Here is a 55,137-nt window from a genome sequence, read left to right as displayed (position 1 = left end):
ACAAAGTATTTAGTGAAGGCTAGTTCCCTTGCATCTATCCTTTTGTCTTATCCCGGCTAGTATTAACTGCCTTAAGTGCCGTTCAGATTCTTCGAGAACTATAAAACGTGTACGGCCGTTCCTTTTTTTCGGTATAGCATCGCTTACCAAACCCCACATCAGTTCGTACACCGGCCATTAAAGTCTCGAATATCAACAACTCTTATGACCTCTTTCTAATCCTCTATAACTATAAGAGGCTCCCGGTCGGGAGCCTTTTCGTTGTGATATATATTAAACGATCAGAATTCTTTCCGGACGGCGATTTGGTTTAGGGGTTTGCGTTTTCGTTCCGCGATCTCGCGGCTCTTAAAAGGCTCTTCCAATTGTTTTACATCGCCTCGAGGCCCGACTGCGAGGAAGCACACCGGCTCTTCGTGCTCGTCGAGTCCGAAGCGTTTCACCGTATCAGTGTGGTGATATCCACCGAGCATGTGCACATTGAGTCCCATTTCAGTAGCCTGAATGGTGAACTGCATATTAGCGGCTCCGGCATCGTGCATGTAGTGGCGATTGGGCATTCCATTGCGCTCGAAATGACGGCGTGAGGTACAGAGTACAAGAGCTCCGGCTTCCTTAACCCAAGGCTTGTTTCCGTCCATGAGCAATGTCCACATCTCATTGAATGCTGCCGTTCCCTGAAGTGCGAAATAGTACTTCCAAGGCTGCTCATTCATGGAGCTCGGCGCCCAATGGGCCGCTTCGATCAAGGTCAGAACTTGCTCATCGGTCAACGGCTCACCCGTATAGGCTCGACCGCTCCACCGCTTGCACAGTAGGTCCGACACTTCTGTTTCGGTCCTCGCTTTCTTGATCTCTTCAGTATTCGTCATCAAATCTTCCATGTTTATCGCATTGGCACTTCCATAAGTAACACTTCCGCACCATCAGTGTGCGAAGTTACGGCAATTTCTTGGGCTCCTTCTATCGCGAGCCCATCGCGTCGGGCCAAATCATGCCCGTCGATCGACACTTTACCTTCGATCACGAAGGCATAAATACCGTTTCCAGTTTTTTAACCTCATATCGCTCACCTTGTTCTCGGTTGAACTTCCCGAGATGAAACCAAGCGTCTTGGTGGATCCATACTCCTTCGTCGTCGGCATTCGAACTCAGAATTTGTTGGAATTGGCCCTCGCGGGCCGATGGGTCGAGTGTGATCTGGTCGTACAGCGGCAATACGTTGCTCTCTCGGGGGAATACCCAAATCTGCAGGAACTTCACCACCTTCTCGCGATTGGCGTTGAGTTCGCTGTGTTAAATTCCCGTTCCGGCGCTCATCACCTGCACATCGCCTTCTTTGATGACGCCATCGGTGCCCATGCTGTCGCGGTGACGCAAATCCCCTTCGAGTGGAATCGAAATGATCTCCATATTCTCGTGCGGATGAGTTCCAAAGCCCATTCCGGGTTGAACTTCATCGTCGTTGAGTACGCGAAGCACGCCGAATCCCATGCGATCGGGATCATAGTAGTTCGCAAAGATAAAGGCGTGGTGTGTATTGAGCCAACCGTGGTTGGCGTGTCCGCGCGAATCGGCGCGATGTAATATATATCGGGTCTTGGTTGCAGTATCCATAACGTATGAGTTAAGTTTCTATGCAAAGTTCCGAAGTCGACGGACGCCCTGCATTGAAATAGAACAAGAACGCTACTGGATACGTCGGTGGCGGATCTTGCTCAAGAACTCAGGCGTGATGCCCAAATAGGCAGCGATGTGTTTTTGGCTCACGCGGTTGGGGATGTCTGGATAGCGACGCAAGAACTCCTCGTAACGCTCTTCGGCCGGTTTGGCAACGGTCGTTACGAAACGGTGTTGTAGGGTGCTCAGGGCGCGTTCCAGAAGTTGGCGAAAAAGGCTTTCGAATACGGGTATTCTCCGATACAACTCATTTTTATCCTCGACCTTGATCATCAGCACTTCAGTATCATCCAGAGCTTCGATGTAGAACTCGGCCGGACGCCGCTCGATCTTGGAAGCTAAATCGCTGACCCACCAATCTTCAATGGCGAACATGAGGTTGACCTCTCCACCATTTTCGTCGAGGTAGTATACGCGGAGACAGCCCTTTTCTACGAAGGCTTCCCAATCGCGGATCTCGCCGGCTTTGAGTAAATGCTCTTTCTTCGCGAATTTTCGCGGCTTCAGAATAGAGTGGAAGTAGGCTCTTTCGTCGTTGTCGATCGATATGCAACGGTCGATGTACGCATCGATTCCGATCCTCATTTCTTCTTTGTTTGTTGGATTTAGCGATCGGATTAAAATCCAAGCAGGCGTCGACCCACCGGTCGAGGTGCTCCTGCTGATCCACGCCTTCGGGCGAAACGAAGTAAAAGCCCTTCATGGACTTTCCGGTGAAATCCATCATTCGGGTGCCCGGCATTCCAAGCCAGATGCTGTCTTCATTTGGAGTTACCCGCGCCATCAGTTCGTTCTTTACGACCCCAATGCACATTTTGTCATCGACCATAAAACAGAGCCCACCGAACATTTTCTTTTCAATGTAGGAGGTGGATCGCTGCTGAAGTGATTGCCTGATTCGTTCCGCAAGGTGTTCGTCAAAAGCCATGACTTGGAATTTCCGTCAAATTACGCTTTTTGTCCTATGTATCTGATCACCGCAGCTTCTCCTTTATGATATTGGCCTTCGGCCAGATGCACGACCTGCGTTTCACAGAGCTCTTCGGTGAGCGCTGAAAAATCGGAGCTCAATTTTTCAGGAGTATAGAGGAGCGATTCGTTTTGTGGGCCTCCGCTCGACCGACCGATTTGGTCGGGATTGAAGGCTTCCAGTATGATCAGGACTCCGGTACCAATCGGTCCGCAAGTCTCGGATGAATTTCTTCTCGAAGCGGGTCGGGCATGTGGGCATAAATGAGCGTGATGAGGTCGAAATCGCGCCAATCGTTGGGCAACTCCTGGTACGAGAAGTTCTCATAGACGAGATCTACTGATCTTTCTGAAGCGAGCGACATTGCCTTTTTTCGTCCGCTTGAGCTGTAGTCGAAGGCCCAAGCGTTCCAGCCAAGGGAAGCGGCATAAACAGCATTACGGCCTTCACCCTCGGCGGGGAAAAGAACCTTTCCGGCCGAGAGGCCGCGCAAACGAAGCTTCAAAAACTCGTTGGGCTCTTTGCCATAGGGAAACCCCTCCTCGGCGTACCGCTCATTCCAGAAATCCTGCATCACTTTGGTTCAAAGACGAGCGCTACTTTGTTGAAATCTGCGGCGGCGTTGATCACGGCCACGTACTCGTCGTACCGATCGAGCGGACAGTCAATGGTCTTGTAGTACTCGTATATGTCTACGATGATGGTATTTCCTTTGAGCCGATACTCCGAAATAAACCCGAATTGCTCACCGCTAATGCCTTCTGGCACCACATGGATATTGAGATCATCGAGATTGCTGGGCTCGTAACCTTCGGGTATTTCGATCTCGAGTGTGCGCTCGTACATGCGGCAATGCTCGGTTTCGATCGGCAATTGTCGCTTTTCTTCCTGATACATTTCGGCCTGTGGGCCAATGAGCTCTCCGGCATTCAGAATGATCTTGTTTCCGGCCAATTGTAGAAGATCAGGGGCGTTAAAGGAAGCTTCCATGATGAATGGTTTCTTCATGAAGTTTTCGGGGCCACCATTTCGGAAGATGACATTCGGCTCCTTTGCGTCCTGATAGAAGTTGCTGAGTAGATCGGTTCTGAATTCCTCCTGCTCCTCTTCGTCCATGAACTTCAGAGAGCCCTGTAGGCCCATCGCAGAGTAGCCGGTGAATTCTTGATACGAGTTTACATCCACGGTGGCGCGATCCGACCGAATTGCGGCACTCACGACCATTTTATGGTTACTCACCGTATCCTCGGGAACTTTGATCATTTCAATGCGGTCTACACCGGTCGTAATGTCTCCGGCTGAGACTTCCATGATAAAGAGGCCGTAGTTGAAGATGTGTGAGTCGCTGACCAACGGAAATCGCGAAAAGTTGTTTCCCGGATCGAGGTAACCATCCACTTCGGGGAGGTAGAGGAGAAAGTCGCGCAGGAATGTCGCCGATTCAATATCCTTTTGGAAGGGCAGCAAGAATCGATCCGAGGTGATAAGGAGCTCAACGGGAATGCCGGCGAGTTTGTAAAGTCGGTAAAGGACAAGTGCCGTTCCTTCGTCGTTGGCCACACCGTTGTCGAATATGAACTCGATATCTTCAAGGCGGTCGTCATTTATGCCTAGAATGGTGTGCTCCGATTTGAATGCGTTTTCGATCAGCCAAATGCGATCTTGCTGTGTGGGCTCGCTTTCATAATCAATCGTTTTCAGGAATTTACTGAGCTTTTTCTCAACACGCCCCTTAAGGTCTCTATTGAAGTTCGCGTAGACGTTCTGACTGATTTGAGAATAGGAGAAGATGTTTTTTGCCCCGGTGGAAAGATTCTCGTTCAGCTGCAAAATCAAAGTGGGGTTGTGTCGCTCTCGGTTGCTCGATGTTTCATTGTGCAGTGCTTCTAAATCGAATTGCTCACTCGAGAGCGAAAAAGCACCATCGGGCAAGGTGTCGCGGACAGGCATCGGGGCACCTGCAAAAACGCTGGACTCATACACCAGGTTTTCGGGAGAAATATGTTCAAAGAAGAACCGTTCACAGGGGTAATCATCTCGAAAGCTGTAGACCATATTCGTTTGCACAGCTGTTTGAAGGAAATAGTAATACTCGATGATACTCGCCATTTCCACTCCTTCAAGCGCAAAGTAGGTCACTTCTTCTTCGTCTTCGTTCGTGGAGTTTTGTACATCGGCCTTTCCAAGGCGCTTTACGGAACCGTCCGGCGATATCACACGAGCGTTGAATCGTATCAAATCCTGCTTGTCCCGAACGGGCAAAAAGATCTTGTTATAAGCATCAATAGCATCCAGACTGTTTACGTAAACCTGTTTGTGAACTAGACGATATTGATTCAATCGATCGTCTTCATAGACCTGCTCGATCTGAATTTCATAATCGACCATAACCAGCTCTTCCTCGGGATCATCAATGGTAGCGTAAATTTCGTCGTATTTTGGCTGTACCTTCCAAAACGAAATTTCATCAAGGTATTTTTGAGCGAATGTGAGCGAACCGGAAATCAAGGCGATCCCAAGTATTGTAGCTTTTTTCATGGATTGGGTTTGATGATGATTTGTTGTCTAAGGCTGTTAGAAATCGTATTGGCCAGATCAGTGTATTGATTGAGGTCTTCGGTCGATACCATCAATTGGTATTGATCGAGCTGTTGGTCGTATATGAGTTTATTGCCAACCACAGAGTAGTTGCTTTTATACCGACCGGTCGAGTTCGTAAAATCCGTGGCCTCCGGCAGGTAGTCGATTTCCCACTTTTCAATGTCTAGAATGTGTACCATTCGGTATTGAGCCAAAAACTTAAAGCTCAGACCTACTTCGCGATCTGGTTCTGGAGCCTCCTTGCTGAATACCTCTTCGATACTCATATTCACGATCGTTTCATCGTCCATTTGTAAAGCGTGATTAGGGAGGTCGAAGGTGTAGTGGACGATCAAGGATTTAGTGCGGTCATCTAAGTTCTCAAAATAGAGGGTGTCCAACATGAACTTGTTGGAACCTTTTTCGAGTAAGCTGCGAAAGATCTTCCTTTTCCGTCTTTCGTTGGCTCCTTCCAAAAGGTTCTCAAAATGCCCACGCTGATAACCTCTAACGGTTAGCTTTCCTTTTCCCGAAAGCACTCCGCCTTCTATATGAGTCCACACCGAATCGATTAATGCATTCAGTTCGGGTTTTGGGGTTGGAATAAGTTCAATGCGATAGTCTTTACAATCGAGATCAACGAAAGCCTCCTGCCCTTGTGTGAATTGCGAAGGGTATCCGAAAGGAATGTAAGGACTGGTTGCGTCGAGGAAGTAAGAAGTATCGGGTAGCTCTACCTGGGCGATCATATGATTATCGACCGCTGGGGAGGCGAATTCTTCGTAAGAGTAAGGGATGTCGCTAGTGCCAACCCATACGTGATGTGCTGTGATATCCTTGGAGCGGAGTAGAGCGACCAGCAAATTGCTCAAGCCTTTGCAATCGCCAAATCTACGGTCGCATACAGATATTGCTCTGTCCGGAATGTATCCGTTGTATCCGTCTTCGATGGCCACATATCGGATATTTTGTTGTACCCATTCAAAGATCATACGGGCCTGTTCGTTGGGATTGGTAATGCCTGCAGTGATGGAGTCCGCTAATTCCTTGATTCGATCAAGATCTTCACCTTTAGCCGATTCTGCCAGAAAGCCGCAATACCAGCTATGAAGATCGTCGGTGTTTCGCAGAACGAATTGCTGTTCGCCTTTCCCATCGCTGTAACCTGCAACTCGTACATGAATAGTAGGGGTGTAGTATCGGACCGGAGGGCCATTCGATTCGAATTGAACTCTGGGTGCCTCGGTTACAATATATCGGAGAATACGATTGCTTCCTTTTGTGTCTTCATCAACCCTGTACTCAACCCCATCGAATGCGTACAAGTTAATGATAAGCTCGACTTCCTCTGGGGAAACGATCTCGAAGACCATGTCCTCAACGGGCATAAAAGGATTAATTCGGAAGGAAGGAAGCAGGTGCATGTCGTTCAAAGCGTATGCACTGGCTACGTGTGTTTGACTCCCGCGTGTCAATTCATTGAATTCGAGCTGCGTTACCTTAAGGTCATCGTGAAAAATGGAACGGTCGCTGTCGTCATACTCTTTCGATACTTTCACGGGAAGCTTTTTGTATTTTGATTCCGACTTTGGATTCAATGCATAAGCGTCCCATTCAGTCATTTGACGAAAGCCAGAGCTGTACAAACTCCTGATTTGCAAGGCAGAAGGGGGTGCTTCAAGATGTAGGTCGGTTTCTTTGACCGTGTGTTTACCGATTAGCTGGTCGTCCTCAAAATAAAACTCCACCTTTTCGTGCAACTGAAGTCCCACTTGAGCTTGACCCGGGTATTTAGTAGAATACTGTTCAATGAGCTCATTCGGCTTTTGCGCCCAAATCAAAAGCGGGGTCAACAAGGTGAAGGTGAGTATTCCCTTAGTGATTCTCATATCCGACGATTTCATTCATTACAAAGTACAACGTGATCACCTTATTACCTTGCATATCGTAGTAGATTTTTTCGCCGTGGGTATAACCATAGTATTCAGTGCGCTTGATATAGGGTTGCCCGTTCTCGTAAAAGAATTCGATTAGACCATGCTCGACACCGTCCTTGTAGTTTTTGCGCATTCGGATATTTCCGTTCGGGTAGTAATCTTCTGAAACTCCCTGCCACAGGCCATATCCATCGCATTTTTTGCTGTACATCAATGACCCGTCGGGATGGTAAGCTTTGATCTCTCCCACGTTGCTGCCGAATTTGTACTCCGATTCAAGAGATACTTGACTGTTGGCATAGTAACAAACTACTTTTCCCGATTCGTTTTCCATCCAAATTGTATCGCTCAATACCCCAGGACTCTTTTCGTACTGATAGCCAACAAATACGCCTTCGTAGTAATGCTTTATATACATGATCTCTCCGGTTGGCGCATACCATGTATTTTCACCATGTGGTCTTCCTAAAACGAAGTTTCTCGTTCTGAACTCTTGACCATTGGAGTGGTATTCAGTAGTGGGGCCGTGTACAACATTGTCTAAATAGGTTGCAGTTTCTTCGACTTTTCTAGAAGGGTAATAAGTGATTCGCTCTCCTGACCTTCTGCCCAAAACGTTTTCAGCGGTACTCTCGATCTCACCCATTGGATTGTAAAAGGTCAATGCTCCGTGATTCGAATTGCTTAATTGATCAACTTTGAGCTGAATTTGTTCATTGGGGTAGTAAGTTGCACTCCTACCATGCGTGCCACCATTTATTATTTCATATTCCAATGATGGCTTTCCATTCGAGTAGTATCCAGTGAGCAATCCATCGCCATGGGATAATTTCGATGTGTCAATGGGGCTCCCCAAGGTGTCGTAACTGATCAATCCATTGAGGCGGTCCTCTTCATAGAGCCACTCTTCTTTAATATTCCCATTGGGCCAATACGATTCATTGAACCCGTAAACCTTGCCATCCTCGTACCAGCCCACGGAGCTCAATGATCCATCGGGGTAGTACGACCTCCACTCTCCCTGTTTGTCGCCGCCCCGATACAATCCAGAATCGGCGAGTACTCCGTGAACGTAATATTTCGATCCAGGACCTTCAGCGCTACCTTCTGAATTCGAGTGCCGACTAGCGACCATTCCATTGGAGTGGTACTCGATGTATTCTCCTTCCAGTTCGCCATCCCGGTAATTTCCGATCGAGCTTAGGACACCATCTTCGAAGAACTCCCACGTACCCGTTCTTTTTCCGTTCTCAAATAATCCCTGGGAAATCACTTCGCCATTTTCATCGAGAATACTCACCTCAACTTGTCGTCGTCCGGTATTATAGCGATTTATGACTTCTTCGTTTTCATCGAAAAACACGAGGGTTTGTAATGCTCCTTCTTTGTGTTCCTGTTTGCAATACAGGCTGCCGTCACCTCGGAAGTATTGTGATACGCCGTCTTGCTCACCGCCGCTATAGCTTTCTTTTGAGATCAATTTTCCAAAGACATCAAAATTATCGATCACGCCTTCGTATTCATCATCGGCCGCTCTTCCTTCAGAACGCTTTTCACCGGTCGAGTAATAGGTAGTGAAAGGTCCGTTGGATTTTCCATCGATGTACACCTGCTGATCAACGAGCTGCCCGTTATACGCATACTGAAGTCTTTTGCCGTTGATGTAATTGTCCGTGACATCGAACTCGAGGTACAGCGAGCTGTCGGCATAGAACTCTTCAAACTTTCCCTGAAACACTCCCATGTCACGCGCATAAATGTACTCGATCTGCCCGAATGCAAAGTATTCTGTGACCTCTCCGTCATAGGTTCCGTCAACAGCTTCCACTTCGCTTTGCAGAGAACCGTTTGGATAGTACTCTTTCTCAGGGCCGTGTTTTTTTCCATCCCTGTACATTGAAGATATACTTATTACTCCATTCGGGTAGAATTCCTTCCATTCACCATTCAATTCTTGGTCCTCAAAATGTTGGATCCTTAAGGTGTCGTGATACTTGCGATAGAAGATTAGATCGCCATCGGGTTTGCCATCTATGAACTGCGATTCAGACAGTAAAGCCCCATCTCTATAAAAGTACTGCCAGTATCCGTTCATGGTACCATCGCGATCTAATTCACCTCGAGCAATGACGTAATCCGATTGGCCGTCAAACCTAGTAGTCATATCGATCATTTCACCATTAACTTCTACGGGATAAACCTCGTGCATCGAAATAAATTCGTTGGCAAGCCGTGTGCGAAGCTCCACGAGCTTGTTCGTGTTCTTATTGACCTGCTTTTGAATGCTTTCCAGCCCGGAACTATTGATGGTCAACAGAGAAAGGAGTTTGTATTTCTCGGCCGCCATGAGTTCGACGAAATCGTGATAATAGTCTCCCCAGAAACCATTCGACTTGGGCAATTTGGCCACCTCGTTAATGGTCAAGTGTATTGCTTCCGTGATCGGGAATACGGTCTTCGCCCCTGATTTATACTGACGGTTCTGAGCTACTTGGCTTTCGAGAAGGCGATCGACCCTTTCGTACTCGGGTTCAACCGACGTTTGATCCGAGGTCCCATATTCGTCATATGCCATCTGTGCAAGTTCGTCCATGCGCACCACCAAGGGGAAAGACACCGATGCGTCTAACTCAAATACCAAGGCCGTTGTGTAACAAATCATAGCTTGAGTAATGCGACCCTCTCGAGTACACAGGTCACCCAGACGTCGATGGCCAGAGGCAAACATGGGATTGCGGCGAAGGAGGTCTTGGTAGATCTCCAAGGCTTTTTCGTATTCATCGGTCATTTCGAACGACGTCGCATAATTCAACCGAATCATTGCATTTTCAGGATAGCGTTTGATGCCGATCTCAAAGATCTCCCGTGCTTCATCGTACCGCTCAAGTTCATCCAAACAAGAGCCGGTGAGTTGATAGATGTTGGGTTCATCACTTTCTTTATGGATCTCCTCCATACCGATCATGACGGCCGTTTCATAATCCTCTAGTGCATTGTAAGTTAGCATGGCCTCATAACGAGCCCGTGTGTAAGATGAGTCTCCGGGATTGATCATGTTGAAGAGCTCCAGAGCTTCTTCATATTCTCCTTCGTCGTAGGATTGGATTCCGGTTCTAATAAGCTCCGAACCGGTGTATATATTCCCGTCTAACATGTACTGGGCAAAGACCTGCCCTCCCGTGAACATGAGGAACATGCACAGCAAAAAGCGATAAATTGTCATGAGTGGCGCATTGGTTAATGGCTCCTTAAAACTAAAAAAAAATGGCAACCCAGCTTTGGGTTGCCAAATAATTATTAATAATTACAAAGGTCCCGTTGCCAGTTTTATGGGCAATCACACTCTTTTACATTGTTTCCCGTGATATCCAGAACGAAAGAGATGGAATCTCGATTTTCGACCAAAACATGAATTGCAAGGTCCGCGTGTTCTATGCTATAACGGCCAAACGGCTCGCGACGAGGGTCACTGGCTCTAAAGTCCACGTCTCCGTACCACCAGAATCCGGCCATAGCCGTTGAATCGAGCTCCATGCATTCGATCTTGCAAGCCGCCGAATCGGAATATTCCACAGTTCCTTGCCGAAGGTGGCTCAAGACCCGAGCATTTGGAAAGTAGTTACACGAGATGTCCGTCCGCTGCCCAAAAAGGGCGTATACTAGTCCGGCACCCAAAATGAATCCAACACCGTAGTACTTGAATCGCTGAATAAGTTTCAATGAAAGTAGATTTCGGGCAAAGGTACGAACCCTTACAGTGCGGCGAGCAAAAGGTCGAGGTTCTTCCAAGGAAGTTTGTACCATTCGCCAATGCCCTTGTTCGTGAGAACCCCATTGTACATGTAGAGCCCGTGACGCAATCCTTTATTGAATCGGAGCATGGCGTCGATTCCACCTTGCTCCCCGGCACTCATGAGAATGGGCATGAATATATTGCTCAAACTCAGGCTGGCCGTGCGAGCCACACGACTCGCAATGTTCGGCACACCGTAGTGGATCACGTCGTACTTTCGATAGGTTGGTTTCTCGTGGGTAGTGATCTCCGAGGTCTCGAAACAACCGCCTTGGTCAATGCTTACATCGACCACGACCGAACCGGCCTTCATTTGCTGAACCATTTCTTCGGTAACGATACACGGGGTTCGCCCCTCGTCGGCCCTAATGGCCCCGATCACCACATCGGTCCGCTTGAGGGCCTTTTCCAAAACCTTTGGCTGTACCACGCTCGTGGCGATACGTTGATGAAGGTCGTTTTGAAGGCGACGCAAGCGCGTCAAACTTTTATCAAAAACCTTTACCTGAGCACCCAGTCCAATGGCGGCACGGCATGCGAATTCGCCAACCGTACCGGCGCCGAGGATCACCACATCGGTCGGACCCACACCGCTGATTCCTCCCAACATCAAGCCCTTTCCGTTGTTGGCATTGCTCATAAGCTCCGCCGCGATCAAGATGGCCGTATTCCCCGCGATCTCACTCATGGAGCGCACCACTGGCATAATACCGTCATCGTCCATCATATAGTCAAAGGCAATAGCCGAAACGTGCTTGTTCATCAGGGCCTTGAAATAGCGATCGTCTTGGATCTTCAGCTGCAAAGCGCTTATGAGCGTTTGCTTGCTGTGTAGTAGTTCGATCTCCTTTAAAGTGGGCGGATGTACCTTCAGGATGGTCTGAGCCTCAAAGATCTTCTTCGGTTCGTAGCAAATCTCGGCCCCCGAATCGCTGTAGTCCTGATCGCTAAAACTGGCATCGGCACCCGCCCCTGTCTCCACGCGAACCCGATGGCCATTTCGCACCAATACCTCCACGGCATCGGGAGCCAAAGCAATTCGCCGCTCCATGTATTCGGTCTCCTTCGGAATACCGATAAAAAGATCCTTCTTCTTGCGCCCGACCTCGAGCCTCTCCTCCTGCGGCAACAACGTTTCCGATGAAAAACTGAGGAATTGGGGTTGGTTTCCTGCCATTACGTCTCCATTTCAATAATCCGTGTAGAATTTACGACTTCTATCCGAATTACTGTTACTGCCTGCGGCAGGAAGGCCATCACGCACTCCGGCCATTCCATCAGGCATAGATGACCGCTATCCCAATACTCTTCAATTCCGAAGTCCAACGCTTCTTCCGCGTCGTCCAGGCGGTAAAAATCAAAATGATATACCGGTTCCCCGTTACCACTTAGGTACTCGTTCACAATTCTAAAAGTAGGGCTACTGGCTTCTTCTGCGCAGTTCAAGACAAGGCAAAATGCCTTGATCAAGGTCGTTTTTCCGGCACCCATTTCGCCGTAGAATGCCATGAGTGGATACGGCGTCTGGTCCAGAATTTTCTCAGCGACATTCAGTAACTCGGACTCGTCCCGGACCTCGAACCTCATTTTGCTCTGAGTTCAACGAATGGAACCAATACCTCTTCCAATGAAATGCCACCGTGTTGGTAGGTGTTTCGGTAGTATTTTACGTAGTGATTGTAGTTGTTCGGATATGCGAAGAACAGATCATCCTTGGCGAACAAATACTTGGTGCTCACATTCGGCTTTGGCAGCCCAATACACTCCGGATCACTGACCGCATACGCGTCCTTGCCTTCGTAGGATAGGTTCTTACCTTGCTTGTACCTCAAATTCGTGTTGACCTCGCGATCACCAACTACCTTGGTTGGCTCACCAACATTAATGGTTCCGTGATCGGTGGTAATGAATACGCGAGCATCGGTATTGGCCAGATCGCGCAACATTTCCAGAAGGGGCGAATTTCGGAACCAGCTCAAAGTCAGGGATCGATACGCCTTGTCGTCATCGGCCAATTCCTTGATCATGTCCATGTCCGTCTTAGCATGCGAAAGCATGTCCACGAAGTTGTACACGATCACGTTCAAGGCGTTTTGTTGTAAATTTTTGAGGTTCGATGCGAGCCTTTTTCCGTAGTCGAGCCTCAGCACCTTGTGATAGCTGAACTTGTAGTCTTTTCCACTGCGCTTTAACAACTCGCCCAAAAGGTCGTCCTCGTGTCCGTTCTTAGCGCCTTCCTCATTATCGTGAACCCACCATTCGGGGTATCGTTTGTGGATCTCCCTGGGCATGAGTCCGGAGAAAAGAGCATTCCGGGCGAACTGCGTGGCCGTGGGCAGAATAGAGTAATAGAGGTGTTCTTCTTCTACGGCGAAGTACTCACTCAAGATGGGTGCCAACACCTTCCATTGGTCGTAGCGCAAGTTGTCGATCACGAATAAATAGGTCGAGCGCTCCGGGCTCAGCTGTGGAATGAGGTATTTTCTCAAAAGCTCATGACTGAGAACGGGACGGTCTGTATTGGCATCGTTGAGCCAGCCTTCGTATTCGTCCTCAATGAATTTACTGAACAGGTGGTTGGCTTCGGTCTTTTGCGTTTGCAGTATTTCCTGCATGCCGCTTTCGTCGAGCTCATCCATGCGGAGCTCCCAGCCAACCAGCTTTTTGTACATCTCGCTCCAATCTTCATGGTTGCGGAGATCCATCAGCTCCATTCCGATCTTGCGAAATTCCTGTTGGTAGTTGATCTGTGTTTTTTCACTGACCAACCTTTTGGCGTCGAGATTTCTTTTGATGCTCAAAAGAATTTGATTCGGATTTACCGGTTTAATGAGGTAGTCTGAGATCTTTTGGCCAATGGCGTCCTCCATGATGTATTCTTCTTCACTCTTTGTGATCATCACCACTGGGAGATTAGCCTCTTTCTCCTTGATCTCCGTCAAGGTTTCGAGTCCCGTTAATCCGGGCATATTCTCATCGAGAAAAACGATGTCGTAGCTCGACTCGTCAATTTGGTCCAGAGCATCGTCACCGTTGGTCACGGTATCGACCTCGTAGCCCTTTTGTTCCAAAAACATGATGTGTGGTTTGAGCAAGTCGATCTCATCGTCTGCCCACAGAATGCGTATTTTTTGCATCTTCGCTTTAGCGTTAAGTGTTCAAAATTAGCAAAAGCCTTTTCCTTTGCCTCAGCCGCGTGTCAATAAAAAAAAGATCCTCAACGATCCTATCTACGGCTTCATTACCATACCTAACGAACTTACCTTCGATCTTATTGAGCATCCTTACTTCCAAAGATTGAGAAGGATCACTCAACTGGGCCTGACCTACCTCGTCTACCCCGGAGCTTACCATACTCGATTCCACCACGCTTTAGGCGCTATGCACCTGATGCAACAGGCCGTGAGCGTGCTACGGTCTAAAGGTTGCGATATTTCGGATAGGGAAGAAGAGGCCGTTTACATTGGGATTTTATTACACGATGTCGGGCATGGGCCTTTTTCTCACGCTCTCGAAACTTGTATTGTCCCGGGAGTCCAGCACGAGCGAATCAGTTTGGCCATCATGGAAAGATTGAACGAGATCTTTCCTGGAAAACTCAACTTGGCCATGGAAATTTTTAAGGATGAGTATCCGAAAAAGTTTCTTCATCAGCTGATTTCGGGTCAACTCGATATGGATCGTCTCGATTATTTGCGGCGCGATAGTTTTTATAGCGGGGTATCGGAAGGGCAGGTAGGTACCGAGCGCCTTCTGAAGATGTTGAACGTTGCCAACGACCAATTGGTGCTCGATGCCAAAGCGGTATACAGTGTGGAGAAGTTTCTCGTGGCCCGTCGATTGATGTATTGGCAGGTCTATCTACATAAAACCGTTCTCGTGGCCGAGTATATTCTCATGAATATTCTTCGTCGAGGCAAGAATCTCACCCGACAGGGGCACAACTTATTTGCCACGGAGGTATTTAAGGTGTTCTTGACATCTGATATCGGACCAGAGGAATTCTATAAAGACTTTGATCTGCTGGAGCAGTTCACGGATTTGGACGATATGGACATCATGGCGAGCATCAAGGAATGGAAGTCACATGAAGACCCAATTTTAGCTCGACTTTCGGCGGCGTTGATCGATCGCAGGTTGTTCAGAATCGAACTTTCCTCGACTCCGTTCCCGGATCGCGTGATTCAACACTTTAAAGCGGAAGTTTGCGAGAAGTATAACATCCGGCCGATCGAGGCCGATTATATGGTTTATGTAGACTCGATCACCAATAATTTATACGATCCTAAAAAGGATTCCATAAAACTACTTTATCGCGATGGAAGTCTGAAAGACGTTACCGAGGCATCGGATCATCTTCAATGGGGCTCGCTTCAGGGGCAGGTTACCAAGCACCATTTGATATATCCGAAGTCATGTCGACCGTATTCCGAATCGCCGAACTAAAAAACACTAATTTTGCCAGAATGGAATTTACGGCGCAACAAATAGCCGAAGTGCTTGAGGGTGAAACGGTAGGCAATGCGAATGCAGTGGTCGATCGCTTTGCTAAAATCGAAGAAGGAACCGAAAGGTCCCTCACTTTTCTGGCGAATCCCAAGTACACTCAGTATATCTACGACACTTTGTCTTCCGTGGTCATCGTAAACCGCAATTTTGAACCCGAACGGGAGGTTCAGGCTACGATGATCAAGGTAGACGATGCTTATCAAAGTTTTGCGCGCCTTTTGAATTGGTACGACAGCCAACGAAAGGTGAAGGTCGGAGTTGAATCAGGAGCTTTTATCGACGATTCGGCCGAGATCGGTGAAGGTGTGTATATCGCTTCTGACACCTACATTGCGGGCAATGCCAAGATCGGTGACGGAGCCAAGATCTATCCCCATTGCTACATTGGAGAAGGCGTTACGATAGGTAAAGAAACCACCCTTTACGCCGGAGTGCGAATCGAGTACGATTGCATCATCGGAGACCACTGCCGTTTGCACGGAGGAGTGACCATTGGTGGAGACGGATTTGGATTTGCTCCGAACGGAGAAGACTCGTATGACAAAGTTGCCCAGATCGGGAACGTGGTCATCGAGGATCATGTCGAGATCGGAGCAAATACGACCATAGATCGTGCTACCATTGGGTCGACGGTGATCCAAAAAGGTGTTAAACTCGACAACCTGATCCAAATCGCTCACAATTGTGTGATCGGTGAAAATACGGTGATCGCCGGGCAGTGTGGTTTTGCCGGATCCGTGAAAGTGGGTAAGAACTGTATGATCGGCGGGCAAGTAGGCGTAGCCGGGCACTTGACCATCGGCGATAATGTGAAGGTGGCGGCACAGTCGGGAATATCGAGTAGTGTGCCAGATGGACAGATCATCATGGGTTCGCCTGCATTCAATTTGAAGGATTTCCGTAAATCTTATATTCACTTCAGAAAACTAGCGGAATTGGTCGATCGGGTCGAAGCACTCGAGAACGAGCAAAAGAAAAAATCATGAAGGGGAATCAAAATACCATCAAAAAGCCGGTGTCGATCTCAGGAGCGGGGTTACACACGGGCAAAGAAGTTACATTGACCTTTAATCCGGCCAAGGAGAATCACGGCATCGTCTTCCGTAGAACGGATCTCGAAGAAAAGCCATTGGTTCACCCAAGCTGCCGTTTCGTGGTTGATACCCATCGCGGAACCACCATTGAGGAAAAAGGCGTTCAGGTATTAACGGTCGAACATGTGTTGGCAGCCATTGCCGGACTTGAGATTGATAACCTATTGATCGACATTAACTCCGAAGAGCCGCCTATTTGCGACGGTAGCGCCAAGGAGTTTTTGGAAGCATTGGAATCGGTCGGAATCGAAGATCAAGAAGCTCCTCGCGACTTCTACGAGATCACTGAAAATATTCGGTATACGGATGAAAAGAATGGGGTCGAGATCATTGGAATGCCAGCAGACGACTTTTCCATTACCGTAATGATTGACTTCGATAGCTTGATTCTGCGCAATCAGTTCGCGCATATGGAGCAGATCGATGAGTTCAAGTCCGGATTCAGTAGAGCGCGTACCTTTAGTTTCTTGCACGAGCTCAACATGCTACTCGACGCGGGGCGAATCAAAGGCGGTGACCTCAATAACGCGATCATTTATATTGACGAACAGATCTCCGAAAAAGATCTTAAACGACTGCGAAAGGTCTTTGGACGCGATGACATCAACGTGAGTCAGGCCGGAATCCTGAATAACCTGGAACTCGAGCACCCAAATGAGGCTGCCCGTCATAAATTATTGGACGTCTTGGGTGATTTGACCTTGATAGGAAAGCCCATCAAAGGCCGTATTATCGCCACTCGACCCGGGCATACCGCCAATACTGAATTCGCGAAACTCTTGGCTGCAGAGATCCGAATGCAAGACAAGAAAGCTCCGGTAGTTGATTTCTCTGCCGAGCCGTTGTACGATGTGAACAAGGTCATGGCGACCCTACCTCACCGTCCGCCTTTTTTGTTGGTCGATAAGATCGTTGAACTTACTGATGAATACGTGATCGGGGTCAAGAACGTGACTATGAACGAACCTTTCTTTGTAGGGCACTTTCCCGGAGAACCCGTGATGCCCGGGGTGTTGCAAATCGAAGCCATGGCTCAAGTAGGAGGGATTCTCGTACTGAATACCGTGCCCGACCCAGAAAATTACACCACGTATTTCATGAAGATCGACCAGGCTAAATTCAAGAAAAAGATCGTTCCAGGCGACACTCTCGTTTTTAAACTCAAACTCATCACCCCCATTCGTAGAGGGATCGCCCATATGTTTGGAAGGGGCTATGTCGGCGACGCTATTGCGATCGAAGCCGAAATGATGGCCCAGATCGTTAAGAACCGAAACTAATTATGAACCAGCCGTTAGCATACGTTGATCCGGGAGCCAAGGTGGCTTCTAATGTCGTGGTTGAACCTTTTGCCACGATCCACAAAAATGTGGTGATCGAGAAGGGAAGCTGGATCGGATCGGGCGTTACTATCATGGAAGGTGCTCGAATCGGAAAGAACGTTCGCATTTTTCCGGGAACCGTGGTTTCAGCGCCTCCGCAGGACATCAAGTTCGATCCGGACGAAATGACGGAGTGTATCATAAAAGACAACGTAGTTCTTCGCGAACACGTGACCGTTCACCGCGGTACCAATGCCACCGGGCGTACCACAGTCGATGAAGGAGCTTTCCTGATGGTCGGAAGCCACGTGGCACACGATTGCTATATGGGTAAAAACGCCATTCTCGTGAATAACGTCGCGGTTGGTGGTCATTGCGAGGTTGGTGAGTATGCTATTTTGGGAGGACTCGCGGCCATGCACCAGTTCACAAAGGTTGGCACCCACTGTATGATCGGTGGTGGAGCATTGGTACGTAAAGATGTTCCTCCCTATACCAAGGCGGGACGTGAACCGGTTCAGTTCGTAGGAATCAATTCCATTGGTTTGCGTCGCCGAGGATTCGATCCGGATAAGATCAAAGAGATCCAGAACATCTATCGGGCGATCTATCAGTCTGGCATGAATACCACACAAGCGATCGATTTGCTTGAGGCGGAGTTTCCGGTATCTGACGAACGCGATGAAATTATTTCGTTCTGCCGCAACTCCAAACGCGGTATCATGCGCGGGTATCAAACTTCGTAAACATGTTTCGTCTCGAGGCCCAAAACCTGAGTCAGGCATATCATCGGAGATTCGTTTTCAGATCGGTCGACCTCACCCTTCAAAGCGGTGAATCAGCCGTGATCTTAGGTGGAAATGGATCGGGCAAGAGCACATTACTCAAAACGTTATCAAGAGCCTTGATGCCCTTTGAAGGGGACGTACGACTTTTCGACGAAGAAGAAGAGGTGGATTCGGGCAAACAGTTTTTCTTTACGAGTTTGGCGGCGCCGTACCTCGAGCTCATCGAAGAATATACCTTGCGGGAGTTCTTTGCCTTTTGCGGAAAGCTGAAGCCTTGGAAATCACCTTGGACGATAGAAGAGCTCGTAAAAAAGGCATATCTCGAAGAGGCTGCAGATCGCGAGATCAAGTACTTCTCCTCGGGAATGAAACAGCGGGTTCGGTTGATCGTAGCGATCATGGCCGATACACCTGTGTTACTACTCGACGAGCCCACGTCGAACCTCGATAAAAAGGGGGTCGAATGGTATCGTGAACTCATGGAAGAGATGGGGCGAGACCGTATCGTATTGGTGGCGAGTAACGAAAACGCCGAGGAATACTATTTTTGTGATCGCGAACTTCGCATTGAAGACTTTAAATGAAGCGCATATTGAGCATCGTGCCGCAGGCACAAAGCATTTCACAGGTGAAGGATATTCGCCTTCGGCGAGGAAATTTTGCTGCGCAAAGGTTGTTCTGCTGCGCAAAGTACGATTGGCTTCGCGAGGATAAATGGGCAGCGAGCTCCGGGCTCGACGATAATTAAGCCTTAAAAATTAAGAATTCAAGAATGGCAACTACTTCAGACATCCGCAAAGGACTTTGCATTCGCCACAAGCACGACATCTGGAAGATCGTGGAGTTTCAACATGTGAAACCCGGTAAAGGCGCCGCCTTTGTCCGCACCAAGATCAAGAGTTTGACCGTGGGGAAAGTACTCGATCATACGTTTCCGGCCGGGCACAAGATCGATTACCTGCGCGTTGAGAACCTTACCTACCAGTACCTCTACAACGACGATCAGGGTTTTCACTTCATGAATACCAACGATTATACGCAGATCTTCCTGGCTAAGGAAATGATGGATGCCCCGGACCTCATGAAAGAGGGTATGGAAGTGCAGATCCTTTTCGATGCCGCCAACGAAACGCCGCTAACTTGCGATCTCCCGGCTTCTATCGAGCTCGAGGTAACCTACACCGAGCCCGGGATTAAAGGAGATACCGCTACCAACGCCACCAAGCCGGCAACGGTCGAAACGGGCGCCGAGATCAAGGTTCCGCTCTTCATCAACGAAGGCGACAAGATCAAGGTGAATACCGAAGACGGTAAGTATATGGAGCGAGTAAAATAAAATTTGCGCCTACGGCGCGATGGACCTGCGACGCGGCCAGGAGTTATTCTTGGTCGCGCTTTTCTATATTCGGTAGGTGGTAAACCTCTATGGCCGTAAGTACGGCCAAACACCCCCAAACGGCCACTGAAGCCTTGTCCGTATCCAGAAAGTTGTTCAGAAAAGCATGGGTCCAGTAGGTCACCAATCCCAACGTTGCGATCACGGTCAGCATGCGAAGTTGACCCGAGGGGAGTTCCATGTACAGGGTGATACCCTTGTAGAACAACACACCAACCAGAAGAAGTACCCATATCGGACCTAGGAAACCCTGCTCGGCCAGCGGACCCAAGTACTCGCTGTGAGCATTCCCCATATCTGCGTTGTTGGTGCTGATGATGGTCTTTTCGTTGGGGTGCTGATAAGGGGCGTATTGAAACTGATAGGTGTTCGGCCCAAAACCCATCACCGGCTTGTCCAAGAACATACGCCAGGCCGATTTCCACCGATTTATTCGCTCCAGGTTCGATGCATCCGTGGAGATGTTACTCATGGACTGTACGTGCTCAACCAAATCACCGGAGCTGTCCTGATCGTTCTTTTCGAGCTTCATCATAAGCTCTTCCTGCACCATGGCAAAGGAGCCGACCACGATGGCCAGCATAAAGAGGATGTACTGAAAACGCACCTTGAATACCATCAGCAAGTACACGATCAATGCGGCGATCAAGCTCAACCAGGCCGCCCGGGTATACGAGAGAATGATACCTCCGATGAAAACCAGGACGACAATACCCATGAGTGCTCGCATTTGATTGCTTTTGGCATTGACCAAGGTAAGGCCCAGCAAGGCCGGAAAAAAGAAAGCCAGTAAGGCGCCGTACGAGGTGTGGTCCTTGAAAAAGGGCGACATGACCCAATGGGCCGCCTGCTCGTCGAAGGCGTTCAAGTAGTGTTGGTATACCGTATAAACGATGACGATTGCCAAGCCCATGATGTAGGCCCAAAAGTACCTCACGATCTGCTTGCGCCGCTTAAAGAGCTGAGTGGCCAAAAAGTAGAAACTCACCACATACCACAGCCGCGATATCAAGAACTTGAACGAAACCAACGGCATGGTAGAAGTCATGCTCGTAAAGAACATCCACACCAGCTGCAAAATGATGATCAAACTGATCGGATGCCAGATGACCCGCTTATCGAACCCCCCTTCGTGAAATACTCGAATGGCGAAGATCAGCAGTATCCCAAACATGAGCGGATCGGTAGGCAATGCCATACCTACGCCCAAACCGAGTCCCATTTCGGTTAAGTTAACGGATAGCGGCGTCAGGAAAGCGATGAGCAACAACAGCTTGTCCATCGATAACAGTGCCAATACCACGATAAAAAGGGCAAACGGGACTAGTCCGGCCCAAAAGAATTCCCGAGTGATCAACAGGGTATTGATCGCCACGAACAGGAGTCCGACGATCAAAATATTCCGCTGATTCAGGATCTTGTCCATGCTTTAGGCACTCTCTTCGTTGGAAGTAGCCTTGCGCAAGGTGTCGAGAACGATGATGACCAACAGCGTCAGTACGAATCCGCCCATGGTACTCATGGCTACGATAAGCCAACGTATCGGATAGCTCTTCTTCTCGGCCGGAAATGCTTCGTTCACGATAAACTTGTGTGGAAGACTCACCTCGGCATCCACTTTCGCTTCTTCGTAGCGCGTTTTAAGCAAGTTCAGCTCTTCGTACCGATACTTCAGCTGATCGCGCAGCGAAGTATAGGCTCCACCGTATTTAGCCAAAGTGTCCAACCGCGCTTGCAGATCGTCGGCCACGCTATTCCGGTTCTCGATCATCGCCGTGGCGATTTGCTCGCTCAATACGGCCGATTGTCCTTCGTAATCGTGAATTCCCTTCACACGCAGATCGCGCAAGCTGTCTTCCATCGCCTTCACCTCGCGACGCAAATTCTTATACTCTTTCTCAACGATGCGCAGTCCTTCGTACGCACGCTCTTTCTGAACGCGGCTCTTTACCGAGTCGAGCAGCACGGCGATCTCGTTGGCAATGTCCGCAGCCAGATTAGGGTCGGTATCGAGTACGGTGATCTCTACCGACATATACTCCGTACGTCGGTAGGTGATATTGCTCGAAAACTCCTTGTACAGGGCGGTCATTCGGTATTTCGAATCCGGGGCGATATCGTAGTGATCCATCAGGTTGAACTTCCGCACTACCTTATCTCGGATCTCATCGGAGTAAAGGATCTGAAGCATCTGCTCGGCCTCTTCTTCCTTACCGAACTCAAGGATGTCCGCCGTGTAGGCATTACGCTCTCCAAGCAACGCGCTCGAAACAGAGTTTGTGGTCGCCGGGAACAAGACTACGGTCGATTGGTACTTGGGCGGAATAAACACCGGGGCACTGAAAATAGCCGCCGCTACCGCCGATAAAAAAGTTACGATGATCAAAGGCTTGCGCCACCGATACAGATAAACGATCAGGTTACTCGAATCCAGGTTCATGACTTCAGGTTTAGTTCCAGGGCACCGGTCGCTGCAGTACAGCCTCCAAACGCTCCTTATCTTTAGCGTAAAAACCGGACAAATATTTTCGGTCCGCCTCGCTAAGGGTCGGCAAATTTACGTCAGTGTAGTATAAATTCAGCAGTTTTCGCTTAAAATTCAGTGGTACTATGGCCCCTAGGGCCTTTTTCAATCCGCTATCGGTCAACCACTTATTTAATCCTTCAAAGCGCGCTAATCCAGCCGAATTCGTTTTTTCTTCGTTTTTGATTTTTGTGCCTGCGGCACGATTTTCACCTACCCCCAACCATTCGTACAGCTCGGAGTAGGTGTCCTCCTCGTTCAGCTGAGGCGTAAATAACACCTTGATCTGACTTCGGCCGAAATGCTCGTACCACCGTTCCAGCTGCTTTCCATAGAGCCCTAACTCCACGAACAGTTCGCTGCGCCCCCAGCCTTTATTTTCTCTGGAGAAATCGCGATCCACGGCCACTTTAAGGTCTTCGGTGACGAAACCGTACTTCCGGGCCATGAGGTAATGCGAGAATAGTCGCTCCACCGGATCGCGCAGTACCACCAATATCTTCGCATCGGGATGGGCTTTGGCTATTCGTTCCGCGGCCACTTCCGAATACAAATAGCTGGTCGAACACTCGCCCACCATTTTTTCGTTTTGCACGGCGTCGAATAATCGCGCGTAATGGCCTTCGTTCCGTAGGAAGCCAACAGGTTTTTCGGGAAGGGGCTCCTGAAGCAGGTAGGCGCTGAGATCCAATGGCGTGTTGGCCTTAAAGGCCGCAGAGAACTGCGCAATGTCGATATCTGTGCTCCAGTAGTTGGGCTCCTTGAGGGGCGAAAGGTATATTTCGGGGTGGTGCTTCATACGCTCGTACAGCGCAGTGGTCCCGCATTTGGCCGCCCCGATCAAAAAGAAATTTACTTTTTCCATAGGGCGAATAATGGGAAGGTGATAACGCCGTAAACACGACGAATGTAGATGACAGCCAGTATGTTCCAAAGCATCATGCTAAAGCTGGTGGCGATGGCAGCACCGCGGAAGCCGTACCCCGGAATGAGCCAAAGGTTCAACCCTACGTTCAAAATGCTCGTGATGATCATGATGCGCTGTGCCACTTTTTCCTTACCGGTCATGTTGAGAATGTACAAAACTGGGCCACACAGGGCATTGACGAGTTGTCCGGCCGCCAGAACGATCACCGTAACCGCGGCCACTTTGAATTCCGGTCCAAAAAGACCCAGCACAAAGGTCGGGGCCAATACGATGATCAAAAATATAGGAGTGCTCAAGGCCAGATTCAAGTACCCGATCTGATGGGTGGTACGTCGAATGCCCTCCATATCCTTTTTTGTGAAGAACTCGCTGAACATGGGCGCGGCAATGCTGTTGATGGCAAACTGAGCAAAGGTGATGAGCGTGGCGATCTTAAAGGCAATCCGGTAAATGCCCACATTGGTTTCGTCGATGAAGTAGCCGATCATAAGGGTGTCGGTCCAGCTGATGACCAAGAACATGGAGGTGCTCAACAGTATTGGTAACGCAACATTGAGCACGGTTCGGAACGGTACGCCCGGTCCGGGAGCCGAAACCGAACCCACCTGTGCTATTCGTCGGCGAACGACGAAAATGCTTACGATCAGGAGTAATATCACTCCACCTCCATATCCGTACAGCGGTGCCAAATGCTCCGGTACCTTTTGGTAGGTCAGCCAAACCCCAATTGCTCCTATGAGCACTATGGTGCCGTGTTGAAGGGCCGCGTAGTCGGTCATGCGTTTGAGTCCGCGGAGCGATTCGGAATTTATGCCGAGCATCACGAACAGCGGAATCAGAAATGCCGTGACCTTGAAGGCTTGTGCAAGTGATTCATGGTCTTCGCCGAGATTTGCGGCCAAAATGGGAGCGAGGAGATATAGCCCGGCTCCCAGTGCAATGGAAAGCACAAAGCTCGCCGTTACCGATTTGCGATACACGCGCCGAAGGGTACCGAACTGCTCTTTTGATTTGAATTCCGCCAAAAAACGAACCAGAGCTCCATCGAGCCCCAATCGGCCTACCACACCTGCGATCATGATCGCCGTGTAGCATAGTTCATAAATACCGTAGATCCCAGCCCCGTAGAAATTCGAAACGAGGTACGTGAATAAATAACCGGCCAAGGCCCCGGATACTTTGAAGAAAAGCACCAACCCGGAACTCGTGAGAAGCTGCATCAAATTCGCATCCTTGCGAATGTAGCCCCATTTCCGCTTCACCTTTTCGCGCATAAGCGCAAATGTACGCAAAAGCACGCGTGCCAAGGGACCGGCGAATTCGTACATTTGAGCCCATGCGCATCGCGGTCAATACTCGATTTTTACTGGAGGGAAAACTCGAAGGGATCGGTAGATTCACCTACGAGATCTTTAAACGTGTCACGTGCGCTCACTCCGAGCACGAATTCCTATTTTATTTCGATCGACCCTTTTCGGACGTGTTCATCTTCGGAGAAAACGTAACGCCGGTCAAGCTTTTTCCGCCCGCTAGACACCCGTATTTGTGGTATTGGTACTTCGAAAGAAGTATTCCGACCGCACTGCGAAAGCACAATGTAAGCGCTTTTCTTAGTACCGACGGCTATCTCAGCCTTAAAGCCGACGTACCCAGCTCAACGTTGATCCACGATCTCAACTTCGAGGAAACACCGGAGAACCTGCCCTGGCTTACGCGACAGTACTATCTCTATTACTTTAAGCTCTTTGCTCGCCACGCCGATCGACTGCAGACAGTATCGGAATTCTCTAAACAGGATATCCACGATCGATACAAGGTGCCATTGGATAAGATCGACGTAGTCTACAATGGCGCGCACGAGCGTTTTCAACCGATCGGGGACGATGCAATACAGAGCTTTCGAAGTACGCATACCAGCGGAGCGCCCTACTTTGTTTTCGTCGGGGCACTGAACCCGAGAAAAAATGTGGGCCGATTGCTGCAAGCATTCGATTTGCTTAAATCGACCACCGACCTCCCACATAAATTGCTTATTGTAGGCGAAAAAATGTTCTTGACCGACGAGATCGAATCGGCCTACAAGAATATGCAGCGCACCGATCAGGTGGTCTTCGCGGGGCGGCTCGATAACGAGCCATTGCACAAATCCATCGCGGCGGCCGACGCGCTCATATTACCCAGCACATACGAAGGGTTTGGAATACCGCTCGTCGAGGCCATGCAGTGCGGTGTGCCGGTACTGGCCGCAGACGCAACAGCTCTGCCCGAAGTCACGGGTGATGCCGGTCTCCTATTCGATCCCCTCAATATCGACTCCATCCGCAATGCCATGGTTCGCATGGCTACGGATCGTGCCGAGCGCGAATCCTATGCCGCTCTGGCCCTCGAACGCTCGCGCGAATTCAGCTGGGATCGATCCGCCGAACGCTATTGGCAAAGCTTCGAAAAAATGATGTCGGATGCCGGTTCATTATGATTTTGGCGGCATCGCGGCCGGATGCGATGAAGCCGGTCGTGGTTGTTTAGCCGGCCCCGTGGTCGCCGCCGCGTGTATATTGCCGAAAGATTTTCACCATCCATGGCTCAACGATTCTAAACAGATCACCGAAAAACGTCGCGAAGCACTTCGGCCCATCATCGAAAAAGAAGCTATTACTTGGGGAGTTTCCATAGTTCCTCCTCATGAAGTCGATAAGCTCAATATCCTTTGGGCTTCGATAGAGGGAATGCACCGCGCTCTTTTACAGCTCATCCCACAACCCGAACTTGTTTTGGTCGATGGCAATCGATTCAAGCCCTACGGCGATATTCCATACGAAACGGTGGTAGGGGGAGATGGTACCTATTTGAGCATTTCGGCTGCCTCAGTATTGGCTAAAACACACCGCGATGAGCTCATGGTGAAGGCGGCTGGTGAATACCCCCAATACGGGTGGCAAAAGAACAAAGGTTACCCGACCGCCGAACACCGAAAGGCCATAGCGGAGTTCGGTGCTACCGACCTCCACCGAAAGAGCTTTCAACTGTTGCCCAAGCAAATGAAATTGGACATCTAATCCTTATTTTTGTGCCAAACCCCAGACCTATGATACGATTTGTTCGATCGACGCTTTTACTCTTCGTTTTATTCATCGTTTCGTGTACTCAAGACCGAGGTGCAGAAGACGTGCTTCAAGCCGTTCCGGTGAACGCGGCAATGATCGCGCAGATCAACGATGCATCGGAGGCGACGGAACACACGATGAAAACGCGGTTGTGGGAACGGCTCGACTCCACCGCTTATTTAAAGACCTCCATGGAGGAGGGCTCGGACATTTGGGATGAGTTGACCGCGGGAGTCGCCGTTGATAAAGTTGGACCCATTTGCGTTTCGTGGCACGAATCGGGTGCAAATTCCTACGATCTGCTCATTACACTTGAAAAGTCCAAGCACATCTATCTCGACGAGTTGTATATGCGATGGGCTCAAGCTAACATCGATAAAGCACGTGAGTACGACGGTCATACGATCGTTGAGATCCAGCTTCCAAAGAGCGGAGTTTCCTTTTATGTGGCCGAAGCCCTCGGACTCGTTGTTGCATCGCAAAGCGACCTTCTCGTTGAGGATGCCCTCCGTCAATTGAAAGCGAAGGTGGGCCTACTCTCCGATCCCGTATTTCAATCACTTCACGGAACGGCAAATCGCAAGGACCCCGTAAATCTATATATCCAGTACGCTGCTTTGGGCGAGTGGGCTCAAAAGCGTATGAAGGCCGGTTCGTTCACTTGGCTCGATCGCGGGGCTGAATGGACCGAACTTGACCTTGCCTTTAAGAGCGATCGCATGATCGCGAGCGGACTCACTCAGGTATCCGATTCGATCGCCAATTACATGAGTCTGTTCAGAGGTAACCCAGCCCGAAAGAACCAGTTGCTCGACCTACTTCCCAACAATACAGCCGCCGTTGCGGCTATCAGTTTCGAGAACTTCGCGAGCTATCAACGCGAGTACGAAACTTTACTTCGTCAATTGAATCGATCCGATAAGCTCCTTGTGTTGAAAGATCAAAGTCAGCGCTATAAGGCCTATACTTCGTGGGTCGATACTGAATTCGGACTGGCTTTGCTCGAAAATCCCGGGGCTGATTGGGCGAGTAGCTCGGTCGGACTCATCAAATTCCGAGATAAGCGACTGGCAGAGCAGGCCCTGGGGGCCGAGGCTGAGCCAGAGGTGATCCAGTACGATGATTTTGTGATCCGAAAGATCGAAAAGAGCGCTTTTCAGATCGTTTTTGGCCGGATGTACAAAGCGATGAATACTTGCTATTACACGACCTACAGAGATTATGTGGTCATTGCGCCGGACGAACTCATCATAAAGCAGTTCCTCAATGATAACCGCGGAGGAAGAACGTTGAATGACGACCCTACTTTCGCATCGCTCCGCGAGGAGCTAAGCAATAAAAGCCATGTATTCTTGTACGCCGAAAACCCTCAGGCACTGAGCCTTTTACAAGCGGTAACACGCACTGAATTTGCCGAGGGGCTCACTAGTCGCAAGGAAGAGTGGAATGAGATCGCCGCTTTAGGATGGCAAATGGAAATGGAAGATAAGGCGGCGCATACTCAACTGATTGTTCGGTTCAGAACCGAGGAGCAGGTAGAAACGCGACTTCAGTGGGCCATCACGCTGGATACTGTGGCTACATATGCGCCGGTGATCGTGAAGAATCACTATAGCAAGCGGTACGAAGTGATGACTCAAGACGCCGCCAACGTGGTTTATTTGATCGATTCGAAAGGCGATATCCTTTGGCGGAGGGCCATTTCAGGGCAGATCACCAGCGATATTCACCAAGTCGATCGGTATAAGAATGGCAAGTTGCAGTACCTGTTCAATACGGGTAACAAGCTTTACATGCTCGACCGAAACGGTAAGGACGTGGATGGTTTTCCTATTAATCTGCCGGGGCAGGCCAGTGCGCAGGTAAACGTTTTCGACTACGACAACAATCGCAATTACCGGATCTTCTTGGCCTGTGGTAAGCGCGTGCTGATCTATGGAGCAGACGGCCAACCGATTTTGGGCTGGGAATTTGCGCAAGCACCACAAGAGGTGATCGGTTCGCCGGAGTTATTCCAGATTTCCGGGCGCGATTATTTGGCTTTCTTCCTGGCCGATGGCCAAGTAACCTTGCGCAATCGAAGAGGTCAAGAGCGCGTGACACTATCTTCGAAACTCGATCTTCGCGATCCAAAATTGTACCTCGTTAAAGGCCAAACGCTGGGCGATTCGCGCTTGGTCAGCCTTTCCAAGTCGGGTCAGCTCACGAACATCTTCTTTAACGGCACGGTAGACATGACCGATGTCGGAATATCCGATCCGGAGACCATGCTGGTGCATTACAAGGGACATCAGATCGTACTTGAAGACCAGGAGATCAACGTTTCAGGACCGTCGGTCAATTACGGTTATGAATCCAAAGCCGAGCTCGATCGTTCCATTGTGCTGTTCGATATGGGGCCACATTTCGTGATCGGTATTCGAAGCACGCCCACACGCAGCCTGTGGCTCATCAATGCCTCGGGGAATGCTCGGAATGGTTTCCCGGTTACCGGAGATGTTGGAATGACCATACGAGACCTCGATCTCGATGGGAATCTCGACCTCATTGTGGCCGATAGCGAAGGCTACGTATACAACTACGCTCTCGATTAATCACTGCGCCCTCGAAGGATCAGCAAATCACCCGCTCCGGGCTCTTCACCAAAGACCATTCGGTTGCGCTCGTAGAGTTTGCGCAGCTTTATGCCGTACTGTTGGCTGATCTCGTACATCGTTTCGCCGTTGTTTACTCGGTGCGTCTTTACGAGGCCCTTGTTCTTCTTGGGTTGAAGGAATACAATGTCTCCCGGCTCCAACTCCGAATCGTACCGCAGTTCGTTGTACTTCAAAAGGCGTTTTACCGATATGCCCAACTCTTCCGATACCTGCTCCACGGTATACCCGAGCGGCATGTGCACGTATTTGATCTTATTGGGGTGATAGGTCACCACGAGGGAATTCCGATCGAAATAGGCGGAATCTTCCTCGAACGGGACCACCAAATCGAGGTTGGTATCGTAAAGGTAAAGTTCGTGCCGTTCAATGAGGTCTATCAACCGATCCGCATATTTCGGATCCGTGGCATAGCCGGCTTTCTTGAGCCCGTGGGCCCAACCTTTGTAATCGGTAGGTTTTAAATCGAACAGCTCTGAATAGCGCGATCGCTCCGTTAAAAATAGCGAGTGATCGCGATAACTCTCACGGGCGTGATCGTACACGCGAAAACACTCATTGCGCTTATCGTCGTGGTGCTTGATGGTTTTGCCACTCCAATCGTCGTGACATTTGATGCCAAAATGGTTGTTGGCTTCTTGCGCCAATCGCGAATTGCCGTCGCCCGACTCCAAGATGCCCTGTGCAAGGGTAATACTCGCCGGGATGCCGTACTCTTTCATTTCCTGGACGGCTACCGGCGCAAAACGCTCTATGTACTGATCGCGGGAAATGCGTTGCGCTGTGGCCCCCAGAGTCATCAGCGTACAAAGGATCGAAAGTAATCTGATCATGACGTGAACAAACGTACGTTAACCCTGATACAGTATCAAACTCCTTTCCAAACTTTTCCGCCGCGCATTGATCCCGGCAATTCCCTGGAGTCCGCCCGTATGAATTATGAGGGTTCTCGCCCTCGCGGGCGGATGCTTATCCGGATCGGGCCCCTCATCATTCCGGAGGGCGTCGACCAGTCCGCACATCATTTTACCGGTGTAGATCGGGTCAAGCGGAATGTCCGTTTCGCGGTAGAACTCGTTTAAGAACTCGACCAGTTCATCCGTAACTTGTCCGTACCCACCGAAGTGGTAGTCGGTCACCACCCGCAACCGATTCAGCTCTTCGTTCACCGCATCGCGATCCCACAAAAATCGATAGAGCAAATTCCCGATCTCCTCCCGCAAAAAGTCACCGCCTTTGAGTGATGAATAAACCCATACCGTTGTGTCGGCTCCGGTCGAAAGTAGGAGTCCGGCCGCGGTGGTACCCGTGCCGCCGGGCACTACTACATGTTCCCATTCATCGCGCTCCGACTTGGGAATGATCTCGATGCATCCGTTTACGCCCAAATAGTGCGCGCCCCCTTCGGGAATCAGAAGTGCTCGACCAAAGCGCCTGTTGAGCTCGTCTTTGTAGTCTTCGTCGAATTTGCGATCGTAGTCGGATCGCGACACCCTTTCGAGCTGCATTCCCTGCTTTAGGCACAAGGCCAGGGTCGGGTTATCGAGATCCACTTCCTCGCCCCGTACGATTCCGATGGTCTTGAACCCGAACTCGGATCCGGCCGCGGCAGTGGCCGCCAAATGATTGCTGAATGCGCCGCCGAAGGTGAGCAAGGTGTCGTGGCCATCTTCCTTGGCTTTGAGTACCAAATACTTGAGCTTGCGCAACTTATTTCCCGATATGAATCGATGAAGTTGATCGTCGCGCTGAATGACCCATCGTGCCGTAGGCACAAAATCAAAACTTTGTCGCGGCGGGTCTGCGATAGGGAAGAAGGAGTCGTGTTCGGCGTTCATGGTTCGGTATCGTACTGCAAACGTAGAGAAATAATACCTTTGCGGGCATGGACGGATTCGACCAGTTTCGATCGCTGGAACCGGGCGATTATTACAAAACCAAAGAGGGGTACTTGGTGTTTACCGAGCAATATCACCTCAAGCGCGGCTATTGTTGCAAGAACGGTTGCCGGCACTGTCCATACGGATTCAAAAAGAAGAGAACATGATCGCTACTACAGCCTTTCACGATGCCATCCGCCAGGGAATCCCGGCCGATTTGCCCGCTCCAAAACCGTACGACCCGGAGATCAATCACGCTCCCAAACGCAAGGAGATACTGAGTGCTGAAGAGAAGAAGCTGGCATTGCGCAACGCTTTGCGGTACTTTCCGAAAGAGTGGCATGCCGAACTGGCGCCTGAATTTGCCGAGGAATTGGCGACCTACGGCCGGATCTACATGTATCGTTTCCGCCCCGACTACGATATGTACGCTCGACCCATTGCCGAATATCCGGCTGAGTGCCAGCAAGCGGCAGCGATCATGCTCATGATACAAAACAACCTCAATCCCAAGGTGGCCCAGCATCCGCACGAGTTGATCACCTATGGCGGAAATGGAGCGGTGTTTCAGAATTGGGCTCAGTACCTGATCACAATGCAGTATTTGAGCGAAATGACCGCGATTCAAACGCTGCATATGTACAGTGGTCATCCGATGGGACTATTTCCATCGCATCCCGATGCACCTCGAGTGGTGGTGACGAACGGAATGATGATCCCGAACTACTCGCAGCCCGACGATTGGGAGAAGTTCAATGCACTGGGTGTTACTCAGTACGGTCAAATGACGGCCGGATCATACATGTACATCGGGCCACAGGGGATCGTGCACGGAACTACCATCACGGTGTTGAATGCGGCACGGAAGCTCGGACGGGTGGGAGAGGACTTGGGTAAAACGCTTTTCGTCACGGCCGGATTAGGAGGAATGTCAGGAGCTCAGCCAAAGGCAGGTAACATCGCCGGAGTGGTGAGCATTACGGCTGAAGTGAACCCCAAGGCCGCGTATAAGCGACACGAACAAGGATGGGTCGATGAGGTCATTGAAGATGTGGACGCCACGATTGATGCGGCCATGAGTTATATGGAGATCGGCAAAGCCCATTCCATTGCTTACCTGGGAAACATCGTGGACCTCTGGGAGCGATTGGCCGAACGTAAGGTGGCGGTACATTTGGGATCTGATCAGACCTCACTTCACAATCCATGGGCGGGTGGTTATTATCCGGCCGGACTAACCTATGAGGAGTCGAACGAAATGATGGCCAAGGATCCGGGAGCCTTCAAAAAGCACGTTCAGGCAAGTTTGCGGAGACATGCCGCAGCTGTGAATGAGCTTACTGCACAGGGAATGTACTTCTTCGATTATGGTAATGCTTTTCTGCTTGAAGCGAGTAGAGCCGGAGCCGATATCATGGCTGAAAACGGGATAGATTTTCGCTATCCCAGCTATGTGCAAGATATTATGGGACCCATGTGCTTTGATTACGGATTTGGTCCGTTTCGCTGGGTTTGCACCAGTGGAGACCCCGTCGACCTGCAGCTGTCCGACGATCTGGCTTGTGAGGTGCTCGAGAATTTGAGGGTTGAAAGTCCTTCGGAGATTCAACAGCAGATGGCCGATAATATTCAATGGATCCGCGGAGCCCAAGAGAATAAGCTGGTCGTTGGCTCGCAAGCGCGCATTTTATACGCCGATGCCGAAGGGCGCATAGAGATCGCCCGCGCTTTCAACAAAGCAATTAGCGAAGGCAAGATGGGGCCGGTGGTATTGGGTCGCGATCACCACGATGTCAGTGGAACCGATTCGCCTTTCCGCGAAACGAGTAACATTTACGACGGTTCGCAGTTTACGACCGATATGGCCATTCAAAACGTGATCGGCGACAGTTTTAGAGGCGCTACCTGGGTGAGTATTCACAACGGTGGCGGTGTTGGCTGGGGCGAGGTGATCAACGGAGGATTCGGCATGTTGCTCGACGGTACCGCCGAAGCCGATCGCCGTTTGGAGACTATGCTGTTCTACGACGTAAACAACGGCATAGCGCGGCGCGCATGGGCACGGAACGACGAAGCACTTTTTGCTATCCGGCGCGAAATGGATCGCACCCCCGGACTGCGTATTACCCTTCCGAATATCGCCGATGAAAAGGTAATTGATTCCAGCCTTCGTTGAATCAACGATTTAATTAATTTAGGGGATTAGATCACTGCTGAATGAAACGTTTCCCCGCCGTTCTACTGATCGGTTGTTTGCTCATCATGTTCGTTTATCACCTCGGTATTTATGGGCTGCGCTCACATGAGCCCAGTGCGCTGTGGTTCGCCATGGCGTGTTTGATGGCGGCCAGTCGTATTTCGGCTATTGGAGAATACATAGTCGCCGACATACCCGGAATTACCTGTGCATGGGTTTCTTTACTCGGTACGTCGAATCGATCTTCCCGAAAGAAACCAACAAATGGATCGTTCGCTTATTCTTTGGAATCTCCATACAATTGGGACTAGCGGGCCTTCTGCTATCTCCCTCCGCTTCGAATTACTTGGTTCCTGCCTTTGAGATCATTCCAGTGGTCGTGGTCTTTTACCTGCTCTCGGTAATGTTCCGGGCCATGCGTCGCGATCGAGGTGGAGCCGATCTCTTCTTTTTCGGGATGATCATCTTGGTAATCCTGGTGGTGAACGACGTGCTTCACAACCGCAACATCATCGATACCATCAATGCCATTCCTTACGGATTCTTTACCGTGCTTTTCATTCACAGCTTCCTTCTGGCTAAGCACTTTTCCGATTCCTTTGCTTCTTCGGAGCGCCTTGCTTGGGAGTTGAATAGAACCAATCAAGAGCTCGAACTCAAGGTCAAGAAAAGAACGGAACAGTTGCAGCGCGAACGAACGAACTATTCGACGATCGTCCAGAATACCGAAGATCTCATATGGCTGGTCGATACCGACCTCCGATATGTTAGCGGTAATCAGGCACATCTGGATGCCCATTTTGCCGTGACCGTTAATATTCTGCAGCCAGGCGAGCACGTACTGCCGAATGAGGGTCCTTTAACTCAAAATCTGAAAGCCATTTACGAATCGTACCGATCGGCTTTGAGCGGTGAAACATTCTCTATCGAACTCGAAAGCACGGCGCGTGATCGGATCATGGAATACAGCTTTCATCCGATCTTGAACGACGACAAAAAGATCGATGGTGTAACCGTTTTCGGACGTGACATCACGAACCGTAAACGTTACGAAGACGAGTTGAAAAAGGCCAAAGAAGCCGCAGAGGAAGCCTCCAAGTCCAAGGCAGAGTTCCTTTCGATCATGAGTCATGAGATTCGGACACCCATGAACGCGGTGATCGGTATGAGTAACATTCTCATGGACGAAAACCCACGGGACGATCAGCTCGAGAATTTGAAGATATTGAGCTTTAGTGCCGAGAACTTGCTCAGCTTGGTTAATGACGTACTCGACTTCAGTATGATCGAAGCCGGTAAAATCGATATCGATCACCACGCCTTTAGTCTTCATGTCATGTTGGAAGGGTTGTATAAAGCGCAGAAAAGCGTGGCTCAAGAAAAAGGTATAGGGCTTATTTGCACGCTCGATGATAAGCTGCCCTCAAAAGTCATGGGTGATCGTGTGCGGCTCGGACAAATATTGAATAACCTAGTTGGAAACGCCATTAAATTCACCGAGTCCGGTGAAGTGAATATCAACGTCGAAGTGCAAGAACTTTCGGAGGAAGTATGCCTTGCTCGATTCTCCGTTTCGGATACCGGGATCGGTATTCCAGAAGAAAAGATGGGAGCCATATTCGATCATTTTTCTCAAGCCGAATCGTCTATCACGAGACAATACGGAGGAACGGGGCTTGGATTAACGATCACGAGACGCCTCTTACATTTACTCGATTCCGATGTTCAGGTGGAATCAGAAGTGGGTAAAGGATCGAAGTTCTTCTTCGATTTGAAGTTTGAGCTGCCGAACGAAGGTCACGCTGCAGTTGAAGCAGGTAATGGTGCCGTGCCTTCCGTGGATCAGCTTTCCGGTAAAGAAGTACTGCTTGTTGAAGACAATCAATTCAATTTCATCATTGCACAGAAGTTCTTAGAGAAGTGGGGAATGAAGGTCGATCATGTCGAGAATGGAGAACTGGTAATGACGGCATTGGCTCAAAAAGAATACGACTTAGTTCTCATGGACCTCCAGATGCCAGTAATAGACGGCTACATAGCAGCCGGGAAGATTCGAAAATCCGACGCTCCCTTTTCTAAAGTGCCCATCATTGCACTTACGGCAAGCGCGCTCATGGATGTGAGTAACAGGGTAAAAGAAGCCGGTATGAACGACTACGTATCGAAACCCTTTAATCCAAATGATCTACAGACTAAAATCTTGCGTACTATTCACCTGAATTGACGTTATACAAGTATGAAAAAAGTCATTCTCCCTATTTTGTGCTTTAGCGTTTTCCTCATTTCTTGTGAAGAGGAGCCTATTGACCCGAACTTCGATATTCGGGACGATTATACCGGGCAGTGGATCGTACAAGAAAACTCCACGATATTCGGAGCTCAGTCCTACGCCGTGGAAGTATCGAAGAGCGATACCACGGCTACGGATGTCTGGGTTTCAAACTTTTACGGGTTGGGTACCAATACCATTACCGTTATGGAAATAATCGACAATAATATTTTGATTCCCATTCAAACCGTAGCCGGAAGCGAGCTCAGCGGCACGGGTTCGTCGGATTTTGATGTGACCTCGCTTAGTTTGACCTACGGAGTGGATGACGGCTCCGGGGTAGATAATTGTACGGCCACTTGGGTACGATAGCCCATTTCGCTCATAGCGATAGCCGATATTGAATGCTCCAGTCCACGACCTTGTCACAGCTCACCTTGAGCCAGAACTGATGCGAGCCCCATCGCGACACCACCATGGCGTAGAATTTAGATCCCTCGCCGTAGAACGCCGGAACGGAAAACACGTACAGTAAGTCATTCTCATAGGCATATAGTCGATGATCGTAATCCTCAGTTCGATATACCGTCCATCGAGTATAAATCCGCCAATGCTCATTGGGGCGCCACTGTGCAGCTAGAAACCAAAGTGAGCCCGATCCCGCGCTACTCTTGTTCCATTGACTGCGGACCGTGCCGACCCACTTCCCTATGGACTTTCGAATCTGGATGCGCCCCCGGATCCTTCCATCCGGCTCGTCTCTTTGTCCGTCAACCTGAATGCGAACGTTGTCATCTCGACCGTGATTCAGACGAAATCCCCATCGGCGATCGCCTGTGCGTTTTCGCCTGAATAGATAAATCTGGGTATACGGAATGGGGTTCCACCACTGTTCCGCAGTGAATATTTCTTCGCCCTGCGGGCGGATGAGGAAGTAAAAGGTCGGCAGAACTCCGGGTTCGGTCATAGGGACTTTCCGGTAACTCAATCTGGCCTTCCACTGATCGTCGGGGATCCAAACCGATTGAACCTCATAACTCGTTCTTTCTTCCGAAACGAATACTTCACCCGAAATCAACAACTCATTCCCTTGCCATCGCACGACTCCCGATCGTAGGTTTTTCGTCAAAGCGGTCATACTTTCAATGGGGCCAACTCCGACCCATTTTCGTTGTTCTTGCAGGACTCCCAAGGTCAGGCCCCGAAGCTTGATGTAACCATAGGCTCCTTTTCTGACTTCCTTACTCGATCTCCACCATTGGAGTCGTTGCTCGGACCTGAATAATCCGTCGGAATATTCAGTAGACCAAAGGTCATTCTCGGTGTCGGCTTTGATCGCTTTTGGCGAGGAACTATACCAGAGTCCGTACCTAAAAGTTGATATCCGACCTCTAAGTATTACTCCTTGTTGATAGCCGTATTCACTTGAGCTCGCATGACCAGTGAGTCGAACGGTCGGATTAGTACGCAGTTGCGGACCAACACCACCGCGATATCCATCGGCAATGGCCAAGCCCTGTCCCCAACTCAAACGAAAAGAGCCCGCGGTTAACTCTTCCAGGGGTCTCCATCCAGTATTCCATTGAAGGTAAGCGCAGCGATGTACGATCCATTGATCCTTGTATTTCAACCCTTCGCCGTGGTCTTTTTCTGCCGCGAAACCCCAAGTTAATCCACGTCCCTTTTTTCCTACATACCTCAGGTACCCGTAGGTGTTGTTCCCAGACGCGGTTCCGGCCAAGATCTCCTCGGCCGGAGTGTGGTCGGTCTTGGTTCGGATCATCAGGTCGTGTCGAATATGACCTCGCAAATTGCCGAATTGCGAGCGTGGCGGAGACTCAAAGCTAACGAACGGAACTATTTGATCGACGTGGTGTGCACTCCAACTCTTGAGTATTACGATCTCGTACTTGGTTTTAATGATTCCGACGCGCAATCGGTATTCGAGAAGTTGATGGGCCATCACTTCATTGACTCCCGGCAATAAGGTGAGGTCCTCCAATGTGGCTTCGTTGATCAACAGGGGGTCTTGTTTCCAAGCGGCCCATTGTTCCATATCGATGGTATTGGTCGACCGCCCCTCGATATCTCCGAAGGTCTCGGTAGATTCGATCGGTGTCTGAGCCGTGGCCAAAAGGCTCAATCCGACCGCCACGAGAGTCCAGCCGCGATTTCCCATCCCAGATGATCGTTTAATTGCGTCGCGAGGTGAATGCCGAGTGCTTTGTGTTTCCAGAGGCTTCCGAATGAAAACCATAGTGGCCCTGAGGATATTCCGCTAACCAAAAGCAACTCATCGTTCAGCTGCCACGATGAACCGATGGACCATTGCGATTCGGATTCGAAGGTTCGCCAACCGAGATGTAATTCGACCTTGTCGATGACGGTTCGGCGAAGCTCGGCCTGTACCCAGGGTTCGGTCTTTTGATCGGTTTCGGACCATTTAACTCCAGTTGGGTTAACCACTTTGACGGCGTAATTCCAATCCGATTTAAACCGGCTCCAAATGGCGATCTCCGGATAGGTGCGCCAAGGTGTTCCCGTTTCGGTGCGAAACCACTGCTCAACGATCCAGCGGGCTCCAATCCGATGTTTGACCAGCGGTACCGATAGGCCTATTCGGAATCGATGGCTTTGGATTTGATCCCAGCCAATGCGGCCCACATCGACAGAGTAGGTGTATCTGCTCCAACTTCCGCAATAACGCAAGCCCGAACGCCGGACTGCGGGACTCGATGGTCGAACGCCGTGATAAAGGATCGCCTGACTACCGGTTTCCGGCTTGGAGGGCGCCGGTAAGCCGGACGATCCCTCGGAGGAGTGCGTTAAACTCGAAGCGGCCAAGCCGCTCTCGATAGGAGGTAGACCGTAGGGGTCGGCCTGACCGTAACATACACCTACCATACACAGCGCATAACCCAACCAAAGTTTCATGTTCCAAAGGAAGGGTAGGTCGGGGCCTTAAAATGGCCCTTGGTGCTACAGGAATAAATTAGTCGAAATTGGACTTAATGCTGAACTACGAAAGGTAGAACCTCCGTGTTTTGGTCCGTTGTGATGCGCAGAAAGTACTTGCCGTTCGACCACCGAGCCACGTCGATGACTTCCGGAAGGTAGTCCTCGCCACTGATGACCGTGCGGCCACTAATATCGAGCACCGCCCATGAACGGACATCCAGTTGGCCATCCACCCGTAAGGTGTGAGCAGTAGGATTGGGGTAGAGAGATCAAGTTTGAGAGAAAGACTCTGACATGCCTACGGTCGTGAACTGGTAAGGTGCAGATATAGCCGAACAGCTGAAGGGCGAGGTGATCGTGACGGTGTACTCGCCGTCTTGCGGAGCAGTGATGGTTTGGCTCGTGTAACCGGCCATCGGAGAGCCGTTTAACTGCCATTGATAAACGTACCCCGTTGGCTGCGCCATAAGGTCGTGGCCATTTTGTTGAATGGTTGGTGTCGGGGGCAGGTCGTGCACTTCCACAGAAACGGTATCGATATCAATGCAGCCGTTGATATCCACGGTGTACAGGAGCTCGTGCATTCCGGGACCCGCCAATCCAGGATCGAAGGTGTTCTAGGCGATTCCGGGGCCGGAGAATAGGCCTCCGGTCGGGGACGCATCGAGCAGTGTGGGTGAAGCGTCGAGGCAGGGATCGGTCGGATATACGAGCCACTGTGCTTGGGGTTGGAGCTTTATTTCGTAGTAACGCGTCACGGTGTCGGAGCAAGGGCCGTTTGAAAGAACTTGAGTGTAGCTGTGCCATCCGATGGAGGCGGTGTCGGTGCCGACGGATAGTCCCTGAATGCTTTGAATGCCGCTGTTTTGGCACCACGAGGCCGAATCGGAGGCAGGCAGGTTGGATATTCCGGAATATACAAAAGTGTACTCGGCAGTATCTGCGGGACAGGGGGCTTGGGATACCACGTAGAGGTGCGTTCCTATTCCGGCCGCGGAATTACCGTCGATGGGGTTTCCTAGATAATCGAACCACGAGCCTCCCGAGGCGGTCGACGGATCAAGGACGCTGGAAAGAGGAGGGGTCGTTAGGGTGCAAAGGGTGTCAACATAATCTGATCCGGCCGTAATCGGGGTTGTGACTTGCAGGTAGAGCGAGTCTGAATCGGTGAATTGGTCGTCCCACGCCAAAAAGGTGTACCAGCCGGATGAGGTGGGTGTAAAGGTTACCGGGTTGGTGTTGAATGTCGTGTCGGGGGTGGTCCACCGGAGTGAATCGTAGGGCAGGCCATTGTTGTCGATCGTGGCCTGGAGGGTGAAGTCGGATCCGGTGCACAATGTATCGTTGTTACCCGCCAAAACATTGAGCGGGCTATTGACGAAGATCTGAACGATCCGGCTTATGGAGCATCCGGTGAGTTGATCAGTGGCTGTAACGAAGGCATTTAGGTCGTCGTACAAGATCCGGGTGGTTGGGTGTTGAGTATTTTCACCGGTCAGTGGGATCGACGGAAGCCAGCTGTAAGCATAGTTTCCGAAACCGCCTGAGGCAGTAGCGCCCAAGGTGGCCGATTGACCCGCCATAATGGTCACGTTGGGTGCAAATAGCGAGAGGTCGGCGTGGCGGATGTATACCGCAGTGTCCCACGTTGACCCACATTGCAGGGAAGTGCCCTTTAAGAATACGAAGTGGGTATCGACGGCGGTTAATAGCGGCGGAGCAACACTATCGCCCGTTGCCCATACGGTTGTGGTGTCGGGATAGTACCAAATGGACTCTTCTCCAATTCCGGAATTTACGAGCCATGGGAAGGTGTCATCAATACATATGTCAGCTTCATTTGCTTGGGGGGGTTGGAAAGGTATCTACGAAAACCGTAAGTGTTGTATCGATAGAACGACGAAGTACGGTGTCTTCCACGGTTATCGTAAACGTGTGATTCCCGGCCGAAGTCGGATCGAATAACCAACCATTATCGCTTCCTACGTGGTCCGTAATCTGCAAAACCCATTCACCATTTATTGGAGAACCAACTAACTGTGAAAAGAACTCCTCGGGTAAGTAAGATCCTACAGGCATATGGAATCCAGTTCGGTAGAATCCTTGGTTGTCGGTATATGTATAGTAAACCGAGGATTGATTCCCTAGTGTTCCAAAGTCTGGTTGGTTCTCTGTAAAACAATAAGTGTATCCAACTCCGGCTGCATCGTTTGAGAAGGTATAGTTTACGGGTTCACCAAGGTTAGCTGACGAAAATGCGGATTGCGGATACACAACTACAGAATCGCCGGATGGAGCATATAGAATCATACTGATATCTCCCACCCAACTATGCTCTATGTTCAGACAAATTGAAACCAAATCCGATGGCTGAAGAATGCCGTCGTTTGACGAGTAGCAATCGACGATCAGAGTGTCTCGATATGTGGTATCCGGAGTATCAGTAGTTTCGTCTTCCAGTAGAACGGGCTCTAGTCTAAGCGAGTCACACTTCTTTACGAGCGTATCTGGCTCAAACGAGTCAAACTGAAAATAAGCCGTTCCATGGAAACAAATAGAATCGCTCCAACTCAAACCACTCCAGTTTAATGACTCGCTGACCAAAAAATAAATAGGTTGAAGCGAACTTTTACAGCTGTTGGATTCGACCTGAACTCCTCCTTCAAAGAATCCTTTATCATTTAAAACAAGATCTACCGTATCACCGATCGTTGTTGTTCCATTTCCTACATACCATTTGAAAAAAGAGGTATCGGTCAGCGAAGCTGGGGCGGTAGCAAATAAATGGGCGGTGTCTCCCGTGGTTAAAAAAATGGTGTCTGAACTTCCGTCCAGATCCCCCCAATTGAAACTCAGATTGCCGCACTGAGCTAAGGCACTGAGTCCCGAGAAAATCAGAAAAAGAGATAATAAGAGTAAACGTATCTTCCGCATGGCACCATCTGCAGTGCTCCAAAGGTGCAAAAACCCAAAGACTTAACGCTGTAGTAACATCCTGAAATGCAGCACTCGCTCACTGTCGCGCAGCACAAACGTGTAGTAACCATCTGCCAAATGAGTCATGTCGTATCGCCAACGCATCGGATCGCCCGCGGGCAGCTCACCTTCATCCACAACTTGCCCCATCGCATTTACCCATTGGTATTTTACGGCCTGCGGCCGGATTGGCAACTCTACGTATACCAAGTCGCGCGTCGGGTTCGGACACATCACCAAGTTCTGCCAGGCCTCTTCACTGAGGTCGGTCGCGTAAATAACGCTCACAAGTAGCGAATCCGAAATGTTGGTACAACCCCATTCGTTGATCAACATTACCTGATAATAACCAGTATCCGTGGCGGTCCATTTAATGATGTTCGAGTTGGGTATCGAATCGCCATCGAAGAACCATTGGTAATGGTAGAAACCCCAATCGCACACCAAGAAATTCAGCGTTTTGTTGATTCCCGGTGTTGGCGGAGTCGGGTGTACGTCTATGTAGACCGACAAGGACGCTGTACAACCGATCGGATCTACATACGTATAAGTGCAAATGAAGCTTCCGGGACCTGTCATGCCGGGGTCAAAAACACTGTCGTTCACTACCCCGGGGCCCGAATAATAACCGCCTCCCGGTACACCCCAATCGAGTACTGCGGGCGGATTCTCTTGACAAAAGTCGGGAACGAAGCCCACCGTTACGGCCGGAACATCATTCACCTGAATATTGAAGATCGTGTCTGTGACACACCCGAATAGGTTGGTATACGTATAGGTGATCGAATGACTTCCCACTCCGGCGATCTGTGGAGAAAAAACGTTGCTCTGAACTCCCGGACCCGAATATGTTCCACCATTCGGAGACACACACGAAAGCGGCTGTGCACTTCCATTCGAACAGAACCCCGGTACTGTTCCGATACTAAGTGGCGAACCGGCCAAAACCGTGATCTGAGTGGTGTCGTAGTTCTCACAAGCTCCACCGCTGTTGTAGTAGTACACGATATCGTGTACTCCCGGCCCGGCGATGCCCGGTAAAAAGAGTCCGTTCACCACTATGTTTCCGATCCAGGTTCCTCCGGCAGGCGTTGCCCCTGTAAGCGTAAGTGCCGGATCACTCGAACAAATATCAGCCAGCACGGGCATGGTGATCGCCGGCACATCGGTGACCACTACTTCGATGGAATCGGCAATATAACAAGGGTCGCTGGGGAAACTATACAAGAGTTGATGTGTCCCTACGCCGGCTGCGGCCGGACTAAAATTACCGCCCGAAATACCGGGTCCGGTCAAAATACCTCCGGCAGGAAGTGAAACTGGCAAAGGCACCGGAGCATCACCAACGCACAAGGTGTCTGCAAATGGCCCAATGGCCGTAGCGACCGTAGCGTCAATAGTGAGGGTCAGCACGATGCTGTCGACACAGCCCGTAGATGGGTCTGTATAGGTGTACGCAATATCGTGTACTCCGGCTCCAGAGGCTGCGGGGTCGAGAACGAAGCTGGTTCCGGCTTGACCGATCACCGCGGTACTCGATGTGTAAATTCCACCAACGGGCTGGCCAAAGCTCAACGTGTCAGACCCTTGCGCGGTACAAAGGGCTGGAATTGCCGTTGAATCGATCGTCACTACCGGATTCGCTACCACTTGTATTTGGATGCTGTCGGTGAAGGTACAGCCACTCAGCGTAGTCGTGTAGAAGAACCAGAATGGGCTTGGACTGGCCACGGACGGATCAAAGATTCCCGTCGTAGTTCCACCGGCCCAGGTTCCGCCGGTAGGTGTGACCAAGGTGTTTAGGTCGAGGGTGCCACCACTCTGACAAATACTGTCGGGGGTGCTGAACACGATCGGATTCTGAATGGCACTCACGTCCATTTGATACACGACCTCACCGCAGTAATTTGAAATGCTGTAGTCATACACGCCGAATGGTCCAACCGTCGGATCCATCGTACTCGAAACCGATGCGCCCGTCGGATCCGCCCATCGCCCGGTGTCGGGCAAGGTAACGATGGTCGCAGCATTCAGCAACGAGGTCAAATTCACTGTAGAGCCCGTGGTGCACACCTGAACACTGCTTTGCGGCACCCACAGGTACGGTTCAACCAACTCAAATCCGACCGATACACTGTCCGTACATCCACCCGCGCTCACGACATAGGTCAAAGTGTGCGGCCCAAGTGTATAACCCGACAATAACTCGAATGTACCCGTAACTACCTGCCCGTCGATCTTATACGTTTCAGTGGCTCCTGTATTCGTTGTTGTTCCGCTTAAGAACAAGGTATCCTGCGTACAGAAGGTGTCGGCCGGTAAACTGAGGTTAAAATCGAGAATGGTAGCCGCGCTTACATAGAAAACGGCGGTATCGATTTGTGGAGCATCCACCACTGTTACACTGTACATTCCGACGGCCAAACCACTCAAGTCCTCTGTTGTGGTTCCATTTGACCAAACATAGGCAGGTGTTCCGTTGGCGCTAACGGTGAGGTCGATCGATCCGTCCGCGGTACCCAAACAAGTCTCATCGGTCACCGTACCTGAAAGGGTCAGAAGTCCGGGTTCGTTAACGGTGAAAAAAGCAGTACCCGTACACCCGTTCGCGTCGGTAACCGTGGTGTAATAGTTTCCTCCATCCAAGCCGGTAATGCTGTTATTACCGGTGATCGGGCCCGATGGGCCTTGCCACTGGTAGGTGTAAGGTTGAGTCCCACCCGATACCTGGTACGACACCGATCCGTCGCCCGCACCGTAGTTCGTAACGTCCGTCACAACGATCGGATTCACAATGGCAAGTGGATTGGCCGGTTGAGTTATAACGGGCGCAGGTAAGGTTACTGTACAGCCAACGTCATCTGTAATCACAACGGTGTAAAGTCCGGCCGGTATATTGGTCAAGTCTTCGGTGGTAGCACCATTGCTCCAAAGGAATGTGAAAGGCGGCGTAGCTCCGTTTAGATCCATAGTCAGGTCAATCGCTCCCGACGCATCTCCGTAGCAGTCCACAGCTGTCGTCTGGAAGCCGAACATAAAGCCGTTTGTCGGCTGGGTTAAGGTAAACACTTCAATCGCCTTGCACCCATTGTCGTCTGTAACCGTCAAAGAATAGCTTCCGGCCGAGAGGCCGCCAATATTAGCCACCGCGAAGTTGTTGCTCCATTCGTACGTGTAGGGCGATGCACCACCCGATACCGTGGTCGTTATGGCTCCGGTAGACTGACCGAAACAAAGGACGTCGCTTGGGGTTCCGGAAAGCGAAAGCACTGTCGGCTCGGTGATCGTAAAGTTCAGCGTTTGAGATTCGGTGGAAGTGGGAACGGCAGTAACGGTTACGGAATATTGGCCTGCGGCCAGATTCGCAACATCCTCCGTCGTTTCGCCGTGCGACCATTGGAATTGGTACATCGGTACGTCGGGTGGCGTAAAGCCCCCACCTACGGAGATATTTATGGCTCCCGAATTGTCGCCGTTACAATTGACGTCGGTATGTGCGCCGCTCGCCGTCAAAGGCCCTGGCTGTGATACCACGAGGTTCGATAGGAATTGTGAACAGCCATTTCCGTCGACGATGGTCACTGAGTAGGTTCCGGCCGATAAGCCCGATTGATTCTGTGTCGGTGGCAGTCCGTTCGACCATAAATAGGTATAGCCCCCTGATCCGCCCGAAACCGTGAGGTCGATAGCACCATCGGATCCGCCGTTGGATGAGACGTGTGTGATAGACGAATTGCCTGAAATCGCCTGTGGCTCAGTTACCGTGTAGCTTTGAATCACTTGACAACCGGAATTGTCCGAAAGAGTAACGGTATAGGTCCCGGGTCCGACATTGGTCAGTGAACTGGCGAAACTTCCGGTACTCCAATAGTAACTCGGAAAACCGGAGGGTGGATTGTTGGAATCGAAGTAGACGGCAACCGTAGCATCGGCTACGCCGTTACATGTTGTTGAGACGGAATAGGGCCCGGAAGTTCCAAAGGGCGTCGAAAGGTCAATGGGCACCGTAACGCTCGACTCGCATCCGTTGGTGGTTATCACATAGTCGATTTCGTCATTCGACCCGGTCAGAGCGCTTCCCTGAATAATTCCCGAAGGAACCAGTGCTCCGTTCAAATAAATGTCACCATTCAAGGGGGAAAAATAACCGGATTGGGTAAGGTCGAGTGCATCACTAGAGCAAACACTCAATGGATTCACAATGGCCGAGGGTCGGTTGTCGGCTTGAACGGTGAACGACTCGTTTTCACTGTACGAACATCCATTGTCATCAAGATAGGTGTAGGTGATGGTATAGGGCCCCCAAGTACTGATGTTCGACACATCAATGGTGTTTCCTGCTATGGTCGGGTAGGGTGTGGGGTTACCCGTGATCTGCCAGGATTCGGAACCAGAACCGCTTCCTCCCGTCACGGTCGGACTCGTCAAGGTATAGGTGCCCTGTGACTGACAAAAGATGCTCGTTTCAACGTAGCTGAAATTGGGTGGGTTCTCTACTGTTATGGTTACCTGAGCCGGACAGGAATTTAAGTTTTCGGCATAAGTAAGGGTGTGCGGTCCTAGCGACAGACCCGAGGCATCAATGATTTGGGCGCCAGTCGGGCCAGTGATTCCGGGACTTCCGGACCAAGTCCCACCAGCTGGCGTAGTAGGTAAGCTCAAGGTGCTTCCGGAACAAACTGTAGGGGGAAACGGTGTAAACAAGGTGCTTAAATCGGGAGACCAATCTACTGTAATGTCAAATTGATCTGTAACAGTACAACCATTGAATGTATAGGATACGGTAATGGTGTGTGTACCTCCACCAGCGGTCGAAGGAATAAAATTAGAACCGCTTACTCCTGCACTTGCAGACGTGAAAACGTGTAAGTTTTGGTTTTCCGGAAATAGCGAGTTCCATGTAATAGCGTTAAAAAGGGAGTATGGTGTGTTGTCATTATCGCAAAACGGACTCGGGTCTGCTACAGAGTAATCGGCGGTATTTACGACGTTGAAATTAAAGGTGTCTTTAAGGGTACATCCGTTGTCTTGGAAAGTAAAAATGAGGAAGTGCCCGCCCGTAGTTGTTAAAGTGGATGGGGCAATATTTACCGATGAAACCCCAGGCCCTTGAAGTGTTACGGACCCTACACTTTGAATCAATTCGAAAGTTCCATTGTATGAATTAGGTCCGTCAACGACAGGACTTGATACAGAAATAGTAGCGGCGTTTTGACATAGTGGGGTAGCAAATGGCGTCCAGTTGCTAATAGGGTTTTGGTAGGTATTGATCACAACGGGCGGAATATTAATCGTAATGCTTCCATCAGTTGCTGTACCCGTTATGGTGGTGTATGGATAATCATTCACGTTAACTCCTGCCGGATATCCTTGATTGACATTGGATACTGCACCATTTGAGGATGTTGCCACTAAACTTACGGTCCAGCTACCATCTAATTCTACTCCATTCAAATAGATCTCGATCAAGGGATTTGTTTCGGGGCATACCCAATACGGGGCGCTTAGTGTAGTTCCGCCTAAAACCACCTGTGTAGATACATTTACTTGGCTATATCCGATAGTAAAAGTTCCCTCATCGGTACATCCCATTGGTACCGTGGTTACAGTTACTGAGTAGTTCCCTGCTGTAAGGCCGATGATCGGGTTACTTGAGGTTGTCGTAATAGTTCCGGTGTTTGGTGGGCTCTGATAGCTGTATTGATATGTTTGTCCCATTGTCGCACCTGAAACCCCCAAGGCCACACTTCCGTCAGCGCTGGTTTGAGTTGTTGCTGAGCCCGGTGTTGTATTGTTTAAAAACGTGGCGTTTGTGCCTACCGTGGCAGTAAATGGTAGGTCTTCGTCACAACCATTTCCGTCTGTCACGGTAATGGAATAAGGGCCAGGGCATAAGTTGGATAATGTAATGTTTCCACCGGGGGTTATTAAGCTGCCAGGCGTGGGGCCATCCCAGGTTACGGTCATACTGGGTGTTGAACCGGAAACGATGAACGTATAGCTCGCATCACATGTATTAGAACATGTGCCCAAAGCGAAAGCTGTTGCGGTATAAATGATCGGTGGATCAACGAACAGGTCTATGGTCGTTTCTACAGTACAACCATTAACATCTGTAACGGTGAATTCGTAAACACCTGGGGTGAGGCCGATGAATACGTTGTTGATTCCGTTATTCACTGGAGCTCCGCCCGGCATAGTTGTAGCATTTACATAGGGTGCTCGGCCTCCAGAAACACTCAAAGCAACATCGCCAGTTGTTGTACATGTCGGTAGGTTATAGGTAGGAATACTCAAAGTCAAAGGGCTGGAGCAAGTTCCGGAAATGGTAGAAAGCAAGGCTGCGTGATTTACACTATTCGGCATTCCTGGAGTTTGATCTGCTGCGGCACTGCCGACAGAATAGTTGTTCTGGTCAAAATAATCGCCATTGCCTAAGCTATTAGTGAAATACACGGTTTGGCCACCTACGCCTCCGGATACCGTGATAATGGCGTTAGGACTGCTTGCATTGTTTCCCCAGCTGATGGCATGGATCGGAGAAGAACTTCCATTGGCTCGAATCTGAAATGAGTCGTCATCATTTCCCATCTGAATATCACCCCAACTAGCACCCGAAGCCCAACCGCCGGTAGCATAAGTGTTCGGGCCTGTGGAAACCGGTTGCGACGAATGTCCCTCAAATAAAGCAGAAGAAATAGGAATAATCAAAGAACAATTGCCATCGGTCAATGAAAGGTCATCTGCTGGTAATCCCGGTGGCGGATCAGTGTCGTTATAAATTGTAATACTCGTTCCTATAGGTACTTCGCTCCAAAAAGTGTTGTTCGGGTCGAATCGTGCCGCTCCAGTGGTAATTCCATATCCGCTGCCGGATCCAAAGTCGCCATTGTTGTCGTCGAAAATATAACCCCTAAGATCTAATGAGCAGCTGTTATGCTCTGTAACCAAGAACTCAATGAATTGCATGTTTCCTGAGGTTCCCTGAGATACCTCGGTAATCACAATACTCTGACCTATAGTCAGATGTGCAATAGCTAATAGAAAACCTAAAATCCTGTACCTCATAACCTCATCCGCGACTCGTTGAAAATACGAAATTCCAAAGCGAATTCGTTGGGTGCAAAGCTACTGGAATCATGCTACCTGAATGTGAATTAACCGCGATGTTTTGCCTCTAATTCCTCGGCCGACCGCAGCACCTTGTCTTTCAACTGCTGCTTGTACGACATGAGGTTGTTGAAAACTTGTTTGTTTTGAGTGCCCACGATCTGAGCCGCCAGGATCCCGGCGTTCTTGGCGCCGTCCAAGGCAACGGTCGCCACGGGCACGCCTCCGGGCATTTGAAGAATGCTCAACACACTATCCCACCCGTCGATGCTGTTCCGCGATTTCACCGGTACCCCGATCACGGGTAGTGGACTCAAACTCGCCACCATTCCGGGCAAATGGGCTGCTCCGCCCGCTCCGGCGATGATGGCCACAATGCCGCGTTCGTGCGCCGTTTTCGCGAAGTCGTACATGCGCTCCGGCGTGCGGTGCGCGCTCACGATCCCAATCTCGAATTCCACGCCCAATTCCTTCAAAATATCCGCGGCGTCTTGCATGACCGGCAAGTCGCTCTGCGATCCCATGATGATGGCTACTTTCATGTGTGTCTATTTACTTTTCAAAGCTACAGATTTTGAATCCACCGCGCGAACAACACGTCGTGCACCCGGTAATTTTCACGATCCCGCACAACGATCTCCTGCTCCAGCAGCTTCTTTAACGCGGTCTGAACCGAGGCCTGCGAGCCCAACCCGTTCTCGCGCAAGAAACTCGATTCGTACACCGATCTTACTCCGCCCGACAGCGCAATGGCCTTCAGCAAGTTCCACTGATTGTCCGTCAACAGGCGCACCACTTGCTGAAAAACGGACTTTTCCTGATCCAGTATTTCCCGCTGAATTTGATTTACCGCCTCAACGGCGGGATGTACCCCTGCGCCGTATAATTTGTTACACTGTAACTGTACGGCGTACGTCTGGCCCTGGGCCCAATCGTAGATGGCCATAGCTACAGCATCAGCCACAGCTACAGAGCCTTTGGCGAATTGGGCAGATATAAAGCGGGTATATACTTCACGTTCTATGGGTTCCAGGGAAATGTTTTGGGTAGATCGGTAAAAGGGTCTGTTCTTTTCGAGGAACATGCTCTCGAGTACCCCGCGGTGACTGCCGCAGTAGATGAAACGGATGTTCGGATAACTCTGGGCCCGGGAGCGAAACCAGGCCTCGCCGTCGAGATCTTCGTATTCCGATACGCGCTGAAACTCGTCGAGGGCGATCACGATCTTTTTATCCAAGGAAGTCAAGTAGTCTCCGAGAGTCTCTAAAGTGGAGCGGACAGGCACATCGGGCCGTAGGCCCATAGAAACTTTGGGCTGCCCCGTTTGGGCATTGAAGCTGATCTGCGCCCCGATGCGGCTCAACAGCTTTACCAGACCTGGCGATAGGCCGCCGCCGACCGATCCGAAGGTGCGAAGGATGCTGTCGGCAATGACGTTCAGGGCACCCGCGCCCGAACGCGTCATCAAGAGGTCGATGTATAGGGTCTCCCAACCCGTTTGCTCGAGCAATTCGAAGAATCGCTGCAGTAAGGCTGTTTTTCCGAGCCGGCGCCAGCCGAACAGTAATACGTTTCGCTCGTTGATGAGGTGATCGTGCAGGGTTTCGATCTCGCTCTCGCGATCGCAGAAATACGCCTGCCCACGATACCCCGATACCGGAAATGGATTGTTCGATTCGTTCATTATGCTAAATGCATAACGCAATTTACATAATTAATGTGAGATCACCTGGATAGCGCCTTTAACTTCTTCGGCTTTTTTGCGTGCATCGGCCATTTCGGGGGCTATCACGGTCACGTGGCCCATTTTGCGGAACGGACGCATATCCTTTTTGCCGTAAATATGTGGGTACGCGCCCTCCATGTGCAGCACATCGCCAATGCCTTCGTAACGCACCGGGCCATTGTGTCCTTCCGCACCTACGAGGTTCACCATCACGGCCGGAGCCTTGAGTTCGGTGCTGCCCAAAGGCAGGTTCAAGATGCCGCGAATATGCTGCTCAAATTGCGAGGTATACGCTCCTTCAATGGTCCAGTGTCCACTGTTGTGGGGACGCGGTGCTACTTCATTCACCAAAATATCCCCTTCCTTAGTCAGGAACAACTCCACGGCGAGCAAGCCGCAAATACCGAGTTCGGACGCCGTGCGTTGGGCCAGGGCGCGGGCCTTTTCCGCTACCTCATCAAAAACACGCGCAGGCGCCAACACGTATTCGACTTGGTTGGCCGTCGGGTGGAATTCCATTTCAACGACAGGATAACTCTTGACCTCGCCGCTCGGATTTCGAGCGACCACCACGGCCAATTCCATCTCAAAGGGAACCATCTCCTCAAGCAATCCGGGACCATCACCGATGTTCGCAAGGTCTGCATCAGTCCGTAGGACGCTCACCCCAAATCCGTCGTAGCCGCCGGTGCGACTCTTCCAAACACAGGGCAAATTCCAGCGACCGCTTCGAATAGCGCTCAACGCCTCCTCGCGGGTATTCACGAGCTCAAAGGGCGCGGTCGGTATCCCCTTTTCGCTGTAAAAATCTTTCTGCGTGCCCTTGTCCTGAATGATCGCCAGCACTTCGGGATCGGGGTGTACCGGAGTGCCCGAGGCTTTGATCTTGCGGAGGGCTTCGGTACTCACGTGTTCGATCTCGATCGTGAGCACATCCACGTTTTTGGCGAACTCGAGCACCCGCGCTTCGTCCTTGAGGTCACCCACTTCGAATTCATTGCTTCCAATACGGCACGGCGCTTCGGGCGAGGGATCCATCACCTTCGTGCGCAAGTCATATTTGCGCGTTTCGGTGAGCATCATTTTGCCGAGTTGACCGCCGCCGAGGACGCCAAGGGTGAACGAAGTGGAGAAAAGGTCTTTCATACCGCAGAATTTGAGGCAAAGATAGGCCGAAACATTTCGTATTTTCGCAAAAATCCGAGCCCAACATGGAATCCATCGAATTACACGGCAAGCATTTTCGGCCATTCATCACCGCCGAAGAGATCGAAACAGAGGTCAAGCGAGTGGCCGAAGAGTTGTATTCCGCCTACGGCGAGAAGGTGCCCTTATTCGTTGGTGTCCTCAATGGTGCCTTCATGTTCATGGCCGACCTACTCAGGCATTACCCGGGTAAATGCGACGTGAGCTTCGTGAAGGTGCGCTCGTATGTTGGAATGGAAAGCACCGGAAAGGTGACTGAGGTGATCGGGCTTAGCGATCGCGTGAAGGACCGCCCGGTGGTGCTTATCGAAGACATCGTCGATACGGGAAACACCATGGTGGCCTTGCACAACATATTTGAAGGTCACGACCCGGAGTCCTTAAAGGTCGCCACGCTGTTTTACAAGCCGGAAGCGTACAAACAAGATATTCCGGTCAATTTCATCGGCCGCGAGATAGGAAATGAATTCATCGTGGGGTACGGATTGGATTACGACGGACTTGGTCGTCACTTGCCGCACGTTTATGTAATTGAGGAATAAAGCGATAGACATGCTGAATATAGTACTGTTTGGTCCTCCCGGGGCCGGAAAAGGAACCCAATCACAGAACTTGATCGACAAATACGGACTGGTGCATTTGAGCACCGGCGATATTTTGCGCGGAGAGATCAAGGCCGGAACGGAACTCGGAATGGAGGCCAAGAAACTGATGGATCGCGGCGAGCTTGTGCTCGATGAAGTGGTGATCGGTATGATCAGCCATCGGATCGAGGAGCACAAGCACGGGGCCGGATTCATTTTCGATGGATTCCCGCGTACGCAGGCTCAAGCCAAAGCGCTCGATGTGCTGCTCGAACTTAAAGGCACTGAGATCACCTGCATGCTGGCCCTCGCTGTGCCGGATCAGGAATTGATCGATCGATTGCTCGAACGCGGAAAAACCAGCGGACGAGCCGACGACCAAAACCAAGAGATCATCGGAAACCGCATCTCGGTCTACAACCGCGATACGGCACCCGTAAAAGAATACTACGCCGCTCAAGGAAAGCTCCACGATGTGGACGGACTAGGCAGTATCGAAGAGATCACCGATCGCCTGGCCGAAGCCATTGAGCAGGCGACCGAAGCTTAAGCATGGCCGATTCTAATTTTGTCGATTACGTCAAAATCTTCTTCGCTTCCGGTAAAGGAGGCGCGGGAAGTCATCACTTGCTTCGTACCCGAACCAACGCCAAAGGCGGACCGGATGGGGGCGATGGCGGGCGTGGAGGTCACGTGATCCTGCACGGAAACGCCCAGCATTGGACCTTGTTGCCGCTGAAGTACCGAAAACACATCAAAGCCGAACACGGCAAACCGGGGGGTAAGAGTACCTCTACGGGAGCCGATGGCAAGGATCAGGTCGTGGACGTTCCACTGGGCGTGATCGCCAAAGATCCCGACACGGGCGAAGTGCTTTTCGAGGTGACCGAAGATGGCGAGGAAGTAATCTTGCTCCCGGGCGGAAAAGGAGGGCTCGGCAACTGGCATTTCAAGAGCTCCACCTTTCAAACTCCACGGTTTTCTCAGCCGGGTGAAGATGGTCAAGAGGCTTGGGTGGTGCTCGAACTCAAAGTACTGGCCGATGTAGGACTCGTCGGCTTCCCCAATGCGGGTAAATCGACCCTGCTTTCGGTGCTCAGCGCCGCAAAACCCAAGATCGCGAATTACGCCTTCACGACCTTGGTGCCCAACCTGGGGATCGTACCGTATCGCGATCACCGCAGCTTCATCATGGCTGATATTCCCGGAATCATCGAAGGGGCGAGTGAAGGTAAAGGACTCGGACATCGATTCCTGCGCCACATCGAGCGGAATTCTACCTTGCTGTTTCTGGTACCGGCCGATGCCGATGACATTGCCAACGAGTACAGTATCCTGCTCGAGGAATTAAGGAAATACAATCCCGAGTTGCTCGACAAAAACCGAATCTTGGCCATTTCCAAGAACGATATGCTCGACGATGAGCTACGGGCCGAAATACGAAAAACGCTTCCGACCGACATTCCACACCTGTTCATATCGTCCGTAGCGCAGCAGGGGCTCGATCAGCTCAAGGACATGATCTGGGAGCGACTTCACGCCAACGATCATGCTGAATAAGCTCATTGAATACGACTGGCAGCTCACCTTGTGGCTGAATAATCTGGGAACCGAACGGTGGGATGGCTTTTGGTTGTGGATCACCGAAGCATCGCACTGGTACTGGATGTACGCCGTAATCATCGCACTCTATTTTGTGCTCGACCGCCTGTGGGGTTTTGCGGCCCTGGCCGCCACGCTCATCACCTTCGGATTGGCCGATTGGCTCAGCGTCAACGCCTTCAAGATCGTCTTCGAACGACTGCGCCCCTGCCATCAGGAAGGTGTTATGGAATTCATCCGCCTCGTGCCCGAAGGCTGCGGCGGCGAATTCGGATTCGTGAGTTCCCACGCCGCCAACACCTTCGCCCTCGCGTATTTCTTCATCCGCTATTTCACGCGCTACTGGAAATACAGCGAAGCCCTCTTCGCTTCGTGGTGCGTACTCTCCGCGTACAGCCGGGTGTATCTGGGCGTCCATTATTTGGGCGACATCGTCGGGGGAGCTATCTTGGGTACCGTAATCGGGTGGCTTGTTTTTTCGGCCTACGGCCTGATGGAGAAACGTTACCGCCCACTCTAAATCGTACTTGCCTTGCAACTCTACTTGGCTATTTTCATCGGGGGAGGACTCGGATCATTGGCGCGTTTCGCCACCGGAAAAGCCGCCGTTTCCCTCATGCCCAGGGCTTATTTCCCAGTCGGAACCTTCGCGGCCAATATGCTCAGTATCGTCGTTTTTGCATTGGTCTTCAACTGGCTTCAACGCCAACAATTGACCCTCAGTGCCGAAACCTGGCGGGCCGCACTCTTGGTCGGGTTCTGCGGCGGATTCTCCACCTTCTCCACCTTCAGTTTCGAAACTTTCGAGCTCTTTAAAATGGGCCATACCGGTTGGGCCATCGCCAATGTGGTGGTGAGTGCGTTGGTCGGGGTAGGGGTGTTTGCGTTGTTGCTTAAAGCAAATATTTAATAAATTCATTCAGCCTTCGGCTGAGTGAATTTGGCTATCGCCAAGTCAATTCCTAACGGAGTTGATAGCCATTGACTCGCGCGCAGCGCGAATTTACTTCCGCAAAGCCGAAATTAGTTGCTCCGTATCAGGTTCGCCTTCGGCGAATCAGGTTTCTCTTCGCGAAATCAGAAAAAGCCCATTCTCCAAATCAGGCCCGGTTATTAAGAAGGAGGTAAACTGATCTCGCGCAGCGAGACCTGATTCAAAGAAACTGATCAAGCTTGATTTGACCTGACTTTCAGTTAGACCTGATCCGCTGGACTTGATCAAACTTGTCTTGGCCTAGGCTTATCCTTATTACTTTTGGGCTAACCTTTTAAAGGATCAGGTCTTTTTTATGGGGAGTAGCAGGATCAGGCGAATACTTTTTGGAGTCTATAGAGGAACAGTTTCGTATC

The 55,137-nt window shown here is 50.4% G+C and carries 44 protein-coding genes and 3 pseudogenes; 19 read left to right on the top strand and 28 right to left on the bottom strand.

Features of this window, described 5'->3' with window-relative positions:
- Positions 1 to 281: 281 nt before the first annotated feature.
- From J4F31_01950 to J4F31_01895, 12 genes and pseudogenes are all read right to left on the bottom strand, one after another.
- The gene (locus J4F31_01950) at positions 282 to 884 is read right to left on the bottom strand and encodes a nitroreductase family protein (protein ID MCE2495344.1); all 603 of its coding nucleotides are present in this window, start codon (positions 882 to 884) and stop codon (positions 282 to 284) included.
- A 2-nt stretch (positions 885 to 886) separates the two neighbouring features.
- Positions 887 to 1,617: pseudogene (locus J4F31_01945) on the bottom strand (pirin family protein).
- Between the two features lie 72 nt (positions 1,618 to 1,689).
- Positions 1,690 to 2,265: a Crp/Fnr family transcriptional regulator gene (locus J4F31_01940; GenBank protein ID MCE2495343.1), complete on the bottom strand. Its 576-nt coding sequence runs from the start codon at positions 2,263 to 2,265 to the stop codon at positions 1,690 to 1,692.
- A gap of 1 nt (position 2,266) precedes the next feature.
- Positions 2,267 to 2,608: pseudogene (locus J4F31_01935) on the bottom strand (TfoX/Sxy family protein).
- Positions 2,609 to 2,837: 229 nt separating this feature from the next.
- On the bottom strand, positions 2,838 to 3,224 hold the full coding sequence (locus tag J4F31_01930) for a class I SAM-dependent methyltransferase (GenBank protein ID MCE2495342.1): 387 nt from the start codon (positions 3,222 to 3,224) through the stop codon (positions 2,838 to 2,840).
- On the bottom strand, positions 3,224 to 5,188 hold the full coding sequence (locus J4F31_01925; protein MCE2495341.1) for a hypothetical protein: 1,965 nt from the start codon (positions 5,186 to 5,188) through the stop codon (positions 3,224 to 3,226). The genes J4F31_01930 and J4F31_01925 overlap by 1 nt, the downstream gene beginning before the upstream one ends.
- Positions 5,185 to 7,119 (bottom strand): transglutaminase domain-containing protein, encoded by a 1,935-nt coding sequence (locus J4F31_01920; protein ID MCE2495340.1) that lies wholly within the window; start codon positions 7,117 to 7,119, stop codon positions 5,185 to 5,187. The genes J4F31_01925 and J4F31_01920 overlap by 4 nt, the downstream gene beginning before the upstream one ends.
- Complete coding sequence (locus J4F31_01915; protein MCE2495339.1) at positions 7,106 to 10,390, bottom strand: tetratricopeptide repeat protein; 3,285 nt, start codon at positions 10,388 to 10,390, stop codon at positions 7,106 to 7,108. Before J4F31_01915 ends, J4F31_01920 begins: the two co-directional genes overlap by 14 nt.
- Positions 10,391 to 10,494: 104 nt before the next feature.
- Entirely contained in the window at positions 10,495 to 10,887 is a 393-nt protein-coding gene (locus J4F31_01910; GenBank protein MCE2495338.1) for a hypothetical protein, read from the bottom strand.
- A 32-nt stretch (positions 10,888 to 10,919) separates the two neighbouring features.
- Positions 10,920 to 12,137 (bottom strand): alanine dehydrogenase, encoded by a 1,218-nt coding sequence (locus J4F31_01905; GenBank protein ID MCE2495337.1) that lies wholly within the window; start codon positions 12,135 to 12,137, stop codon positions 10,920 to 10,922.
- On the bottom strand, positions 12,137 to 12,547 hold the full coding sequence (gene tsaE / locus J4F31_01900; GenBank protein ID MCE2495336.1) for a tRNA (adenosine(37)-N6)-threonylcarbamoyltransferase complex ATPase subunit type 1 TsaE: 411 nt from the start codon (positions 12,545 to 12,547) through the stop codon (positions 12,137 to 12,139). The genes J4F31_01905 and tsaE overlap by 1 nt, the downstream gene beginning before the upstream one ends.
- Positions 12,544 to 14,097 carry a PglZ domain-containing protein gene (locus tag J4F31_01895; protein MCE2495335.1) on the bottom strand — a complete coding sequence of 518 codons (1,554 nt, stop codon included), beginning with the start codon at positions 14,095 to 14,097 and terminating at the stop codon, positions 12,544 to 12,546. The genes tsaE and J4F31_01895 overlap by 4 nt, the downstream gene beginning before the upstream one ends.
- 46 nt (positions 14,098 to 14,143) lie before the next feature.
- On the opposite strand from J4F31_01895, the gene J4F31_01890 reads away from it, so the two are divergent.
- Genes J4F31_01890 through efp form a run of 7 tightly spaced genes read left to right on the top strand, consistent with a single transcriptional unit; the run spans position 14,144 to position 20,009 of the window.
- Positions 14,144 to 15,406 carry an HD domain-containing protein gene (locus tag J4F31_01890; protein MCE2495334.1) on the top strand — a complete coding sequence of 421 codons (1,263 nt, stop codon included), beginning with the start codon at positions 14,144 to 14,146 and terminating at the stop codon, positions 15,404 to 15,406.
- A gap of 20 nt (positions 15,407 to 15,426) precedes the next feature.
- Positions 15,427 to 16,455, top strand: coding sequence for a UDP-3-O-(3-hydroxymyristoyl)glucosamine N-acyltransferase (lpxD, locus tag J4F31_01885; protein MCE2495333.1), 1,029 nt, complete (start codon positions 15,427 to 15,429; stop codon positions 16,453 to 16,455).
- Positions 16,452 to 17,843 (top strand): bifunctional UDP-3-O-[3-hydroxymyristoyl] N-acetylglucosamine deacetylase/3-hydroxyacyl-ACP dehydratase, encoded by a 1,392-nt coding sequence (locus J4F31_01880; GenBank protein ID MCE2495332.1) that lies wholly within the window; start codon positions 16,452 to 16,454, stop codon positions 17,841 to 17,843. The genes lpxD and J4F31_01880 overlap by 4 nt, the downstream gene beginning before the upstream one ends.
- A 2-nt stretch (positions 17,844 to 17,845) precedes the next feature.
- Positions 17,846 to 18,631: an acyl-ACP--UDP-N-acetylglucosamine O-acyltransferase gene (gene lpxA, locus J4F31_01875; GenBank protein MCE2495331.1), complete on the top strand. Its 786-nt coding sequence runs from the start codon at positions 17,846 to 17,848 to the stop codon at positions 18,629 to 18,631.
- Between the two features lie 2 nt (positions 18,632 to 18,633).
- Positions 18,634 to 19,257, top strand: coding sequence for an ABC transporter ATP-binding protein (locus J4F31_01870; GenBank protein ID MCE2495330.1), 624 nt, complete (start codon positions 18,634 to 18,636; stop codon positions 19,255 to 19,257).
- Positions 19,254 to 19,421, top strand: a complete 168-nt coding sequence (locus tag J4F31_01865) for a hypothetical protein (protein MCE2495329.1) — start codon at positions 19,254 to 19,256, stop codon at positions 19,419 to 19,421. The genes J4F31_01870 and J4F31_01865 overlap by 4 nt, the downstream gene beginning before the upstream one ends.
- A gap of 24 nt (positions 19,422 to 19,445) precedes the next feature.
- A complete protein-coding gene (gene efp / locus J4F31_01860; GenBank protein ID MCE2495328.1) occupies positions 19,446 to 20,009 on the top strand; it encodes an elongation factor P in 564 nt (187 codons plus the stop codon).
- Between the two features lie 43 nt (positions 20,010 to 20,052).
- Here efp and J4F31_01855 read toward each other — a convergent pair whose 3' ends face one another.
- Genes J4F31_01855 through J4F31_01840 form a run of 4 tightly spaced genes read right to left on the bottom strand, consistent with a single transcriptional unit; the run spans position 20,053 to position 24,795 of the window.
- On the bottom strand, positions 20,053 to 21,495 hold the full coding sequence (locus tag J4F31_01855; GenBank protein MCE2495327.1) for an O-antigen ligase family protein: 1,443 nt from the start codon (positions 21,493 to 21,495) through the stop codon (positions 20,053 to 20,055).
- 3 nt (positions 21,496 to 21,498) lie between these two features.
- Positions 21,499 to 22,509, bottom strand: a complete 1,011-nt coding sequence (locus J4F31_01850; protein ID MCE2495326.1) for a hypothetical protein — start codon at positions 22,507 to 22,509, stop codon at positions 21,499 to 21,501.
- Between the two features lie 10 nt (positions 22,510 to 22,519).
- Positions 22,520 to 23,458, bottom strand: a complete 939-nt coding sequence (locus J4F31_01845; GenBank protein ID MCE2495325.1) for a sulfotransferase — start codon at positions 23,456 to 23,458, stop codon at positions 22,520 to 22,522.
- The gene (locus J4F31_01840; GenBank protein MCE2495324.1) at positions 23,446 to 24,795 is read right to left on the bottom strand and encodes a flippase; all 1,350 of its coding nucleotides are present in this window, start codon (positions 24,793 to 24,795) and stop codon (positions 23,446 to 23,448) included. The genes J4F31_01845 and J4F31_01840 overlap by 13 nt, the downstream gene beginning before the upstream one ends.
- A 62-nt stretch (positions 24,796 to 24,857) precedes the next feature.
- Here J4F31_01840 and J4F31_01835 point away from each other — a divergent pair, with 62 nt between their 5' ends.
- From J4F31_01835 to J4F31_01825, 3 genes are read left to right on the top strand one after another with little or no spacing between them, the layout of a single operon-like run.
- A complete protein-coding gene (locus tag J4F31_01835) occupies positions 24,858 to 25,997 on the top strand; it encodes a glycosyltransferase family 4 protein (GenBank protein ID MCE2495323.1) in 1,140 nt (379 codons plus the stop codon).
- Positions 25,981 to 26,577, top strand: coding sequence for a ribonuclease HII (locus tag J4F31_01830; protein MCE2495322.1), 597 nt, complete (start codon positions 25,981 to 25,983; stop codon positions 26,575 to 26,577). Before J4F31_01835 ends, J4F31_01830 begins: the two co-directional genes overlap by 17 nt.
- A gap of 29 nt (positions 26,578 to 26,606) precedes the next feature.
- Positions 26,607 to 29,219: a hypothetical protein gene (locus J4F31_01825; GenBank protein ID MCE2495321.1), complete on the top strand. Its 2,613-nt coding sequence runs from the start codon at positions 26,607 to 26,609 to the stop codon at positions 29,217 to 29,219.
- Here J4F31_01825 and J4F31_01820 read toward each other — a convergent pair.
- The gene (locus tag J4F31_01820) at positions 29,216 to 30,112 is read right to left on the bottom strand and encodes a glucosaminidase domain-containing protein (protein ID MCE2495320.1); all 897 of its coding nucleotides are present in this window, start codon (positions 30,110 to 30,112) and stop codon (positions 29,216 to 29,218) included. The genes J4F31_01825 and J4F31_01820 overlap by 4 nt on opposite strands.
- A gap of 18 nt (positions 30,113 to 30,130) precedes the next feature.
- Complete coding sequence (locus tag J4F31_01815) at positions 30,131 to 31,117, bottom strand: 1-aminocyclopropane-1-carboxylate deaminase/D-cysteine desulfhydrase (GenBank protein MCE2495319.1); 987 nt, start codon at positions 31,115 to 31,117, stop codon at positions 30,131 to 30,133.
- 47 nt (positions 31,118 to 31,164) lie between these two features.
- On the opposite strand from J4F31_01815, the gene J4F31_01810 reads away from it, so the two are divergent.
- From J4F31_01810 to J4F31_01790, 5 genes are read left to right on the top strand one after another with little or no spacing between them, the layout of a single operon-like run.
- Complete coding sequence (locus J4F31_01810; protein MCE2495318.1) at positions 31,165 to 31,326, top strand: hypothetical protein; 162 nt, start codon at positions 31,165 to 31,167, stop codon at positions 31,324 to 31,326.
- The gene (locus tag J4F31_01805; protein MCE2495317.1) at positions 31,323 to 33,335 is read left to right on the top strand and encodes a urocanate hydratase; all 2,013 of its coding nucleotides are present in this window, start codon (positions 31,323 to 31,325) and stop codon (positions 33,333 to 33,335) included. Before J4F31_01810 ends, J4F31_01805 begins: the two co-directional genes overlap by 4 nt.
- 41 nt (positions 33,336 to 33,376) lie before the next feature.
- On the top strand, positions 33,377 to 33,667 hold the full coding sequence (locus J4F31_01800; protein ID MCE2495316.1) for a hypothetical protein: 291 nt from the start codon (positions 33,377 to 33,379) through the stop codon (positions 33,665 to 33,667).
- Positions 33,568 to 35,580, top strand: a complete 2,013-nt coding sequence (locus tag J4F31_01795) for a response regulator (protein ID MCE2495315.1) — start codon at positions 33,568 to 33,570, stop codon at positions 35,578 to 35,580. The genes J4F31_01800 and J4F31_01795 overlap by 100 nt, the downstream gene beginning before the upstream one ends.
- A 12-nt stretch (positions 35,581 to 35,592) precedes the next feature.
- On the top strand, positions 35,593 to 35,997 hold the full coding sequence (locus tag J4F31_01790; GenBank protein ID MCE2495314.1) for a hypothetical protein: 405 nt from the start codon (positions 35,593 to 35,595) through the stop codon (positions 35,995 to 35,997).
- Between the two features lie 10 nt (positions 35,998 to 36,007).
- On the opposite strand, the gene J4F31_01785 is transcribed toward J4F31_01790, so the two are convergent.
- The 10 genes from J4F31_01785 to J4F31_01740 form a co-directional block, all read right to left on the bottom strand.
- Positions 36,008 to 37,804 (bottom strand): helix-hairpin-helix domain-containing protein, encoded by a 1,797-nt coding sequence (locus J4F31_01785; protein MCE2495313.1) that lies wholly within the window; start codon positions 37,802 to 37,804, stop codon positions 36,008 to 36,010.
- Complete coding sequence (locus tag J4F31_01780) at positions 37,765 to 38,559, bottom strand: hypothetical protein (protein ID MCE2495312.1); 795 nt, start codon at positions 38,557 to 38,559, stop codon at positions 37,765 to 37,767. Before J4F31_01780 ends, J4F31_01785 begins: the two co-directional genes overlap by 40 nt.
- Before the next feature lie 74 nt (positions 38,560 to 38,633).
- Positions 38,634 to 38,816 (bottom strand): T9SS type A sorting domain-containing protein, encoded by a 183-nt coding sequence (locus J4F31_01775; protein ID MCE2495311.1) that lies wholly within the window; start codon positions 38,814 to 38,816, stop codon positions 38,634 to 38,636.
- 36 nt (positions 38,817 to 38,852) lie between these two features.
- Positions 38,853 to 39,182 carry a hypothetical protein gene (locus J4F31_01770; GenBank protein ID MCE2495310.1) on the bottom strand — a complete coding sequence of 110 codons (330 nt, stop codon included), beginning with the start codon at positions 39,180 to 39,182 and terminating at the stop codon, positions 38,853 to 38,855.
- Between the two features lie 18 nt (positions 39,183 to 39,200).
- Positions 39,201 to 40,166, bottom strand: a complete 966-nt coding sequence (locus J4F31_01765) for a hypothetical protein (protein MCE2495309.1) — start codon at positions 40,164 to 40,166, stop codon at positions 39,201 to 39,203.
- Positions 40,167 to 40,419: 253 nt separating this feature from the next.
- Positions 40,420 to 41,517 carry a hypothetical protein gene (locus tag J4F31_01760; GenBank protein MCE2495308.1) on the bottom strand — a complete coding sequence of 366 codons (1,098 nt, stop codon included), beginning with the start codon at positions 41,515 to 41,517 and terminating at the stop codon, positions 40,420 to 40,422.
- A 42-nt stretch (positions 41,518 to 41,559) separates the two neighbouring features.
- Entirely contained in the window at positions 41,560 to 48,528 is a 6,969-nt protein-coding gene (locus tag J4F31_01755) for a SprB repeat-containing protein (GenBank protein ID MCE2495307.1), read from the bottom strand.
- 188 nt (positions 48,529 to 48,716) lie between these two features.
- On the bottom strand, positions 48,717 to 49,211 hold the full coding sequence (purE, locus tag J4F31_01750) for a 5-(carboxyamino)imidazole ribonucleotide mutase (protein MCE2495306.1): 495 nt from the start codon (positions 49,209 to 49,211) through the stop codon (positions 48,717 to 48,719).
- Positions 49,212 to 49,234: 23 nt separating this feature from the next.
- Complete coding sequence (locus J4F31_01745; GenBank protein ID MCE2495305.1) at positions 49,235 to 50,374, bottom strand: ATP-binding protein; 1,140 nt, start codon at positions 50,372 to 50,374, stop codon at positions 49,235 to 49,237.
- A gap of 9 nt (positions 50,375 to 50,383) precedes the next feature.
- Positions 50,384 to 51,541, bottom strand: a complete 1,158-nt coding sequence (locus J4F31_01740) for a 5-(carboxyamino)imidazole ribonucleotide synthase (GenBank protein MCE2495304.1) — start codon at positions 51,539 to 51,541, stop codon at positions 50,384 to 50,386.
- A 65-nt stretch (positions 51,542 to 51,606) separates the two neighbouring features.
- Between J4F31_01740 and J4F31_01735 the strand changes: the two are divergent.
- The 4 genes and pseudogenes from J4F31_01735 to J4F31_01720 all read left to right on the top strand — a co-directional run bounded on the left by J4F31_01735 (position 51,607) and on the right by J4F31_01720 (position 54,697).
- Positions 51,607 to 52,735, top strand: a pseudogene (locus tag J4F31_01735) (adenylate kinase).
- A 2-nt stretch (positions 52,736 to 52,737) separates the two neighbouring features.
- Positions 52,738 to 53,745 (top strand): GTPase ObgE, encoded by a 1,008-nt coding sequence (gene obgE, locus J4F31_01730; protein MCE2495303.1) that lies wholly within the window; start codon positions 52,738 to 52,740, stop codon positions 53,743 to 53,745.
- Positions 53,735 to 54,307: a phosphatase PAP2 family protein gene (locus J4F31_01725; protein MCE2495302.1), complete on the top strand. Its 573-nt coding sequence runs from the start codon at positions 53,735 to 53,737 to the stop codon at positions 54,305 to 54,307. The genes obgE and J4F31_01725 overlap by 11 nt, the downstream gene beginning before the upstream one ends.
- Positions 54,308 to 54,319: 12 nt before the next feature.
- Positions 54,320 to 54,697 (top strand): CrcB family protein, encoded by a 378-nt coding sequence (locus tag J4F31_01720; GenBank protein MCE2495301.1) that lies wholly within the window; start codon positions 54,320 to 54,322, stop codon positions 54,695 to 54,697.
- Positions 54,698 to 55,137: the final 440 nt, after the last annotated feature.

This window comes from Flavobacteriales bacterium, assembly GCA_021296215.1.
Lineage (GTDB): Bacteria > Bacteroidota > Bacteroidia > Flavobacteriales > ECT2AJA-044 > ECT2AJA-044.
This window is presented reverse-complemented; position numbering and strand designations above follow the sequence as displayed.

Bases quoted from the DNA above. Each gene is read 5' to 3' on its own strand.
- tsaE (MCE2495336.1), bottom strand. From the start codon at position 12,547: ATGAGGTTCGAGGTCCGGGACGAGTCCGAGTTACTGAATGTCGCTGAG.
- J4F31_01915 (MCE2495339.1), bottom strand. From the start codon at position 10,390: ATGACAATTTATCGCTTTTTGCTGTGCATGTTCCTCATGTTCACGGGA.
- J4F31_01785 (MCE2495313.1), bottom strand. From the start codon at position 37,804: ATGGGAAATCGCGGCTGGACTCTCGTGGCGGTCGGATTGAGCCTTTTG.
- J4F31_01835 (MCE2495323.1), top strand. From the start codon at position 24,858: ATGCGCATCGCGGTCAATACTCGATTTTTACTGGAGGGAAAACTCGAA.
- J4F31_01800 (MCE2495316.1), top strand. From the start codon at position 33,377: ATGAAACGTTTCCCCGCCGTTCTACTGATCGGTTGTTTGCTCATCATG.
- J4F31_01765 (MCE2495309.1), bottom strand. From the start codon at position 40,166: ATGGCGGGTCAATCGGCCACCTTGGGCGCTACTGCCTCAGGCGGTTTC.
- efp (MCE2495328.1), top strand. From the start codon at position 19,446: ATGGCAACTACTTCAGACATCCGCAAAGGACTTTGCATTCGCCACAAG.
- J4F31_01725 (MCE2495302.1), top strand. From the start codon at position 53,735: ATGCTGAATAAGCTCATTGAATACGACTGGCAGCTCACCTTGTGGCTG.
- lpxD (MCE2495333.1), top strand. From the start codon at position 15,427: ATGGAATTTACGGCGCAACAAATAGCCGAAGTGCTTGAGGGTGAAACG.
- J4F31_01940 (MCE2495343.1), bottom strand. From the start codon at position 2,265: ATGAGGATCGGAATCGATGCGTACATCGACCGTTGCATATCGATCGAC.
- J4F31_01795 (MCE2495315.1), top strand. From the start codon at position 33,568: ATGGGTTTCTTTACTCGGTACGTCGAATCGATCTTCCCGAAAGAAACC.
- J4F31_01950 (MCE2495344.1), bottom strand. From the start codon at position 884: ATGGAAGATTTGATGACGAATACTGAAGAGATCAAGAAAGCGAGGACC.
- J4F31_01815 (MCE2495319.1), bottom strand. From the start codon at position 31,117: ATGAACGCCGAACACGACTCCTTCTTCCCTATCGCAGACCCGCCGCGA.
- J4F31_01920 (MCE2495340.1), bottom strand. From the start codon at position 7,119: ATGAGAATCACTAAGGGAATACTCACCTTCACCTTGTTGACCCCGCTT.
- J4F31_01780 (MCE2495312.1), bottom strand. From the start codon at position 38,559: ATGAAACTTTGGTTGGGTTATGCGCTGTGTATGGTAGGTGTATGTTAC.
- J4F31_01805 (MCE2495317.1), top strand. From the start codon at position 31,323: ATGATCGCTACTACAGCCTTTCACGATGCCATCCGCCAGGGAATCCCG.
- J4F31_01925 (MCE2495341.1), bottom strand. From the start codon at position 5,188: ATGAAAAAAGCTACAATACTTGGGATCGCCTTGATTTCCGGTTCGCTC.
- J4F31_01760 (MCE2495308.1), bottom strand. From the start codon at position 41,517: ATGCGGAAGATACGTTTACTCTTATTATCTCTTTTTCTGATTTTCTCG.
- J4F31_01755 (MCE2495307.1), bottom strand. From the start codon at position 48,528: ATGCAATTCATTGAGTTCTTGGTTACAGAGCATAACAGCTGCTCATTA.
- J4F31_01870 (MCE2495330.1), top strand. From the start codon at position 18,634: ATGTTTCGTCTCGAGGCCCAAAACCTGAGTCAGGCATATCATCGGAGA.
- J4F31_01810 (MCE2495318.1), top strand. From the start codon at position 31,165: ATGGACGGATTCGACCAGTTTCGATCGCTGGAACCGGGCGATTATTAC.
- J4F31_01850 (MCE2495326.1), bottom strand. From the start codon at position 22,509: ATGAACCTGGATTCGAGTAACCTGATCGTTTATCTGTATCGGTGGCGC.
- lpxA (MCE2495331.1), top strand. From the start codon at position 17,846: ATGAACCAGCCGTTAGCATACGTTGATCCGGGAGCCAAGGTGGCTTCT.
- J4F31_01845 (MCE2495325.1), bottom strand. From the start codon at position 23,458: ATGGAAAAAGTAAATTTCTTTTTGATCGGGGCGGCCAAATGCGGGACC.
- J4F31_01855 (MCE2495327.1), bottom strand. From the start codon at position 21,495: ATGGACAAGATCCTGAATCAGCGGAATATTTTGATCGTCGGACTCCTG.
- obgE (MCE2495303.1), top strand. From the start codon at position 52,738: ATGGCCGATTCTAATTTTGTCGATTACGTCAAAATCTTCTTCGCTTCC.
- J4F31_01880 (MCE2495332.1), top strand. From the start codon at position 16,452: ATGAAGGGGAATCAAAATACCATCAAAAAGCCGGTGTCGATCTCAGGA.
- J4F31_01865 (MCE2495329.1), top strand. From the start codon at position 19,254: ATGAAGCGCATATTGAGCATCGTGCCGCAGGCACAAAGCATTTCACAG.
- J4F31_01905 (MCE2495337.1), bottom strand. From the start codon at position 12,137: ATGGCAGGAAACCAACCCCAATTCCTCAGTTTTTCATCGGAAACGTTG.
- J4F31_01790 (MCE2495314.1), top strand. From the start codon at position 35,593: ATGAAAAAAGTCATTCTCCCTATTTTGTGCTTTAGCGTTTTCCTCATT.
- J4F31_01895 (MCE2495335.1), bottom strand. From the start codon at position 14,097: ATGCAAAAAATACGCATTCTGTGGGCAGACGATGAGATCGACTTGCTC.
- J4F31_01825 (MCE2495321.1), top strand. From the start codon at position 26,607: ATGATACGATTTGTTCGATCGACGCTTTTACTCTTCGTTTTATTCATC.
- J4F31_01830 (MCE2495322.1), top strand. From the start codon at position 25,981: ATGCCGGTTCATTATGATTTTGGCGGCATCGCGGCCGGATGCGATGAA.
- J4F31_01840 (MCE2495324.1), bottom strand. From the start codon at position 24,795: ATGCGCGAAAAGGTGAAGCGGAAATGGGGCTACATTCGCAAGGATGCG.
- purE (MCE2495306.1), bottom strand. From the start codon at position 49,211: ATGAAAGTAGCCATCATCATGGGATCGCAGAGCGACTTGCCGGTCATG.
- J4F31_01930 (MCE2495342.1), bottom strand. From the start codon at position 3,224: ATGCAGGATTTCTGGAATGAGCGGTACGCCGAGGAGGGGTTTCCCTAT.
- J4F31_01820 (MCE2495320.1), bottom strand. From the start codon at position 30,112: ATGATCAGATTACTTTCGATCCTTTGTACGCTGATGACTCTGGGGGCC.
- J4F31_01740 (MCE2495304.1), bottom strand. From the start codon at position 51,541: ATGAAAGACCTTTTCTCCACTTCGTTCACCCTTGGCGTCCTCGGCGGC.